This window comes from Pontibacterium sinense, assembly GCF_015209595.1.
Lineage (GTDB): Bacteria > Pseudomonadota > Gammaproteobacteria > Pseudomonadales > Balneatricaceae > Pontibacterium > Pontibacterium sinense.
The window spans coordinates 57,672-101,613 of the sequence record NZ_JADEYS010000019.1 but is presented as its reverse complement, the minus strand read 5'-3'; the positions used below and the strand labels follow the sequence as shown (position 1 = coordinate 101,613).

Annotated in this window: 36 protein-coding genes and 1 pseudogene (1 of these 37 running past the window's edge); 23 read left to right on the top strand and 14 right to left on the bottom strand. The window is 52.5% G+C overall.

Annotation, left to right across the window (positions count from 1 at the left end; all coding sequences use genetic code 11):
- A partial coding sequence (locus IOQ59_RS16780) for a metal ABC transporter solute-binding protein, Zn/Mn family (RefSeq protein ID WP_193954611.1) occupies positions 1 to 428 on the bottom strand: 428 nt, incomplete at its 3' end.
- Positions 429 to 492: 64 nt separating this feature from the next.
- Between IOQ59_RS16780 and IOQ59_RS16775 the strand changes: the two genes are divergently transcribed.
- Genes IOQ59_RS16775 through znuB form a run of 3 tightly spaced genes read left to right on the top strand, consistent with a single transcriptional unit; the run spans position 493 to position 2,532 of the window.
- A complete protein-coding gene (locus IOQ59_RS16775) occupies positions 493 to 978 on the top strand; it encodes a Fur family transcriptional regulator (RefSeq protein WP_193954610.1) in 486 nt (161 codons plus the stop codon).
- A 2-nt stretch (positions 979 to 980) separates the two neighbouring features.
- A complete protein-coding gene (gene znuC, locus IOQ59_RS16770) occupies positions 981 to 1,748 on the top strand; it encodes a zinc ABC transporter ATP-binding protein ZnuC (protein WP_193954609.1) in 768 nt (255 codons plus the stop codon).
- A complete protein-coding gene (znuB, locus tag IOQ59_RS16765; protein WP_193954608.1) occupies positions 1,741 to 2,532 on the top strand; it encodes a zinc ABC transporter permease subunit ZnuB in 792 nt (263 codons plus the stop codon). The genes znuC and znuB overlap by 8 nt, the downstream gene beginning before the upstream one ends.
- A 79-nt stretch (positions 2,533 to 2,611) precedes the next feature.
- On the opposite strand, the gene IOQ59_RS16760 is transcribed toward znuB, so the two are convergent.
- Positions 2,612 to 3,487, bottom strand: coding sequence for a DMT family transporter (locus tag IOQ59_RS16760; RefSeq protein WP_193954607.1), 876 nt, complete (start codon positions 3,485 to 3,487; stop codon positions 2,612 to 2,614).
- A gap of 123 nt (positions 3,488 to 3,610) precedes the next feature.
- Between IOQ59_RS16760 and IOQ59_RS16755 the strand changes: the two genes are divergently transcribed.
- A complete protein-coding gene (locus IOQ59_RS16755) occupies positions 3,611 to 4,741 on the top strand; it encodes a PQQ-dependent sugar dehydrogenase (RefSeq protein ID WP_193954606.1) in 1,131 nt (376 codons plus the stop codon).
- A 3-nt stretch (positions 4,742 to 4,744) separates the two neighbouring features.
- Here the strand turns inward: IOQ59_RS16755 and IOQ59_RS16750 are convergent, their stop codons facing one another.
- The 3 genes from IOQ59_RS16750 to prlC all read right to left on the bottom strand — a co-directional run bounded on the left by IOQ59_RS16750 (position 4,745) and on the right by prlC (position 10,274).
- The gene (locus tag IOQ59_RS16750; protein ID WP_193954605.1) at positions 4,745 to 7,474 is read right to left on the bottom strand and encodes a cation-transporting P-type ATPase; all 2,730 of its coding nucleotides are present in this window, start codon (positions 7,472 to 7,474) and stop codon (positions 4,745 to 4,747) included.
- A gap of 488 nt (positions 7,475 to 7,962) precedes the next feature.
- Complete coding sequence (locus IOQ59_RS16745; RefSeq protein WP_193954604.1) at positions 7,963 to 8,226, bottom strand: YheV family putative zinc ribbon protein; 264 nt, start codon at positions 8,224 to 8,226, stop codon at positions 7,963 to 7,965.
- Between the two features lie 2 nt (positions 8,227 to 8,228).
- Positions 8,229 to 10,274: an oligopeptidase A gene (prlC, locus tag IOQ59_RS16740; protein WP_193954603.1), complete on the bottom strand. Its 2,046-nt coding sequence runs from the start codon at positions 10,272 to 10,274 to the stop codon at positions 8,229 to 8,231.
- 101 nt (positions 10,275 to 10,375) lie between these two features.
- Here prlC and IOQ59_RS16735 point away from each other — a divergent pair, with 101 nt between their 5' ends.
- The 9 genes and pseudogenes from IOQ59_RS16735 to IOQ59_RS16695 all read left to right on the top strand — a co-directional run bounded on the left by IOQ59_RS16735 (position 10,376) and on the right by IOQ59_RS16695 (position 22,347).
- Complete coding sequence (locus tag IOQ59_RS16735; RefSeq protein ID WP_193954602.1) at positions 10,376 to 10,930, top strand: gamma carbonic anhydrase family protein; 555 nt, start codon at positions 10,376 to 10,378, stop codon at positions 10,928 to 10,930.
- A 197-nt stretch (positions 10,931 to 11,127) separates the two neighbouring features.
- A complete protein-coding gene (locus IOQ59_RS16730) occupies positions 11,128 to 12,423 on the top strand; it encodes an imelysin family protein (RefSeq protein ID WP_193954601.1) in 1,296 nt (431 codons plus the stop codon).
- 84 nt (positions 12,424 to 12,507) lie between these two features.
- Entirely contained in the window at positions 12,508 to 13,974 is a 1,467-nt protein-coding gene (locus IOQ59_RS16725; RefSeq protein ID WP_193954600.1) for a di-heme oxidoreductase family protein, read from the top strand.
- Complete coding sequence (locus IOQ59_RS16720; RefSeq protein ID WP_193954599.1) at positions 13,974 to 15,050, top strand: imelysin family protein; 1,077 nt, start codon at positions 13,974 to 13,976, stop codon at positions 15,048 to 15,050. The genes IOQ59_RS16725 and IOQ59_RS16720 overlap by 1 nt, the downstream gene beginning before the upstream one ends.
- Entirely contained in the window at positions 15,040 to 16,146 is a 1,107-nt protein-coding gene (locus IOQ59_RS16715) for a DUF1513 domain-containing protein (protein ID WP_193954598.1), read from the top strand. The genes IOQ59_RS16720 and IOQ59_RS16715 overlap by 11 nt, the downstream gene beginning before the upstream one ends.
- Positions 16,147 to 16,446: 300 nt before the next feature.
- Positions 16,447 to 17,654: pseudogene (locus tag IOQ59_RS16710) on the top strand (IS256 family transposase).
- Between the two features lie 439 nt (positions 17,655 to 18,093).
- Entirely contained in the window at positions 18,094 to 19,083 is a 990-nt protein-coding gene (locus IOQ59_RS16705; RefSeq protein WP_193954597.1) for a TAXI family TRAP transporter solute-binding subunit, read from the top strand.
- A 148-nt stretch (positions 19,084 to 19,231) separates the two neighbouring features.
- The gene (locus IOQ59_RS16700; RefSeq protein WP_371871887.1) at positions 19,232 to 21,862 is read left to right on the top strand and encodes a TRAP transporter permease; all 2,631 of its coding nucleotides are present in this window, start codon (positions 19,232 to 19,234) and stop codon (positions 21,860 to 21,862) included.
- 53 nt (positions 21,863 to 21,915) lie between these two features.
- The gene (locus IOQ59_RS16695; RefSeq protein WP_193954595.1) at positions 21,916 to 22,347 is read left to right on the top strand and encodes a universal stress protein; all 432 of its coding nucleotides are present in this window, start codon (positions 21,916 to 21,918) and stop codon (positions 22,345 to 22,347) included.
- A gap of 231 nt (positions 22,348 to 22,578) precedes the next feature.
- Here IOQ59_RS16695 and IOQ59_RS16690 read toward each other — a convergent pair whose 3' ends face one another.
- On the bottom strand, positions 22,579 to 23,448 hold the full coding sequence (locus tag IOQ59_RS16690) for a LysR family transcriptional regulator (protein WP_193954594.1): 870 nt from the start codon (positions 23,446 to 23,448) through the stop codon (positions 22,579 to 22,581).
- 185 nt (positions 23,449 to 23,633) lie between these two features.
- On the opposite strand from IOQ59_RS16690, the gene IOQ59_RS16685 reads away from it, so the two are divergent.
- A complete protein-coding gene (locus IOQ59_RS16685) occupies positions 23,634 to 24,110 on the top strand; it encodes a RidA family protein (RefSeq protein WP_193954593.1) in 477 nt (158 codons plus the stop codon).
- Complete coding sequence (locus IOQ59_RS16680; protein ID WP_193954592.1) at positions 24,100 to 25,062, top strand: serine/threonine dehydratase; 963 nt, start codon at positions 24,100 to 24,102, stop codon at positions 25,060 to 25,062. The genes IOQ59_RS16685 and IOQ59_RS16680 overlap by 11 nt, the downstream gene beginning before the upstream one ends.
- A gap of 587 nt (positions 25,063 to 25,649) precedes the next feature.
- Here IOQ59_RS16680 and IOQ59_RS16675 read toward each other — a convergent pair.
- The 8 genes from IOQ59_RS16675 to IOQ59_RS16640 form a co-directional block, all read right to left on the bottom strand.
- Positions 25,650 to 27,857 (bottom strand): putative bifunctional diguanylate cyclase/phosphodiesterase, encoded by a 2,208-nt coding sequence (locus IOQ59_RS16675; RefSeq protein WP_193954591.1) that lies wholly within the window; start codon positions 27,855 to 27,857, stop codon positions 25,650 to 25,652.
- A gap of 7 nt (positions 27,858 to 27,864) precedes the next feature.
- Entirely contained in the window at positions 27,865 to 30,234 is a 2,370-nt protein-coding gene (locus IOQ59_RS16670) for a Lon protease family protein (RefSeq protein ID WP_193954590.1), read from the bottom strand.
- A gap of 127 nt (positions 30,235 to 30,361) precedes the next feature.
- Positions 30,362 to 31,189 carry a shikimate dehydrogenase gene (gene aroE, locus IOQ59_RS16665; RefSeq protein WP_193954589.1) on the bottom strand — a complete coding sequence of 276 codons (828 nt, stop codon included), beginning with the start codon at positions 31,187 to 31,189 and terminating at the stop codon, positions 30,362 to 30,364.
- A gap of 1 nt (position 31,190) precedes the next feature.
- Entirely contained in the window at positions 31,191 to 32,105 is a 915-nt protein-coding gene (gene hemF, locus IOQ59_RS16660) for an oxygen-dependent coproporphyrinogen oxidase (protein ID WP_193954588.1), read from the bottom strand.
- A gap of 33 nt (positions 32,106 to 32,138) precedes the next feature.
- On the bottom strand, positions 32,139 to 32,714 hold the full coding sequence (gene tsaC / locus IOQ59_RS16655; RefSeq protein ID WP_371871886.1) for an L-threonylcarbamoyladenylate synthase type 1 TsaC: 576 nt from the start codon (positions 32,712 to 32,714) through the stop codon (positions 32,139 to 32,141).
- On the bottom strand, positions 32,704 to 33,216 hold the full coding sequence (purE, locus tag IOQ59_RS16650; protein ID WP_193954587.1) for a 5-(carboxyamino)imidazole ribonucleotide mutase: 513 nt from the start codon (positions 33,214 to 33,216) through the stop codon (positions 32,704 to 32,706). Before purE ends, tsaC begins: the two co-directional genes overlap by 11 nt.
- 172 nt (positions 33,217 to 33,388) lie before the next feature.
- Positions 33,389 to 34,504, bottom strand: a complete 1,116-nt coding sequence (gene dprA, locus IOQ59_RS16645; RefSeq protein WP_193954586.1) for a DNA-processing protein DprA — start codon at positions 34,502 to 34,504, stop codon at positions 33,389 to 33,391.
- 90 nt (positions 34,505 to 34,594) lie between these two features.
- The gene (locus IOQ59_RS16640; protein WP_193954585.1) at positions 34,595 to 35,626 is read right to left on the bottom strand and encodes a LysM peptidoglycan-binding domain-containing protein; all 1,032 of its coding nucleotides are present in this window, start codon (positions 35,624 to 35,626) and stop codon (positions 34,595 to 34,597) included.
- 206 nt (positions 35,627 to 35,832) lie between these two features.
- Between IOQ59_RS16640 and def the strand changes: the two genes are divergently transcribed.
- The 8 genes from def to IOQ59_RS16600 form a co-directional block, all read left to right on the top strand.
- Positions 35,833 to 36,345, top strand: coding sequence for a peptide deformylase (gene def / locus IOQ59_RS16635; RefSeq protein WP_193954584.1), 513 nt, complete (start codon positions 35,833 to 35,835; stop codon positions 36,343 to 36,345).
- 101 nt (positions 36,346 to 36,446) lie between these two features.
- Positions 36,447 to 37,394, top strand: a complete 948-nt coding sequence (fmt, locus tag IOQ59_RS16630) for a methionyl-tRNA formyltransferase (RefSeq protein ID WP_193954583.1) — start codon at positions 36,447 to 36,449, stop codon at positions 37,392 to 37,394.
- Positions 37,395 to 38,705, top strand: coding sequence for a 16S rRNA (cytosine(967)-C(5))-methyltransferase RsmB (gene rsmB / locus IOQ59_RS16625; RefSeq protein ID WP_307727022.1), 1,311 nt, complete (start codon positions 37,395 to 37,397; stop codon positions 38,703 to 38,705).
- Positions 38,706 to 38,730: 25 nt separating this feature from the next.
- Positions 38,731 to 40,107: a Trk system potassium transporter TrkA gene (trkA, locus tag IOQ59_RS16620; protein WP_193954581.1), complete on the top strand. Its 1,377-nt coding sequence runs from the start codon at positions 38,731 to 38,733 to the stop codon at positions 40,105 to 40,107.
- A 13-nt stretch (positions 40,108 to 40,120) separates the two neighbouring features.
- Positions 40,121 to 41,569, top strand: coding sequence for a TrkH family potassium uptake protein (locus IOQ59_RS16615; RefSeq protein ID WP_193954580.1), 1,449 nt, complete (start codon positions 40,121 to 40,123; stop codon positions 41,567 to 41,569).
- Positions 41,570 to 41,596: 27 nt separating this feature from the next.
- Complete coding sequence (locus tag IOQ59_RS16610) at positions 41,597 to 42,043, top strand: YtoQ family protein (protein WP_193954579.1); 447 nt, start codon at positions 41,597 to 41,599, stop codon at positions 42,041 to 42,043.
- A 218-nt stretch (positions 42,044 to 42,261) separates the two neighbouring features.
- Positions 42,262 to 43,017 (top strand): TetR/AcrR family transcriptional regulator, encoded by a 756-nt coding sequence (locus IOQ59_RS16605; protein WP_193954578.1) that lies wholly within the window; start codon positions 42,262 to 42,264, stop codon positions 43,015 to 43,017.
- Between the two features lie 155 nt (positions 43,018 to 43,172).
- Positions 43,173 to 43,942, top strand: the beginning of a protein-coding gene (locus IOQ59_RS16600; protein ID WP_193954577.1) for an efflux RND transporter permease subunit. It continues 1,609 nt past the right edge of the window; 770 of the gene's 2,379 nt are visible here — the first part of the coding sequence; the start codon lies at positions 43,173 to 43,175; its stop codon lies beyond the right edge, outside the window.

Below are 43,942 nucleotides of genomic sequence, written 5' to 3'. Positions count from 1 at the left end.
TGGTCTGCATGGTCTGCATGGTCTGCATGGTCTGCATGGTCTGCATGGTCTGCATGGTCTGCATGGTCTGCATGGTCTGCATGGTCATCAGTATGATGATCGGTGTGTTCTTCATCGTTGTCAGCCATCTGCAGGGTAGAGGCTTTCACTGTACGCAGCGATTTCGCCAGAAACTGCTCCATCTCCGGTCCAACCCAAATCACAAGCCCCGCATCCGCAAGCTTACGCATATCCGACGGTTTCATAGAGTAGTGGTGAGGAGATGCACCCGGTTTCAGCAACAGCTGAACCTCTCCCGTGGTTCCTACAATATCGTGAGCGATCAGCTGCAGTGGTTTAATACTGGCCAGTACCTTCACATCGTCAGCCGCAAGAGAAAACTGGCTGAAGAACAGGCTGAGAAATACAATAATGGCTTTAAAACGCATGGTGTCGGTTCATCCTGATAAATGTTCCGTTATACTATAACAAAACAAGAAGGTTTTTCTCTATATGTGCGCTGACACAATCGCTTTCGAGACACACCACGATCACAGCCAATGTATTGAACAAGCGATGGATGAAGCCCGCTCGTTGTGCAAAGCACGGAGCCTTCGCCTGACCCCTATTCGTGAGCTGGTGCTGAAGCTGGTGTGGCAGAGCCATAAACCTTTAGGTGCCTACGAGATCCTGCCCGCGCTGGCAGAGGCCGGATTTAACTCGGCACCGCCCACCGTCTATCGGGCACTCGATTTCTTGCAGGAGCAGGGGCTGGTACACCGTATTGCCATGCTCAACGCATTTATAGGCTGCCCCCACCCCGACGATGCACATCATGGCTGTTTTTTGATCTGCCGCCACTGCAACACTGCCGTGGAAGCGGATAGCAGCGCCGCGGAAGCACTGATCCGCGAGCAAGCATCTGCGTTGGGGTTTACCACGGAGCAACAATCTATCGAAGTGCTCGGTTGCTGCCCTAACTGCCAGGAGCGTGCCTAAAAATGAAGTCTCATCATGATCTGGTCCGCCTGGAACAGGTTAATCTGCACTTTGGCCGTAACCATGTCTTGCAGAACATCGATATGGCCCTGCATAAAGGCTGTATCACCACGATAATCGGCCCCAATGGCGCCGGTAAAACCACGCTGGTCAAAGTGGTATTGGGTTTAACCAAACCTTCCACGGGCAATGTATGGTGTGAAGACGGCCTGCGCATCGGCTACATGCCACAGAAGTTACACATCGATCGTACCTTTCCATTGACTGTGCAACGTTTCCTTCAAACCGCACAATGCAAAGATAAATCGTTGATGTTAGAAGCGCTTTCAGATGTAGGCGCAGAAACATTGCTGAAGGAATCTATTCACGGATTGTCTGGCGGAGAGATGCAGCGGGTACTGCTGGCACGGGCATTACTACGCAATCCAAACCTGCTGGTACTGGATGAACCGGTGCAGGGCGTAGACATCAACGGACAGCTGGAACTCTATGCGCTGATCGCCCGTATCCGTGACCAACGTAACTGTGGCGTACTGATGATCAGTCACGACCTGCATCTGGTGATGTCATCCACCGATCACGTGATCTGCATGAACCACCATATCTGTTGTTCCGGGCACCCGGAGCAGGTCAGCAACGATCCGTCATTTGTGGATCTGTTTGGTCAACGTGGTGCCGAACAACTGGCGCTGTATAACCATCATCATAACCATCGCCACAATACGCATGGCGACGTTGTCCACGAACATTGCGAGCACGATCATGGCTGATTTTCTAATTCTGGCCCTGCTGGGAGGCTTAGGTGTAGCAGCCATTGCCGGACCACTGGGTTCGTTTGTGGTATGGCGCCGAATGGCCTACTTTGGCGACACCCTGGCGCACTCGGCCCTATTGGGGGTATCGCTGGGTTTCCTGTTTGATATTAACCTGAACGTGGCGGTGATCGCCTGCTGTGTCATTCTCGCGCTGACACTGGTGACATTGCAGCGGCAACATTTAGTCGCCACCGATACCCTGCTAGGCATTATGGCGCATAGCAGCCTGTCGCTGGGTCTGGTCGCCATCGCACTGATCGATGATATCCGCGTGGACCTGATGGCCTATCTGTTTGGCGACCTGCTGGCCGTGACCCCGGAAGATCTGTACTGGATATACGGCGGTGGCATTCTGGTCGCGGCACTGCTCTATAAGCTCTGGGAACCTTTGTTGGCGATCACCATCAACGAAGAGTTGGCCCAGGTGGAAGGCGTACGGGTGACCTGGGTACGACTGGCGCTGATGTTGCTGATTGCCGTCATCATCGCGGTCGCGATGAAGATTGTGGGTATTATGCTGATTACTTCACTGCTGATTATCCCGGCAGCGGCGGCGCGAAGACTCGCCAGCACACCCGAGCAGATGGCCATTGGGGCGGCCATCTTAGGCTGTATCGCGGTCATTTTTGGTCTGGGGCTGTCCTATCAATGGGATACGCCTGCCGGCCCGTCAGTCGTCGTGGTCTCGATGCTTGAGTTCCTGATTTTGTATAGCTGGCCTCAGCGACAGCTCGCCTGATCAAACACTAAAAACCCGGCGTATATGCCGGGTTTTGTTTATTCTGAACGGGACTTCCAAGCTAATTCGGAACCTTTGCTCAACGCTTCCACAATACGTTGATCAGCGCCCCGGTCATGATCAGCCCACCCCCAATCAACGTCCAGAGTGTCGGGATTTCGGCAAAGAAGACCCCGCCCAGTACAAGCGAAAAAATAACCTGTACATACGAGTAAGCGGTCGCTTTGCTGGCCTTCTCATGCTGCATCGCCTTGGTCAGGCCAACTTGTCCCACCTGCGTGAACACCCCCACCAATATCAGCAGAACAAGCGCCTCACCGTTCGGCATCACGAAATCACTACCCAGCAAGAAGACCGACACCGGCAAGGCGATCAGTGGAAAGTAAAAAATAATAACCGAACTGTCTTCGCTCTGACTCAACCGTCGCACAATCACATAGGCCACCGCACTGCCTAACGCGCCGATTAACGCCGCCGCCACACTGATCCAGGGTAATTCAACACTGTAACCGGAAATCAGATCAGGTTTTACCATCACCGTCAGCCCCAGAATGCTGAGAACGATACAAATCATGGTGGAATACTGGACCCGCTCCTTCAGGAAGAACAACGCCAACAACGCCGTAAATACCGGATGCAGGTACTGCAGAATCGTCGCTTCCGCCAATGGCAGCGTGGTCACCGAGAAATACACACACATCAGCGCCAGCGCCCCCACCACACCACGGGCGATCAACAGCGGTTTGTGTGTCCCCCACAGTGAAATACGTTTGCGCTTAACATCCAGATAGCTAATCACCAGCGATACGATCGCTCGGGCCGCTACAATTTCCAATACCGGAATATCGTAGCTACTCACCGCTTTGACGCACACGGCCATCAACGCAAAACCCAATGCGGATAACAGCATGTAACGCACACCGGGTGAGAAGGTCTCTTTTAGCTCAAGTAACATGATCAACATTCGGAATGAGTTAATATTAACCCGGAGATCACCGGGCGACGCTATTCTGGCCCAGCGCCTCGTCAGAGGCTATGTTTATCTCAGACTATTTCGACAACAATACAGGTTGAATCGATGAACAATAGCCTGCGATCCATCGCTCTGACTGTTCTGCTAATAAGTACGCCGCTCTGCGCCCGCACATTGCCATTGGAACGTTTGCAGCTGCCGCCGGGTTACCAGATTCGCATTGCAGCAGAGGTGGACAATGCCCGCCAGATGGCACGCGTCGATACGCCAGAAGGGAAGGGCATCTTGTTTGTTGGCTCACGCCGCGCCGGTAAAGTTGTTGCCCTGCTTGATCGGGACGGCGATGGCTATTACGAGCAGCAGTACCTGATCGCTCGGGGGCTCAATCTCCCCAGCGGGGTCGCTGTGCAGGGGAACGATCTTTATGTCGCGGCCGTCGATAAGATCTGGCGCTACCCGAACCTGGTAACGCGACTGGAAAACCCTCCCACAGCAGAACTGCTCACGGATCAGTTACCGGATGAAACCCATCACGGTTGGAAATATCTCAAATTTGGTCCCGACGGCTGGTTGTATATGAACGTAGGTGCCCCCTGCAATATCTGCCTGTCCCGCGACCCCCGTTTTGCATCTATTCTCCGCCTGAATACTGAAACCGGTGAACAACAGGTGGTGGCCTCAGGTGTGCGTAACAGCGTGGGTTTCACCTGGCATCCAGAAGATAAAAGCCTCTGGTTCACCGACAACGGCCGCGACCATCTGGGCGACGATCGGCCGGACGACGAACTGAACCGTAGCACGCACATAGGCCAGCACTTTGGCTACCCTTATGTACACGCGAAAGACATTCGTGACCCTCGATTTGGCCAACAGGGCCAGGGGAAGTACATCGCTCCGGTGCTGGAGTTAGGCGCACATGTGGCCCCACTAGGGCTGACATTCTATACCGGCGACCAGTTCCCTGATGCCACACACAACACCCTGTTTATTGCCGAACACGGCTCCTGGAATCGCAGCCTGAAAGTGGGTTATCGGGTTGTCCGGGTTGAAACCCAAGCAGGCGAAGCAATCAGCCACACACCTTTTATCAGCGGCTGGTTACGCGGGCAACGCCACTGGGGACGCCCCGCTGACGTGATGATCGATCACGACGGTAGTCTGTTGATCTCAGATGATTACGCGGGAGTAATCTACCGGGTGACGTCAGCAAAAAAGCCCGCTAAAGCCACCCGATGAGCGTTATGACTGCTCGACCTGAGGAATCTGTGCCCGGGTGAACGGGCGCATCACTTTTTTCTCCAGTTCAACCAGGATGAACACAACCAAGGCCACCAGCACGATCCGTGTCCAGGACGCCATGTCGATCGATTCCACCCGGAAGAAGGTCTGCATCAGCGGGGTGTAAGTGAAAATCAGCTGGAAGAACAGCACCAGCGCAATCGCCATCAACACGTACCGGTTGCCAAACAAACCTTCGCGGCTCAATACCGATTCGTTGAGATAGCGGGTATTAACCAGATACACCACCTCCAGCATCACCAGCGTATTCACGGCCACGGTGCGGGAGTATTCGAGGCTAGACCCGGCATCCATTTCCCAGAGAAAGAGCCCGAAGGTGCCCGCTACCATTAGCAACGACACAAACACAATTCGCCATGTCATAAAGCGCGACAAAATCGGCGCACGGGTATTACGTGGCATACGGTGCATCACACCCGACTCGGTCGGCTCAAAGGTGAGCGACAATGCGAGTGTCACCGCGGTGATCATATTCACCCACAGGATCTGGGCAGCGGTCACCGGTAGCATCGTACCCAGGGCAATCGCCGCCATCACCGTTAAGGCTTCACCGCCGTTGGTTGGCAGGATAAACAGAATCGATTTCTTGATGTTATCGAAGACCGTACGTCCCTCTTCAACGGCGTGTGCAATGGAAGCAAAGTTATCATCGGCCAACACCATCTCAGCCGCTTCTTTCGCTGCCTCAGTGCCTTTGATCCCCATTGCAACGCCCACATCCGCGCGCTTCAATGCCGGGGCATCATTGACCCCATCACCGGTCATCGCCACCACTTTTTCCTGTGCCTGAAGTGCGGTCACGATACGTAACTTGTGCTCAGGGCTGGCGCGGGCAAACACATCATAGGTCAGTACCGCCTGCTGCAGCTCCTCATCGCTCATCCGCTCCAGCTCACTACCGGTGATTGCATCCCGACTCGTAGTAATCCCCATCTGATTGGCAATTGCAGCCGCTGTTTCAGAATGGTCACCGGTAATCATTTTGACGCTGATACCCGCCTGATGGCATTGCTTCACCGCTTCAATTGCCTCCTGCCGTGGCGGATCGATAATCCCCACCACACCCAGTAAAATCAAACCGGATTCAATCTCATCAAAACGCAGTGAACGGCGCCCATTTTCGGTCGGTATGCAGGCGATCGCCAAGGTACGCTGGCCGCGGCGGGCAATACGGCGTTGCTGGGCCTTCCAAAAGTCCCTGTCCAGCCCTTTATCCTGATCACCGGTCCATTGGTGATCGCAGCGCGGCAGGATCGCTTCGATCGCACCTTTAACATAAATCATGCCGTTGCCATCGTGGTCATGATGCAGTGTGGCCATAAAACGGTGCTGAGATTCGAACGGAATCAAATCATCACGCGGCCGCTCCAGATGGGTTTTCACCGCATCGAAACCTGCCTTCACCCCCAGTACGGTTAATGCACCTTCGGTAGGATCACCCACGATATGCCACTCATCGTCCGTTTCATGCAACGAAGCATCATTGCACAACAATCCTGCCAAACAGAGTTTACGCAGGGCAGGGTAGTCGTTGGGATCGATGTCTTCTTCACCCAGCATGAATGAACCATGCGGGTTATAGCCAACCCCGGTGACGTCGACTGTCCGATCGGCCGTCACCACAGTAGTGACCGTCATCTCGTTGCGGGTCAGAGTGCCCGTTTTATCCGAGCAGATCACGGATACCGAACCTAAGGTCTCCACCGCCGGTAAGCGCCGAATAATCGCGTGCCGGTTTGCCATACGCTGCACGCCGATCGCCAGCGCAATGGTGATGACAGCAGGTAAACCTTCCGGAATAGCAGCCACCGCCAACCCAACGGCCGCCATAAACATCTCATCCAGCGTAAAACCGTGAACATAAACCCCGAATACCACGGTTAATGCAGCGATGGCCAGTATGATCCCCGTTAACCAGCGGGCGAAAATATCCAGCTGACGGGTTAACGGGGTGGTCAGCTGTGTCACTTGTGCCAGCATCGCACTGATGCGACCAATTTCTGTCTTGGCCCCCGTTTCAATCACCACCCCCAGCCCTTGCCCGTAGGTCACCAACGTACCGGAAAACGCGATATTACAGCGATCACCCAGCGCGGCATCCTTATCCACCGGAGTGGTATTCTTATCCACCGGCACTGATTCACCCGTCAGCACCGCCTCTTCAATACGCAGGTCTTTCACCCAGAACAGGTGCAGATCAGCGGGCACCCGATCACCCGATTGCACAAACACCACATCACCGGGGACCAGCACCTCCGCATCCATCTGTGTACGATGCCCGTCGCGGGTGACTGTCGCTTGGCGCGACAGCATTTTACGCACAGCGTCGATCGCTTTTTCCGCTTTCCCTTCCTGAACAAAACCCACCAGCGCATTGATTACCACCACTGCCGCAATCACCCAGGCATCCACCATATGATCCAGCAATGCGGTCACAACTCCCGCCACCAGCAAGACATAGATCAGTACATTGTGAAATTGAGAAAGCAGACGCATCCACGCACTACGACGGGGCGGTTCGGGTATTCGGTTAGGCCCATATTGTTGCTGACGCTTAATCGCATCCTGATGGGTCAAGCCATCATTCGAGGTATCCAACTCGGTGAAGGTATCTTGAGGGTTGTGCGTGTGCCAAAGAGAAGACTTCTGATCGGATTTCTGTGTGTCCATGATACACCTCCAACATTGATCAGCGGTGATGCCAGCCTTTCCAGACTACCTCGTCCTGATCGCTAGATCCCTGATCCGGCGCAGGTATTTGCTGTGCATTTTGGTCACCCGGATAGCATGGTATCGGGCTGTCTGAAACAAATCCACAAATGAGAATTATTCGTATTGATATAGCGCACAAAATCCACGATAATGCTTCTCATTAACAAAGGAGATGTTGCGATGAATATTCGAATGAGTAAGCCCGATCTGGGATTTCCGGTGATCGCGCTGACAGGCGGTATCATGCTTTGCCTGTTATTTGTGCTCTAAACCACGAAAGAACATACAACGCCCCAGACACCCGGACCTTGTGGCCGGACGTGATTGTAAGCATAGACCAGACTCGGCCTTCAGGCCGCTGGTTAAGGCGGAGTCACGTTATGATAGACAATTGAAAGATACCAGAGGTAACAGCGGAGCCACCTCTGGTAACAGCCAGGAAAGGATCAGTGATCGCGACGTTTGGAGCCCGGATTGGCGACAAAATTAAGCGGCTGAGCATCCGCCGGAATAGGTTCCGGCACACGGTTTACCCGTGTTTCCAACTCTTCCGCTGCATCAGGCTCTCCGTCCAGACGCATCGCATCCTCGAAATCACACTCGACACATTCACGGTACTCTTTCTCTTCATCCCGGTACATGCGCAGGGTGTCCATCTCCCCACAGCGAGGGCAGGTTGCCCCGGCAACAAATCGTTTTACAACACTCATAATCAAGACTCAGTTACGGTGATACCGCTGTGTCGTAACAGCGCATCCACCTCAGGCTTACGGCCACGGAACTCAACGAACAGATCCATCGCTTCACGCGATCCACCCTGTTCCAGTACGGCATGCAGGAAATCAGCACCGGTCTGCTGGTTAAAGATACCGTCCTCTTCAAAGCGAGAGAAGGCATCGGCAGACAGCACTTCGGCCCATTTGTAGCTGTAATACCCCGCAGCGTAACCACCGGCAAAAATATGGCTGAAGCTGTGTTGGAAACGGTTGAAGGCAGGTGGAGTGACCACGGCAACTTCATCACGAATCCGGTTCAGAACGGCCTGAATATCGGTTTTACCCGCTTCGAACTCACGGTGCAGCTGGAAATCAAAGATCGAGAATTCCAGCTGACGCACCATCATCATACCGGACTGGAAGTTTTTCGCTGCCAGCATTTTGTCGAGTAGTTCACGTGGCAACGTCTCGCCGGTCTGGTAATGCCCGGAGATCAGCGCCAGCGCTTCCGGCTCCCAGCACCAGTTTTCGAGGAACTGACTTGGCAGCTCGACAGCATCCCATGCCACCCCATTGATACCGCTGACATCCGCCGTTTCGATGCGCGTCAGCATATGATGAATGCCGTGCCCAAATTCGTGGAACAACGTCGTGACTTCGTTGTGGGTCAGCAGGGCCGGATCATCGCCCACCGGCGGATTAAAGTTGCAGACCAGATACGCCACCGGCAGCTGCAAGCTGCCATCATCCAGACGACGGCGGACGCGGCAGTCGTCCATCCAGGCTCCACCACGTTTTTTCTCACGTGCAAACGGGTCCAGATAGAAACGGGCAATCAATGTTTCGTCGCGACGTACTTCAAAGTGACGGGCATCTTTATGCCAGCTATCGAAGTCCTTAATCTCGCAGATCTCGATACCAAACAGACGCTGAGCAACTTCAAATAACCCATCCAACACTTTGGGCATAGGGAAGTAGGGGCGCAACATCTCCTGAGAGATCTCATAACGGGCGTGTTTCAGTTTCTCGCCGTAATAGGTCACATCCCAGGCTTGCAGCTGTTCCATACCGTATTCATCGCGGGCAAAATCACAAAGTTCCTGATATTCACGCTCTGCTTCAGGATGGCTTTTCGCCGCCAGATCACGCAGGAATCCAATCACCTGATCCGGGTCTTCGGCCATCTTGGTCGCCAGTGAGTACTCAGCATAGTTATCAAAGCCCAGCAGTTTGGCTTTTTCCTGACGCAGTTGCAGAATCTCCCGCATGATCTCCGAGTTATCCCACTCGCCAGCGTTAGGCCCCTGATCTGAAGCACGTGTGGAAAACGCGGTGTAGACCTCTTCGCGCAGCGCACGACTATTCGCGTAGGTCATCACCGGAATATAGGACGGGAAGTCCAGCGTCAGCATCCAGCCGTCTTCACCTTTCGCTTCAGCAACTTGTTTCGCCGCCGCAATCGCCATCTCTGGCAAGCCTGCCAGTTCAGACTCGTCCTTAATGAGTTTGCTCCACGCATTGGTGGCATCCAGGACGTTCTCGGAAAACTTCGTGGTCAGCTCAGACAATCGCTGCTGCAGCTCACCGTAGCGCTGCTGCTGATCCGCAGCCAAGGCAATACCCGACAGCTTAAAGTCGCGCAACGTATGCTCGATCGCCGTTTTCTGCTCGGTGTTCAGAGTCTGGAACTCATCGCTATCCGCGTATTGCTGATGCAACTGGTACAGCCCCTGATTCTGGCCCAGCTCGGTCCAGAACTGTGACAGTTTTGGCAGACAGGCATTGTAAGCTTCTCGCAGCTCATCGCTGTTGACGACTGAGTTCATGTGGGAAACCGGCGACCAGGCTTTTGCCAGCACATCGTTGATCTGCTCCAGCGGAGCAATCAGTGTATCCCAGGTTGGATTGGTCACCTTCTGCACCAGCATATCAACCACTTGACGGTTGTCTGCCAGCAGCTTATCAACCGCCGGTTCAACGTGTTCCGGCTTGATCTGCGCAAACGGGGGCAAAATATGAGCGTTTAACAGGGGGTTCGTCATCGACTTAAGTCTCCATGAACTGGGCTACTGAGGCGCTCTGAAGCGGCTTCGAATAAGTATACAATGGGGTTCAACACTGAGTTTTCAACAGGACCCTCACTATGCATATCCGTACTTATCAGGGCATGACCCCAAAACTGGGTGAGCGCACCTTTGTAGATCCCAGCGCTGTTGTACTGGGTGACGTCGAACTGGGCGAAGATTGTTCTGTCTGGCCGCTGACGGTGATTCGCGGTGACATGCACCGTATCCGTATCGGTCAGCGCACCAGTGTACAAGACGGTTCTGTGTTACATATCACCCATGCCGGTCCGTTCAACCCTGATGGCTATCCTCTGATTATTGGCGATGATGTGACAATCGGCCACCAGGCGATGCTGCACGGCTGCACTATCGGAAGCCGGGTTCTGGTCGGAATGGGCGCCATGGTGATGGACGGTGCCGTCGTGGAAGATGAAGTCATCATCGGTGCAGGCAGTTTGGTACCCCCGGGTAAAACACTGGAAAGTGGCTATCTCTACGTGGGGCGTCCCGTGAAGCAACAACGGGCACTGACCGATAAAGAGCGCTCATTCTTCACCTATACCGCGGGTAACTATGTGAAACTCAAAGACCAGCACCTGCAGGAAGACTACGCTCAGACAGCGCCTGACTAGCCTCTCTCTTTGACGCGGATGATCACCTTTATCCGCGTCCTCAACCTTCACTCTCCGCGTCATCTCAACACCTGAATACCTGATCCGCATCATGAAACCACGTTTTAAACCACTAGACTTTAATATTCGTATGGAGAAGCATTATCATTTGCATTACTATACGTCTTATTAACCCCCTATCAGAGATGAGAGATCCAATGAAATTTCGTGCGACATTACTCAGTCTGGCAATTGGCACCACAATGCTTACCGGCTGTGCCGACCAGATGCAAAAGGAACAGGCTGCTGCACCAACAGCCGATGCAGTACTGGGCAACTACGCGGATATTGCGCTGGCCACTTATGAGGACTCTCTGACAACGGCACAAACGCTGCAGTCGACTATTGATCGCCTGCTGGCAAACCCAACGGATGCCAACCTGAATGCCGCAAAAACAGCATGGAAAGCAGCCCGCGCGCCTTATCAGCAGTCCGAAGCGTACCGTTTTGGCAATGCGGTTGTTGATGACTGGGAAGGCCGTGTAAACGCCTGGCCGCTGGATGAAGGCCTGATCGATTACGTGGATAACGGTTACGGGACTGAATCGGATGAGAACCCGTACTACACCGCGAACATCGTCGCCAACAAAACTCTGAAGCTGGGTGGCGTGACCGTTGATGCAACGGCCATCAACAAAAAACTGCTGGCTGAAACCCTGCATGAAATCGATGACGTTGAAGCTAACGTAGCGACCGGTTACCACGCGATTGAATTTTTGCTGTGGGGTCAGGATCTGAACGGCACGAACCCGGGTGCGGGCAACCGTCCGGTCACCGATTTTGATCTGAACAACTGCACCGGTGGCAACTGTGACCGTCGTCGCGACTATCTGTCCGCAGCAACTGAGTTGCTGATTGATGATTTACAGGAGATGGTCGACAACTGGAAAACCAACGGCGCAGCACGTACCGATTTGATGGCGAAAGGCCCTCAGGGTGGTCTGTCCACCATGCTGACTGGTATGGGCAGCCTGGCATACGGTGAATTGGCCGGTGAACGTACCAAACTGGGCTTGATGCTGCATGATCCGGAAGAAGAACATGATTGCTTCTCTGATAACACCCACTGGTCCCACTTCTACGATGCCAAAGGCATTAAGAACGTATACCTGGGTGAATATACCCGGGTCGACGGTAGCATGATCAAAGGCCCAAGCCTGTCTGCACTGGTGCAGGCAGCGGCTCCAGCCGTTGATGCAGAGCTGCGGGGCAAGCTGGAGAAAACCGAAGCTGCCATGCAGGTGATGGCCGATACCGCTGAAGCGGGTAACCCGTTTGACGTATTGATCGGCGAGAACAACCCAGAAGGCAACCAGATCGTTCAGAACGCGGTGGACGCACTGACTGACGAAACGAAATCCATCGAACAGGCGATTGTTGCTCTGAAACTGGACAACATCGAACTGGAAGGGTCTGACAGTCTAGATAACCCAGCCTCTGTAATGGCTGAATAATCTGCCTGAAGTCCTAGAAGGGTAGCCAAAAGCTACCCTTTTTTATTCACTGCGCAAACGATTGCTTATATCAACCGAGAGCCCATGTCCTATCGTCTTTCGGTACTGACACTCGGGTTGCTGATGTGCAGCCCAATGGCAGTATCCGCCCAGCCAGCCGAGCCAGACTTCACCCACAGTGAAGCAGGCGAGCGTTACGCCGGTGGCCGGGGAACCTATCTCAAGCGTATCGATAAACGTGCTTTTCTCCATCCATCCTCAAACCTGCCGTTTGAACAACAGCTGGATTTTCGGGTGGGGCAGGGCATTTTTAAAAAACTCTGGGTATCAGCACCCACCGCCACCACCGCCAGCGATGGTTTAGGACCGGTGTATAATGCCCGTGCCTGCCAACGCTGCCACCTGAACAACGGGCGCGGCCATCCACCCACGGCTAACTGGCCGGATGACAACGCTGTTTCTATGTTTTTGCGCCTGAGTATTCCGCCGCAAAATACAACCCAGCAAAAGCTAATTGATGAGCGCAGGCTGGGCGTTATCCCTGAACCCACATACGGTGGTCAGTTACAGGACTTTGCCGTACCCGGCATCGCTTCTGAAGGTCGGATGCAGATCCACTATCAAGAGCAGGTCATCACGCTCTCCGACGGTGAAAGCGCACGCTTAAGACAACCGACCTACAGCGTCAGTGATCTGGGATACGGACCGCTACATCCACAGACACAGCTCTCCGCCCGTGTAGCCCCACCGATGATTGGCTTAGGCCTGCTGGAAGCGATCAGTCGCGAAGATCTTCAGGCACAGGCCGACCCGGATGATCAGAACAATGACGGTATCTCCGGACGTACTAATGAGGTCTGGAATGCGGACCGTCAGCAGGTTGATGTGGGTCGATTTGGCTGGAAAGCCGGACATGCCACCCTCAATCAGCAGAACAACAGCGCGCTGAACGGCGATATTGGTATCTCCAACCCGGACTTTCAAAGCCCTTACGGCGACTGCACCCAGCAACAGTCAGACTGTCTGAAGATGCCCCATGGCAATACGGAGCGTCACGATAATCTGGAAGCGTCCCGTCAGATGACCGACCTGATGCTGCTCTATACCCGCAACCTCGCGGTGCCCGCCCGTCGAAATACGGATGCCCCAGAGGTACTAGCCGGAAAGAAAGTTTTTTATGGTAGCGGCTGTCAGCAATGCCACCGCGCCAGCTTTACCATTCACCATGATCCGGCTGAACCCGAGAACGACAAACCTCAGCAGATCTGGCCTTACAGCGACCTATTACTGCACGATATGGGGAAAGGTCTCGCCGATCAGCGTCCGGAATATGCTGCCACCGGACAAGAGTGGCGTACCGCACCGCTCTGGGGTATTGGCCTGACGCATACGGTGAACGGGCATACTTTTTTCCTGCATGATGGGCGCGCCCGCAATTTACTCGAAGCGATTTTATGGCACGGCGGAGAAGCAACCGCCGCACGGAACGCGGTGATCCGGATGCCAAAACAAGACCGTCATAACCTGATCCGCTTTTTGGAGTCCCTTTAATGTATAAGCGATCTGTCGTTTTATCCCTGTTTTTACCCGCCGCGCTGCTTTTGAGTCAGTCAGTTAGCGCAGCACCTGAGGCTGGCCAATGGCAAACGCTCAACGTCCAGCTGAGCCAGCAACATGTTCTGCCACGTTATCAATCGCTTGCGTCCAGCAGCGAGCAGTTGAAGCTGGCTACTGCCAGCTTGTGCCAGCAACCCGGAGAGGCTCAGCTCAACGCCAGCCGCAGTGCTTTTCACCAGACCATGGATGCCTGGCAGGGGATTCAGCATATTCAGTTTGGTCCGGTCGAGTTTTTGATGCGTAACTTCAGCCTGCAATTCTGGCCTGACAAGAAAAACCTCACCAGCAAACAGCTGAACGCCTTGCTGAGCGCCGAAGATGAGAACAGCTTAAATGCCGATTACTTCCGTGGTGCCAGCATCGCAGTCAAAGGCCTGCCGGCACTGGAACGCTTGCTGTTCAGCGATAAGCCGCTCAGCCCCTACGGGTGCCAGCTGGCCCATGCGATCGCGACCAACGTCAACCTCATGAGTGATGAGATTGCGCAGGAGTGGGCATCTCAACAGTTACCCCGCATCAACAGCGCGCCCGACGGCAGCGATTACTACGAAGACAGCATCGAAGCATCCACCGAGCTGATGAAAGCGCTGGTCGAGCCAGTCGAAGTCATCCGTGACCTGAAGCTGCTACGCCCGTTACACAAGTCTGCCCAGAAAGCGAAACCGCGCCGTTCAGAGTCCTGGCGCAGTGAACGTTCCCTGCGCAATATCAGAATCAACCTCGCCGCGTTGGCGGAGCTCTACCGCGGCAGTGACACCAGCAGCGTGAAAGCCTTGCTGCAGGCTGAAGGACAGGGGGCTCTGGCACAGACCATTGATAGCCACTTCAGCGAACTGGATCAGCAGTTGGCAGCCATCGAAAAACCGCTATTCGACGCGGTCAAAGATCCAAAAGGTCATCAGCAATTGCGAGCTATTTCAGATCAGATGAAGATATTGCACGTCGAATTGGAACAAGCAATGCAGGTTCTCGAAATTCAACTGGGGTTCAACAGTCGCGATGGGGATTAATCGCCGTCAGTTCAGCTTACTGATGACGGGAGCGCTGGTGAGTCCTGCGCTTTTAGCCCGTCAGTCACCGGGACAACCACTTTTTGCATCTGCGGCCACCGACAATCAGGGGCAGCACTACCTGCAACTGGTCAGCGATCAGGGTCAGGAGTTACTGAGTCATCCTTTATTGTCGCGTGCACATCACGTCGCGGCCCATCCATCTGAGACGTGGCTGGCGGCAGTGGCACGTCGCCCCGGTACCTATATCGATGTGCTGGATTATCGTCAGAATACGTTGCTGCACCGCGTTGAATCCGCTCCTGATCGTCACTTCTACGGTCATGCCATTTTCAGTCGTAACGGACGTTACCTGATCAGTACGGAAAACCAGATCAGCGATGGCAGTGGCCGGATCGTCGTGCGAGATTGTCAGCAGCAGTTCAACATCGTCGCAGACCATCCATCTTACGGGGTTGGTCCGCATGAGCTGGCACTGTTGAGCGACGATAACACGCTGGTTGTCGCCAACGGCGGGATCCTGACCCATCCAGACAAGGGTCGGGATAAACTGAATCTGGACAGCATGCAGCCCTCACTGGCCTATATTGATCTCACAAGCGGCACCCTGCTGGAGCAGGTCACCCTACCACCGAACATGCATCAGCTCAGCATCCGGCATCTGGATGTCAACGACACGGGCACTGTAGCAATTGCGTTACAGTATCAGGGTCCTAAGTACGATGATGTGCCTTTGGTGGCGTTACATCGTCGCGGCCAAGTCATTCAGCCCCTGCGTGCACCTGATGCAATCAACCGGGCGATGAAACAATACTGTGGCAGCGCACGCTTTGACGCCAGCGGACGGTACGTCGCGATATCCTCACCACGGGGGGACCTGGTCACATTCTGGGATAGCTATACAGATACGTTTATCGACCAGTGCAAAACCCGGGACGGCTGCGGTCTGGCCGCAACCGAGGCGACCGGTGAGTTTCTGATTTCCAGCGGACTGGGGCGACTGTACCGCTACGATCTGACCCAAGGCAAAAAACAGCGTATCCCGCTGCTCCTAAGGCAGCCGATCGCCTGGGATAATCACATGATCAGCGTTTGAATCGATACTGCGCGGGAATCACAAAAAGGGCCTTGAAGCAAGCCATTACGCTTTCGTGTTGTTGCGGGCTGACTTTCCTTCGAGGAGATCTAACTGGGGCGTTTAGCCCCAGTTTTGATTTCACGTAATTCGCACCACTATCACTCAAACTACAGCCAATGTCCGCTCTCGACCCTTAGGCGACATAACGTTCGAGTCACTAGGGTACTTCCGTATCCTCACAAACCCCAGAAAGCGACCCTGTACATAGAATTGTGTAACTGCCTATCATAGAGCCAGAAATGGCTAAGGATAGGCAACATGGACAAGAAACAACTCGAAGCCTTCGCTCGCGAAGCAGATAAAAGCATCAAAACCGAAAGTGATCTCAATGACTTTCGGCGCATGATAACCAAAGTCACCGTCGAAACGGCCCTCAATGCTGAACTGGATGAACATCTGGGTTACGACAGACATGGTAAAAGCCCCTCTGATAACAGCCGTAATGGCTATTCCAGCAAGACCTTACGTACCGAAGATGGACAGTTCGAGATTGATGCCCCGCGGGATCGGGATGGCAGCTTTGAGCCGAAGTTAGTTAAAAACAGCAGACACGTTTCACGTCAATGGATGACAAGATTCTAAGTTTGTACGCCAAGGGGATGACTACCCGCGAGATCGTCGCTACCTTCAAAGAAATGTACGATGCTGATGTCTCTGCCAGCCTCATATCCAAGGTCACGGACGCCGTACTGGAACAGGTGGTCGAATGGCAGTCACGACCTCTGGATGAGGTGTATCCGATTGTTTATCTGGACTGTATCGTCGTTAAAATCCGGCAGGACAAACAGGTCATCAACAAGGCTGTTTACCTGGCCTTGGGGGTTAACCTTGAAGGCCATAAGGAATTACTGGGCCTGTGGCTCTCTGAAAATGAGGGTGCCAAGTTCTGGCTAAACGTACTCACAGAGCTTCAGAATCGAGGCGTTAAAGTCATCCTGATCGCTTGTGTCGACGGTCTAAAAGGCTTTCCCGATGCGATCAATACAGCGCTCCCCAAGACGCAGGTCCAGCTCTGTATCGTTCACATGATTCGCAACTCGGTTAAGTATGTCCCTTGGAAGGACTACAAGGCCGTTACCAGCGATCTCAAGCAGATCTATCAATCCGTCACTGAAGAGGAAGCACTGCATGCGCTGGAGCAGTTCTCAGAACGCTGGGACGATAAGTATCCCCAAATCAGTCGTTCATGGCGTACACACTGGGAGAATCTGAATACTCTGTTCAACTACCCGCAGGACATACGCAAGGCTATTTATACAACGAATGCCATTGAATCATTGAACAGCGTTATCCGTAAGGCGATTAAAAAGCGGAAGCTATTTCCAACGGATGACTCAGCACGAAAAGTGATCTATCTGGCGGTTCAGGATGCTTCCAAAAAATGGACGATGCCCATCAGAAACTGGAAGGCCGCCCTGAATAGATTTATGATCGAGTTTGAAGACCGTTTAACGGATTACATTTAACCCTGGCAGTTACACAGAATTACTTACAGGGTCCAGAAAGCAGACATGAACCTTAGTTTCAAAGTTGAAGCTGTGCTAAATGCATTCAAGAAAATTGTAGTGATTCGCGCTTGGGGTACCATCCTTGAGACCTGAAATCGGAAATTGGCTGTGCCGTTCGGGGCATCTGTAAGTGTTATAGTCCCACCTGCACGACTAAGCCGCATGCAGTTAAACTCTCTCTATCGCGCTTGGATGCGTTGACTAAGTGCGCCCGGAGTAATCATCTGAGCCGGGCAGCCCCTGCAATAGAGCCTTCGTCTACGACAGCAACAAGGCTTACCAACAAACCAATCTCCATAAGTTTTACTTACGCTTAGATCAAAAAAAACATGGTATTTGTTTTGCAGTGCAGAGGCTAGAGTTCGTAAGGTCTTCCAATAACTATAAAAGGCCTCCTATGTCTCTTAAGAACAAGCTTACGATTACCCTACTTTCAACGGTGGTCGGTCTGACTACTGCTTTCTCCGCAACCACTGCAAGCGCAGAACAGTCCTATGTAACCATCGGTACAGGTGGTCAAACAGGCGTGTATTACGTTGTTGGCCAGTCCATTTGTCGTCTAATAAACCGTGAAACTAAAGATCATGGCATCAAGTGCACTGCACCTTCTACTGGTGGTTCCATAGCGAACATCAATGCGGTCCGTCAGGGTCAGCAGGATATGGGACTGGCTCAATCTGACTGGCAATACCACGCTCTGAACGGTGCTAAGCACGATACTTTTGTTTCTCAAGGTAAGTTTGAAGATCTGCGCGCAATGTTCGCTGTACACAACGAGCCTTTCACTGTAGTGGCCCGTGCAGACTCAGGTATTGAGTCTTTCGATGACCTAGCTGGTAAGCGTGTAAACATGACCAACCCAGGTTCCGGTACTCGCGGTACCATGGAGGTAATCATGACCGAGAAAGGCTGGACCCAAGATACTTTCAAGCTGGCCGCTGAGCTTAAAGCGTCTGAGCAGGCTCAGGCACTGTGTGATAACAAGATTGATGCGATGATCTATGCGGTTGGCCACCCATCTGGTGCGATCAAGGAAGCGACCACTTCCTGTAATGCGAAAGTGATTCCTGTAACAGGCACAGTAATCGACAAGCTTATCGCAGAGAATGATTTCTATGCTGAGGCGAAGATTAAAGGCGGTACTTATAAAGGAACTGATAAAGATATAGTGACCTTTGGTAATGCTGCGACCATGGTAACTACAGCCAACGTTGATGCTGATACTGTTTACCAAGTTGTGAAAGCGGTATTCGATAACTTAGATCGCTTCAAGCGTCTGCACCCGGCATTTGCCAACTTGAACCCAAAGCAGATGATCTCCAACGGCCTGTCTGCACCATTGCACGAAGGTGCGGTTCGTTACTACAAAGAACAAGGCTGGATGTAAATCATACATTGAGTCCTGTATAGGGGGTTAACCCCCTCCAGAGGCCGCGGATCAGTTAGCACCCAAGGTATTTAATATATAGGTATTAAATACCCTGATGGCTGTTCCGGGGGCTCTTTTTCTATTCTTGTTTTTTGGAGCTGATATGATGAATATGCATAGCAGACAGGCCGAGGCCGACGAAAAAGAACTCCAGGACATGGTGGCTGCTACCGATACCGGTGCCCGCATTCCTGAAGGTTGGCAGGGCAAGGTATTACTGGCTGCGGCGCTATTGTGGTCGCTGTTTCAGCTGTGGATCGCATCGCCTCTGCCATTCTATGACTGGCCGGTAATCGGCAGCTTTGGTATTTTCAACGACACTGAAGTGCGCGCCATCCATCTCGGATTTGCCACTTTTCTGGCATTTACCGCTTATCCCGCACTAACCCATTCGCCACGCCATCATATCCCGTCGAGGGATATTGTACTTTGTCTCCTTGGCGCGTTTAGCGCATCTTATATTTTCCTGTTTTATGAGCAGTTGGTTGATCGTCCGAGCTTGCCGAATATGCAGGACCTGGTGGTTTCTGTGGTTGGTATCCTTCTATTACTGGAAGCGGCTCGGCGAACTCTGGGACCTCCGCTGATGATCGTCGCGATTGTGTTTTTGACCTATTCGCTGGCCGGTCCTTATATGCCGGAGATTATTGCGCATAAAGGCATCACACTAAAAGAGCTTGTTAACCATCAGTGGCTGACCACCGAAGGCGTTTTTGGTATAGCGCTTGGCGTTTCTTCAAACTTTGTATTCCTCTTTGTACTCTTTGGCGCGCTGCTGGATAAAGCCGGTGCCGGTAACTATTTTATCCAGGTTGCGTTCTCCCTGCTGGGGCATATGCGCGGCGGTCCGGCTAAGGCTGCTGTAGTTTCTTCCGGCCTGACCGGTCTGATTTCGGGTTCTTCTATCGCCAACGTGGTGACTACCGGAACCTTTACTATTCCAATGATGAAGCGCGTCGGATTCTCATCTGAGAAGGCTGGTGCGGTTGAAGTGGCGTCTTCGGTAAATGGCCAGATCATGCCGCCGGTTATGGGTGCTGCGGCTTTCCTGATGGTGGAATACGTTGGCATCTCATACGTTGAAGTGATTACCCACGCTTTCCTGCCAGCACTGATCTCCTACATTGCACTGGTGTATATCGTGCATCTGGAAGCGCTGAAGCTGGATATGCAGGGGCTGCCACGCCGTTCTGCTGTTAAACCGTGGCAGATGCGCCTGATCGGCATGCTCACTGGCTTCCTGGTGACTGCGGCGATCGCCGCCGGGGTCTACTTCGGTATCGGCTGGATCAAGCCTGTATTTGGCGCGTATGCCGGACTGGTTATCTCGGCGTTGCTGGCACTGGTGTATTTATACCTGATTCGCTTTGCAGCAAAAGTACCTGACCTTGAACTGGATGATCCTAACTCGCCGATGATTAAGCTACCGGAAGTAGGGCCGACGGTTAAGTCAGGTCTGCACTTTTTACTGCCGGTTGTAGTACTGGTGTGGTGCCTGATGATCGAACGGCTATCGCCGGGTCTGTCTGCATTCTGGGCGACCGTGTTGATGCTTATTATTCTGGTAACCCAGCGTCCGTTACTGGCCTACTTCCGTGATCAGGGTGATATCGCGGCCCGGCTGCGTCAGGGCGCAAGTGAGCTGGTCGATGGCCTGATTGTTGGTGCCCGTAATATGATCGGTATCGGTATCGCCACAGCGACCGCTGGTATTATTGTCGGTGCGGTTTCCCAGACTGGTGTTGGCTCTGTATTGGCAGATCTGGTAGAGATTCTGTCAATGGGTAACCTGCTTCTGATGCTGATGCTGACCGCAGTGCTTAGTTTGATTCTAGGCATGGGGCTGCCAACTACTGCGAACTATATCGTAGTGTCTTCGTTGCTTGCTCCGGTAGTGGTTTCACTGGGACAGGAGTCCGGCCTTATTGTGCCGCTGATCGCGGTACACCTGTTTGTATTTTATTTTGGAATTATGGCTGATGTTACTCCGCCGGTGGGTCTTGCGTCATTCGCTGCGGCTGCGGTTTCCGGTGGTGATCCTATCCGTACCGGTTTCGTTGCCTTTGCTTACAGTTTGCGTACGGCGGTACTGCCATTCCTGTTTATCTTCAATACTGATTTGCTGCTGATCAGTGTCAGCTGGCTGGAGGGGATTCAGGTATTCATTATCGCCACGGTTGCCATTCTGGTATTCACCGCAGCTACCCAGGGCTACTTCATGACCCGCAATCGCTGGTACGAGACGGCGCTGATGTTACTGATCGCGTTCTCATTGTTCCGCCCGGGCTTCTGGATGGACCGTATCGTTGAGCCGCATCAGCAGGTTGCGCCAACCGAGTTGGTTCAGGTTGCCGATAGCTTGGCTGCCGGTACCGAACTGCGCTTCTGGATTGATGGTGAAGATGATGTCGGTAATCACCGCTCCTTCCTGGTCAAGCTGGAACTCGGTGAGGGCACCAGCGGTGCAGATCGTATGGCCGCCACAGGGGTTGAGCTGCTGTCGAATAATGGCAATACAGTGATCGATTATATCGGCTTTGACAGCCCGGCTGAAAAGGCTGGACTGGCGTTTGATCAGATTGTTGTTGCTGTTGAGATCCCTCAGGCACAGCCACCAAAACAGCTGATCTATATCCCGACGCTGACACTGTTGGCGCTACTGGTGATGGTTCAGCGTCGACGTCGAAAAGTTCAGAGGTGCAGCCACAGCCGGCTACCTGTTGACTACGTAAGCTAAGACGCTTACATACCCGGCTGGATTCCAGCCGGGCTACTCTCGAGGCACAAGATATGTTCAAGAAAGTACTAGTCCCGGTAGATCTGACTGAACCGGAATTTATCCGTCAGGCGTTGCAGCTGGCTCTGCGTGAAGTGCGGGAAAACGATGCTGAGTTGCACCTGATAACGGTAGTGCCGGGTTTCAGTAACTCCTTTGTGGCGTCTTTTTTTAGCGAAAGCGAGCACCAGAAAGCGGTCAATGAGGTGGCGCATAAATTTAAAAAATTTGCCTTGTCTGAACTGCCTGACGATGCCAAACCGGTACTCAAAGTCTATGAAGACTCACCGGCAGAGCTGATTGTCGAGTACGTCAGGAAAAAAGAAATCGATCTGGTGCTGATGTCGGCCCATCATCGCTCCCGAGTGGATGAGTTCCTGCTCGGGTCTGTATCTGCAAGAGTCGTGGAGCGGGTCACTTGCTCGGTTATGTTGCTCAAATGCTAGGTGAATCTCCATCATGGGCCAAACAAAGAAAGTGGCTCATGATAGAAACCAAATGCAATCGAGCGGTAAACCTTAATCAAACATCACTGAAGTTTAATAGCAGTTATCTGGAACCTGATCGAAAATAGCAAGAGTGGTCTTAACGCTTTCCCAAGCACTTCCATTGGAATATCACTGGTTGGGATTTTTATGGTGTACCAGCTACTCTGCGGAGTTGCAGGCATAGTTCCTCTAGACAGACATTCTATCTTGTAGCTGAGTGAAGAAAATATCTACGAGCTTAGGTCTTGTTGGATGATAGGGACACATTAAAATCATCTTACGTTGGTATTTAACTTCTTTGATAACCGTCGCAGATATGCTTAGCTGCTGGAGGTCTAATCCGGCCCATGCAGGTACAAGAGAGACCCCTACGGATTCAGATACTAACTGTGCTATTGCCTCCAAAGAATCCAGATCAAAAATAGAATCTGTAAAAATACCATTATCCTGTAAATACTGTTTAGCCAGCTGACCACCCCAACAAAGTGGGTCGTACCGAATATAGGGATGATCCGTCAGAATCTGCGTAATAGAACCTTTAATAGCTTTGTGGTGTATCAACATCAAAGGTTCGCTTCTTAATATCCAATACCGTAAGGATTTGGGTATTTTTGATGGGGGCATGACCATAATCGAAGCGTCAATCTCATCGCTTTGCAAAGCACGATAGAGTCCGATAGACGTACCGGGAGTAACATGCAGTTTTGCATTGGGAGCGACGCTTTCGATGCCCCTCAGGGCTCGGGGTATCATACCTGTCAGTGCAGTTGAAATCGCTCCGATTCGCAACGTCCCGGTCAAACCTGAATCATCGATATCTCCAACTAATGCCTTAGATTCGACTATCAAGCGTCGTGCCCGTGGGAGCATATTACAACACGCATCAGTTGGCTTCACCTTATGGCCAGCGCGACTAAGCAGCAAGCAGCTAAGCTCCCGCTCTAAGGCTTGAATACGCTGACTGACTGCTGCTGGAGTAATCATCTGAACCCTGGCAGCTCCTGCGATGGAGCCTTCGTCTACGACTGCAACAAGACTTTCCAAGAATCGAATATCCAATAGTTTTCCTTATGATCTCATCAATTAAAACATTGTATAGCTTTCCGACTTTACTCGCTAGACTATAAGAAAATCAACATAACCTTGACGGTTATGGATGAAATATTCTTGTACGACTGAGGGTGGTAAGAAGATCTCGCTAGACTTCTTTTAAAGCTCCTGTCTTAACTTTTTGAGAGTAGTAAATGAATATCGATGAAAAGCTAAAAGATTTAGGAATCACATTGCCGGAAGCAAATTTCCCCGCTGGAAATTATGTAAGCTACCAAGTCATTAATAATATGGTTTATGTTTCTGGGCAAACAACTCGAATTGATGGGCAAGTGAAATTCCCTGGCCGTCTGGGCAAAGAATTCAGTATCGACGATGGCAAAGAAGCCGCAAGAATATGTCTTGAGAACATTTTATGCCAAGTAAAACACGCGTGCTCTGGAGATTTGAATCGTGTGAAATCAATCGTGAGAATAAATGTGTTTGTACAGTCTACAGAGTGTTTTACTGGGCATGCCCAAGTAGCAGACGGAGCTTCTGATTTACTGGTTGATATATTTGAAGAGAAGGGAAAGCATGTTCGCACAAGTACAGGCGCAAATAGCCTACCATCTAACACCGCCGTTGAAATTGATGCCATTTTTTGTTTAGGAGATTATTATGATGCTTAATCCAGAAGGTATTATTCAGGCAGATAAAAGAATAAATCCTTATATAGAAAAGACTCCTGTCTTAAGCAGTTCATACCTGAATGATTTGGTTGGCGCTGATCTATTTTTTAAATGTGAAGGACTGCAAACTACCGGAGCATTTAAGCTTCGAGGGGCGTTAAATGCTTTACTGACACTAAAAGATGAAGGAAGCCTGCCTAAGCATGTTGTCGCTTTTAGCTCAGGAAATCATGCACAAGCGGTTGCTTATGCCTGTAAGACGCTTGGTATCAAAGCTACTATCTTTATATCAGAATCATCATCTGATTTTAAAATTGAGGCTACACGCGATCATGGTGCTGAAGTGATCTTGACAAAGACTAAAGCGGAAGCTGAAGAGCGAGCGCTTGAGATGCAACAAACAGGTGCATATTTTCTCCCTCCATTTGATAATGACGATGTCATTCTTGGGCAAGGTACTAGCTGCTATGAAGCTCTACTCGACGGCCTTTCGCCAGATGTAATAATAGCCCCTGTTGGTGGCGGCGGCTTAATAAGCGGTACCTATCTTGCTGCACAATTATTATCACCATCAAGCTCTGTGATTGGCGCAGAGCCAAAACTTGGTAACGATGCATTCCAAAGCTTAAAGACAGGAAAGATCGTAAGATGGCACGATGCACCAAACACCATCGCTGATGGTGCAAGAACCCTTTCAATTTCCGAACGGACATTTGAATATATAAAACAACTGGATGGCATCATCGAAGCAGAAGAAGAAGATATAAAATATTGGACGAGAATGCTCTTTCTTCATTTAAAAGTGACCGTAGAGCCAACCAGTGCTGTCGCAATGGCAGCGTGTAGCAAGTGGTTAAAGGCTCAAACTGGCCAAGATAGAAAATCAGTGCTGATCATTCTTTCAGGAGGAAATATTGATGCAAACACATATAGAAAAATATGGGATGAGTAATTAAAGATCTGGTATTAAAAAATCGCTTGTGCTTTTCACCTAATTTGCATTGGTGGTAATCCTCTTAAGGGTTAAGCCACAACTTGGCTTACCAGTCCTGAATTCGCGGTTAACTAATTCCGAACAATAACTGTCTTGGCTGGAAATGGCTCATAGCTTTACTATTGGGGCCTTTTCCAGTTGTAGTGCAGTTCCATGATACTCAGATGAATCGCCTTAGGCTGCTAAGCACACAGGACCCCAACTCCGACGCTGAAACTTATACCCGCTTTCGGGAATTTTCACTGATTCGGAGTCGTCTTTTTGGGTCGAAGGTAAATGTCGCCTCTGCGGCGCTTGTAGACGCCAAGAACGGCACATGATATGTCCGCTTTCAAATTTCACAGATGCTGAATCCAAGCTAAAAGAAGCCGGGTTATCATGACTCCTTTGTGCCGAAAGCGGACATTCTTTACTTGGACAGATTTTTGTCCACGATGCACTCCAGTTAACTGGGTATTTGCCCAGTACTCTTGAGGCATTTTCTAAGAAAACGCCATTACGCTAACAACACGAAAGCGTAATGGCTTGGCCTTGAAGGCCCTTTTTTATTTATTCGATTTCAACTCGTAACGTGCGTCAGCAATATGTTCCGCTAAGCGCTCACCTTTCATCGGCTCACCGTACAAAAAGCCCTGAATCAGTTCACAGCCTTCGCCGCGTAGAAAATCCAGCTGGCCACGGGTTTCGATACCTTCAGCAATAACTTTTAATTGCAGACTGTTCGCCATGGAGATAATAGCTTTCACTATCGCCTCATCGCTGCTCTCGCGCGCGATCCCCTGCACAAAAGTTTTGTCGATCTTCAACATATCGATGGGCAACTCGCGTAAACGAGAAAGTGAGGAGTATCCGGTACCAAAATCATCGATGGATATTTGCAAACCTTCCTGCCGCAGTCGTTCCAACACGTCGGACAGATCGTCCAGCGAGTGCATCAGGAGGGTTTCAGTCACTTCAAACTCTATCCGATGCGGGTCGATCCCAAAGCTCTTCAACGAGTCGATAATCAGCTGGCAACAGCCATTGGTGATCAACTCAATACCGGCAATGTTGATCGCCACCTTGGGAATCATCACGCCCTGTTTATCCATCAGGGTCATGAACCGACAAACTTGCAGGAATACCACTTTAAACAGCGGATACGCTAAGCCGCTGCTCATCGCAACAGGCAGGAACTCAGCCGGAGGCAGCACACCCCGTTCCGGATGCGGCCAGCGGACCAGCGCTTCCACGCCCACCAGCGCCGTGCCATCAATATTCAGCTGCGGCTGGTAATACACCTCCAGCTGGTCTTCTTCGAGTGCAGTACGCAGCTCCCGTTCCAGCACATAGCGCCGAACCACCTCTTCAGACAGCTTACTCTCGTAGAAGTGATACTGGTTTTTGCCGTTCTCTTTAGCCCGGTACATCGCCATATCCGCATTGCGGATCAGTTGATCACCGTCCTCGGCATCTTCCGGGTACAGCGCGATACCAATGCTGGCACCGATCTCCATTCGATTGCCGGATACAGCGTCCTGATGTTGCAGGCTGTTCAACACCTTGGTGGCGATACGTGCCAGATGATCAGGGCTATCAACCCCGTTAATCAGGACCACAAACTCATCACCACCCATGCGCGCCAACAGATCATCCGCGCGAATTTCCGCTTTCAGACTCTGCGCCACAGATTGCAGCAAGCGGTCACCCACATGATGACCCAAGCTGTCATTGACCAGCTTAAAGCCGTCCAGATCAAGAAACAGCAAACCGAGAAGCTGTCCCGTCCGATTGGCATGGGCCAACAGGCGCTCCAGATTCTCCATGAACATCCGGCGGTTAGGCAATCCGGTCAGCGGATCATGCATCGCCAGATGCTCAACCTGTGCATGCGCACGTTTCAGTGAGGTGATATCAGAGAGGATACCAATGTAACGGTGCGGTTTGCCCTGGGCGTCCGGCAACGCTGAAATCGACAACCATTCCGGATACAACTCGCCATTCTTACGCCGGTTCCAGACCTCGCCCTGCCACTGACCGCTGGCCCGCAACTGGTTCCACATGCGGTCATAAAAGTCGCCATCATGGCGGCCCGATTTGAGGATGGCAGGCGTATTGCCTAAGCACTCCCGTAAACTGTAACCCGTGATATTCGTGAAAGCCGGGTTAATGCTCACGATCAGGCCACGTTCGTCGGTGATCATGATGCCTTCAGAGGCTTTATCAAAAACAGCGGTCGCCAGCTGATGATCCAGCATGCGTTTTTCATTGCCGAGCGCACTGCTAAACAGTTCGGCCGCGACTTTCATCACATCCAGCGTCATCTGTGACCAGCTAATAATCTCCCGATCGGCAAAGGCGATAAATCCTTTACACTGCTGGCTACCCAGCGTCAGAGGCATCAGTAACAATGCCTGCAAGTCATGCGTCTGCTGTGTGAGCAACGCGCTCAGCTGCGCTTTGCCCAGCCTGACAATCTTTCCCTCTGCCAGCAGTTCCAACCACTGTTGAGCCGATTCGTTGCTGAAATCAAATTCGACGTTGCCAACAGCGCCTGCGCTTTCATCAAACCAAGCGCCACGAAACTGCGCCCGGCACAACCCAACAGCATCTTGCTCACGCACAAATAGTGAGGTGTGACTGACAGACACCATCTGCCCCAAAGAGGCCAGAACCCGTTCGATGATCTGATCAAAATCGTCGTACGAAAGACAGTCCGCCGCGATGCTGGTGAGTACCTTTAGCATCTCAGAATGCCGTACCTCATGATTCATAATTGTCTCAGGCCTTTGCCTTCGCAAGCTCTCTCAAACGCAGCACGACTTTATGGTTTACGCTGCGTTGGGTGAAACTGCCATCGTCCTTACGGCTGCCTGCTTTGCGTCCCATTAAAATCTCAAGACATTGATCAACACTTGCGACTGCATGCACATGGAAAAGTCCCTCTTCCACAGCATCAACAACCTCTTTCTTGAGCATCAAATTACGTACATTTGCCCGTGGAATCACAACACCTTGCTCTCCCGTCAGCCCACGTAGCTGACACAGCTGGAAGAAGCCTTCAATTTTCTCGTTAACCCCACCGATGGCCTGCACTTCACCGTACTGGTTAATTGAGCCGGTAATCGCAAACTGCTGATTGATCGGGATATGGGTTAACGCAGAGATCAGCGTACAGATCTCTGCCAACGAAGCGCTGTCGCCGTCGACATACCCGTATGACTGCTCCAATGCGATGCTGGCCGACATCGTCAGCGGGAAATCCTGTGCATACTGATGCCCCAAGAAACCAGACAGGATCAGCACCCCTTTAGAATGAATCGGCTGACCCAGCGTCACCTCACGTTCAATATCAACGATGCCACGATTGCCCGGATGGACAGTGGCGGTGATACGCGCAGGTGTACCAAAAGAGACATCGCCGACCTGCAGTACGGTCAACCCATTACAGGTCCCCACCGACTCCCCGCAAGTATCAATCAAGACGGTTTCATTCAGAATACTGTCTCGAATTTTTTCTGACAGACGTGATGTCCGGCGCTCTTTTGCATCCAGTGCCATCTCCACATGCTTGGCATCGATCAGCTTGTCATCGGACTTGATCCGCTTAAAATCCGCTTCGCACAACAGATCGACCAACTCACCGATGTGTGCTGATAGCAGCTCCTGATCCTGTGACAGACGGGAGCTGTGCTCCACCAGCCGGGCTACTGCATGACGGGTCAGCGAGGCTAAATGTTCTTCGTCCACCAGCGTTTTCATCAGGCGGGCATAGTTGCGGATCGACTGGGGTGAACGACCAACATCTTCATCGAAATCAACCACCACACGGAACATCTTTTCGAAGTCGTGATCCAGCTCCTGCAACAGGTAGTAAATATCCCGGCTACCGATCAATACCACCTTAACCGTCAGCGGCACGGCCTGAGGATTCAGGGTGATGGTACTGATGCCGGTCAGCTCACTGGCCGGACTTTCAATACGGATTTCGTGGGACTTTAATGCGCGTTTCAGCGCGGAATAGACAAACGGCTGTTCCAGCAGTTTTTCCGCTTCCAGAATCAGGTAACCGCCATTGGCCTGATGCAAAGCGCCGGGGCGGATCAGTTGGTAGTTAGTGCTCAACGCCCCCATGTCGGAGCTATATTCAACACGTCCGAACAGGTTCTCATAGGTCGGGTGCGATTCGTGCACCACCGGGGCCCCTTTGGTTTTATCGTTATCCACCAACAGATTAACGCCGTAGGTCTCTTCCAGATAACTGCGACGTGAGGCATCGCTTGGCGGCTCGACTTTATCGTCACCGATCAGATCCGCGCTGTTTTTCACTAGCGAATTTTCCAGCTGATCCAGATAATCGCCTACACCAGAGATGTTGGTGTATTTATCTTTCAATGGCTGGACCAGCGGGGTCACAGCCGCACGTGCCGTATCCCGATCCAGATACTTCATCTTATCGGCAGCTTCACGACGCCACTGGGGCAGGCCAGTCAAACAATCATTCAGGTATTCTTCCAGCTCGGAAATCGCCCGCGTAAATGCATCACGTACCTCTTCCGGCAACTGGGAAAAGGCCGCTTCGTCCATCGCCTGACCATCGGCCACCGGGGTAAAACCAATGGTCCCGGCATCACGGTAGATCGCGATGCTGTGTTCACGTGCACGACGGTCAACGGTTTCAATCGCCTGATCATACATACGGTTAAAACCGCGTTCGATGGTCGCTTTCTTACGTTGATAGGCGGGATTTTCAAACGCAGCGGGCAGTTCAGCCAGCAGACCTTCCAGCAGGTTTTTGATGTCGCGTTTAAAGCGCTGGGCTTTACCAGCAGGGAGCTGCACGGCCAGCGGATGTCGCCGGTCTTTCAGATTATTGAGATACACCCAATCGGTTGGCTTACGCTCCTTTTTGGCAACCACTTTAAGGCTGTCCATGGCAAAGGAGAAACGACCTGTATGGGGGTTCCCCATCACAAACAGGTTATAACCGGGGCGATGCATGCCTACACCAAATTCCATCGCCTCAATTGCACGCTCCTGACCAAAGAATCCGCTAAAGGGTTCCAGGGTTTCGGTCGTCTTAAAAGGCAGAAGTTCGGGGTCGCAGGTGCGGTAGAGTGCGTCGGGGTTCAGCTTAGTATCCAGTTCCATGTGACATCCCCACAATCAGCTAAGCAGGCCCGCCGTAACGGCAGGGGTATACATTATTTATACGCTGCAAAGCTGAAGGGTGCAAGTTGGAACTGAACACTAAAACGCCTGTTTGGCGCCTGATAAATCAAGGAGTTAGGGCGGCACGCAAGGTTGCGATCACGGGCTGAGTAGCCGGCCGGATACCACGCCAGATATAGAAGGATTCCGCCGCCTGTTCGACCAGCATACCCAGACCATCAATCGACTTTTCAGCGTTGTGATCTTGAGCCCACTGACAAAACGCAGTCACATCTGCGCTGTACATCATATCGTAGCACCAAGCTGCGGATTTGAGCAGATCATCCGGCAAAGGAGGCACCTCACCCTGTAAGCTGGCGGCCGTACCATTGATCACCAGATCAAACTGCTGTCCGTCCAACGCATCAAAGCCACAGCCTTCCACATCACCCAGATCAGCCACCAGATCGGCCAGTAACTCCGCTTTAGACGCGGTCCGGTTAGCAATCACCAGACGACGCGGTTTCTGTTCCAGTACCGGCTGCAATACACCACGCACAGCGCCGCCTGCACCCAGAATCAGTACATCTGCGCCTTCGATTTTGCCGCCATTGTTCTCGACAATATCACGCACCATACCGATACCATCGGTATTCTCGCCACAGAGCTGACCTTCTGCATTACGGTAGAGGGTGTTCACCGCGCCAGCCAGCTCAGCACGCTGCGAGCGCACTTCAGCCATCTGCCAGGCTTCCTGCTTAAAAGGGATGGTGATGTTCAGACCTTTTCCCGGACCTTGCATGAAGCTGTTCACGGCTTCGGGAAAACCGCCTTCATCCACACAGATTGCGTCGTAGCTCAGCGCATGCGCCGTTTGTTCAGCAAACGCGCTGTGAATCTGCGGTGATTTCGAATGCTTGATCGGGTTACCGAACACCGCGTAACGGTCGGTCATATTAAACCTCCAACCAGTTCCGCGGTTTCAGATAGCGTTCGTACAACACCGCTTCTTCGGAGCCTTCTTCCGGCTGCCAGTCGTAACTCCAGCGCACTTCCGGCGGCAACGACATCAGAATGGATTCAGTTCGGCCACCGGACTGCAGACCAAACAAGGTGCCACGGTCAAATACCAGATTAAATTCTACGTAGCGTCCACGTCGGTGCAGCTGGAAATCACGCTGCTGCTCACCAAACTCGGCATCTTTACGTTTTTCGATGATCGGAACAATTGCCGGCACGTACGCGTTACCGATTGACTGCATCAACGCAAAGCTATCATCAAAGCCCAGCTCATTCAGGTCGTCAAAGAACAGACCGCCAACACCACGCGGTTCGTCACGGTGCTTGAGGTAGAAGTAATCATCACACCACTGTTTAAAGCGCGGATAGATCTCTTCACCAAAGGGGTCACAGGCGTCTTTTGCCGTCTGATGCCAGTGGCGGCAATCATCGTCATTGCCGTAATACGGTGTCAGATCGAAACCACCACCAAACCACCACACCGGATCTTCACCTTCTTTCTCTGCAATAAAGAAACGGACGTTAGCATGTGAAGTCGGTACATAAGGGTTGTGCGGATGAATCACCAGCGACACACCCATCGCCTGAAAACTGCGACCCGCCAGTTCTGGACGGTGTGCGGTTGCAGAGCCCGGCAGTTTATCGCCGAATACGTGGGAGAAGTTCACGCCGCCTTTTTCGATCACAGTACCGTTGGCCAGCACCCGGGTACGACCGCCACCACCTGCGTCCCGATCCCAGGAATCCTCAGTAAAACGGCCTTCACCGTCCGCCTGCTCAAGCGCCTGACAAATATTGTCCTGCAAGGACATGAGATATTCTTTAACAGCTCCGATGTCAGGTGCTGACATGGCTAACTCCTTGGAAATGTGGGATTAATAAAATCAGGTTCTGATCACAGCTTCGGTGATCAGGTCGCGAATTTGGGTTGGCTGATCCAGATCGCCCAGAGGGCCCGGCATCACCGCATCAACCCGGTTTGCGAAATATAGGTTCACTCGCAGCAGATCCTTGGCGGGCTGAGCGCCTGCTGGATTGGCCGAAGTGGAAACGATAGGTCCACCAAAACTGTTACACAACGTCTGGACCACCGGATGCGCAGAGACGCGCACAGCAACGCTGCTGTGTTTACCTTTAACCCATTCGGGAATCAGATGATCAGGATCGGGGAGTAACCAGGTAACAGGCCCTGGCCAGGTCGCTTCAACACGCTGCCGCTGGGCAGGGTCAAGGTGACGCAAGAGAGGTTCAACCTGAGCCACAGAGGCGGCGATCAGGATCACACCTTTATGACGCGGGCGACTTTTGAGGTACAGCAAACGTTCCAGAGCTTCTTCATTAAAGGGATCACATCCCAAGCCCCAGACCGCCTCGGTAGGATAGGCGATGACGCCGCCTTGGCGCATCGCCCGAACAGACTGGTGAATATGCCACCAGTTCATCGCTGTCTTACAGCTCACCGTTCTTCAGTTTTTCCTGCAGAGCAGCATCTTTTGCGATTACTGCATCGGTGTTTGCCTGACGCTCGTCTTTCAGACGCTGAGCCAGATCAGCATCACCAACCGCCATGATCTGAGCCGCCAGGTAAGCTGCGTTTTTCGCGCCTGCTTTACCGATAGCAACGGTTGCAACTGGAATGCCACCCGGCATCTGAACAGTAGACAGCAGCGCGTCCAGACCGTCCAGAGAGGAGTTGATTGGTACACCAATCACTGGCTTAGTAGTGTTTGCAGCAACAGCACCCGCCAAATGAGCCGCCATACCTGCAGCACAGATGAAGGCAACAGCGCCACGCGCGTCAGCGTCTTTTACGTAGTCGTGAGTCTGTACCGGAGTACGGTGAGCAGAGCTCACTTTAACTTCACATTCAACGTTCAGGGATTTCAGCGTTTCAACTGCAGTTTTCATGATAGGCAGATCGGAATCAGAACCCATCAGAATGGCAATAAATGGTTTAGACATTTTGCTCTCGGCGTTCAATATTAACGGAAAACAGTGAACACTAAACGTTCAACGCCCCGCTTGCAAGCCCGCCTTATGCCAGTTTTTCATACATTCCAAACCATCTATAACCTTAGCGTGCAGCAAATCAATTCCTTACTTTTTCTAAGCATTTCAGGTCATGCGGTACTTGTTAGATACGGCAGTATCCGTCACCGCTGTTTTCAAGCACGCCTTTTAACTCTAAAGAGATCAATAATACGTTGAGATCAGCCACCGAAATGCCGGTCAGCGCCACCAACTGATCCATACTGACGTGTTCAAAGCCCAGTGCCTGCAACAGATTATTTTCCTGTGTGCTCAGCTCGGGGAGTACTGTCGGCTCAACCGCCGGGGCATCCTCCACAGCATAAGCACCCAGCATCGGTGCCAGTTGTTCGAGAATATGATCCACCGACGAGACGAGCTGGCCGCCTTCACGGATCAGCTTATGACATCCCTGACTGAGTGGGTTATTCAACGCACCGGGCAGGGCAAATACTTCACGCCCCTGCTCTAACGCCTGTCGCGCAGTGATCAGCGATCCACTGCGCGGCGCGGCCTCAACCACCAGCACGCCGGCGCTTAAGCCACTGATAATACGGTTGCGACGGGGAAAGTTGTGGCCTAGAGGGCTGGTTCCGGGCGGCAGTTCACTGACCCAGGCGCCACCAGTCTCCAGAATCTGACTGGCCAGAATACGGTGCCGGGCGGGATACAGCACATCCGGTCCCGTGCCAAATACAGCGATGGTGGGTCGGTTCAGGTTCACTGCAGCCTGATGTGCCGCACCATCGATACCGTGCGCCATGCCAGAAGTCACGATGAAACCGGCGCGTGTCAGCGCCGCAGAGAATTCAGACGCATGTTGAACACCCGCGCGACTGGCGCTGCGGCTACCAACCATGGCGATTTGTGGTAGGTGCAACTGGTCAAGCGCACCGCGCACATAAAGCAGTGGCGGTGGATCAGCAATGGTTTTCAGCAGGGCGGGGTAGTGGTCATTGTCTAGTGTCAGCAGGTGGGTATCCGGCTGTTTTAACCAGTCACGGACATTAAGCTGGATCTCTTTCAACGGGCCGCGCCCATGTTTAAGGGCCTGCAGGTTCTGGCGAGCCAACAGGTTTAATCCCAGCCACTGCCACTCATCTTCACTGGCGCGCACTATGCGATGTGGCGGCCAGCCACTTTCGAGCAAACGCAGAAACGCCGTTGCGCCCACACGGGGCAATGCAGCCACGGCGACCCAATCCATCGGATCACTTTGCATCTTATCACTTCCTTGTATTGGTACTTTATGTTGGTCAATGCGCGGGTCATCCAACCCGCGTTTATTCATTTAAACGCTGGCTGCCACCCGCTAAGGTTCGCGAACTTCATCGCCGACAGACACCACGTTGGAACTCATCATAATCAGGCCGTAGGAGACTTTCTCAAAGGTTTTGAACACCATCATCAGACCCGACCGTTCCGCCGGTAATTGCAGTTTCTCTTTTGTAATCGGATCCACCACCATCTCACCGGTACGATAAATTGCAAATACGTGCCCCGGCTCTAACCCTTCGCGGACGCCTCGGTTGAGCGCCACAACATCAAACTGACCACCGTCGTTCACCGCTCCCAATACAGACAGGATCTTACCGGTGAGCGCTTCGGGCGACGGTTTTGGATAGAACACTGACTGTATCCGCTGCTCTTCTGCCGGGATCACCCGATCCAATGCGCGGGTTTCCAGCACCGAACGGTTAACGCTCAGGCTGACCACATCATCATTTTCATCGTCCACAGTGACATCTGACACTTTCGTCAGCTCATACCCCAGTTCCTCCTGGGTCTCAGGGTCAACGTACTCGTTGGTCGCACGGTAGACCACCTGACGGCGCAGATCTTCCAGCAAACTGCCACGGGCATAGATACGGTCACCGGCGCCGGCAATCAGACGCTGGTTTTTACCCGCCAGTACATACGGTGCTTTCTTGAACAGGCTCTGATCTATAACCCGGGTCTCTTCCAGAAAGCTGAGAATATCTCTAAGTGGGATCGCCGGAATCGCCCGATCCAACGGTTGCGCCCGAGCGGTCGGGCTCAGTTTACGCATACCCCGGCGGACTTTAAGCTTCGGCTGACCATTTTCCCAGACCAGATAGATTACATCGCCCGGGTAGATCAGATGTGGGTTGGGGATCTGCGCATTCATATCCCAGACTTCCGGCCAGCGCCACGGGCTTTCCAGAAAACGGGACGAGATATCCCATAAGGTATCGCCTTTCACTACCACATATTCCTGCGGCCGATCTTCCCTAAGTTGCAGTACATCCTTTCGGGCATTGGCTTGCGCTGGCAAGCTTACCAGCAACCATACAGCGGCCAGAGCGCAGAGAAACTTTTTCATTTCTATGTCCTTTGATGTCATTCACCGAAACCCATTCGACGATATTTGGGTCAAACGGCGTAACGACAATGCATTGAGCGTCGCAATCAGTATAATATGTAGCTAATAGGTTCCCAGTCGGACAGGCATTATTTTCTGCCACGGGAAACAACCCAGATTAGATGAGTTACGGCTAATCATATCAACCGTATCAACCTGAAGAAACGATGGCAAAACTTAAGATTCTAGAATTTCCGGACCCACGTCTACGCACAGTGGCTGAACCGGTGACCGAGGTCAACGATGAGATCCGCACCATCATCGATGACATGTTCGAAACCATGTATGACGCACCAGGAATTGGCCTTGCGGCAACGCAGGTAGATATCCATCTGCGCATCGTCACGATGGATCTGTCGGAAGAGCAGGACGATCCGCTGGTGATGATCAATCCGGAATTCGAAGTACTCGACGAAGAGCCTCACAAGTATCAGGAAGGCTGTCTCTCCGTACCGGGTTACTATGAAGATGTGGTACGTCCGCAAAGCATCCGCGTGACCGCATTGAACCGTGATGGTGAAGAATACAGTTTCGAAGCCAATGACCTGCTCGCGGTCTGTGTGCAGCACGAGCTGGATCATCTCAACGGTAAGCTTTTCGTAGATCATATTTCTACGCTTAAACGTAACCGCATCCGCGGTAAGCTGGAAAAGAAACACCGTCAGGAAGCTCACGCTTAAAACCGTGACCCGACACCTCCAACAACAGGTTTGCCCGGACAGTTGCCAAGATACATGCGTAACTGCCGTGACAAACCTGTTTTGGTTTCAGGAGTAGATTGATGTCCAAGCCTCTTCGCATTGTCTTTGCCGGCACACCTGATTTTGCCGCATCCAGTTTGCAAGCACTGCTCAATTCAGAGCATGAAGTCATTGCCGTATACACCCAGCCTGATCGCCCAGCCGGACGTGGCCGTAAACTGACCCCGAGCCCGGTTAAAAAGCTGGCGCTGGAGCATGATATTGCCGTTTACCAGCCGCTGAGCCTGAAAGGTGACGCTGAGCAGGCAGAACTGGCGGCACTCGATGCCGATATTATGGTGGTTGTCGCCTACGGCCTGTTGCTACCCAAAGCGGTGCTGGATACCCCGCGTCTGGGTTGCATCAACGTGCACGGCTCCCTCCTGCCACGCTGGCGGGGCGCTGCACCAATACATCGGGCAGTATTGGCCGGTGACAAACTGACCGGTATCACTATCATGCAGATGGATGTCGGGCTGGATACGGGCGACATGCTCTATAAAGTGGAAACGCCCATCAACGCGGGGGATACCAGCGGTGATCTGCACGATCAACTGGCAGAGCAGGGCGCTGAAGCACTAGTGACAACCCTAGGGCTGATTCGTGACGGTAAGGTCGAACCGGAGAAACAGGACGATTCACTGGCGAACTACGCACACAAACTGGAAAAGCAGGAAGGTGAGATCGACTGGTCCCGCTCTGCGACCGAGATTGAGCGCCAGATCCGCGGCCTGTCACCCTGGCCTGTAGCGTATTGCTCTCTGGACGGTAAAACCATGCGTATCTGGGGTGCTCAAGCGTCCGACACATCCAGTACCGAAGCGCCCGGTGCCGTCGCCGAAGTCACCAAGAAGACCCTGAGTATTGCCTGCGGTGAAGGCAACCTGCTACTGACGAATATTCAGTTACCCGGTGGCAAACCACTCGACACGGCAGCCGTCTTAAATGCCAAACGCGATCTGTTCCCTGTCGGCAAACAGCTGGATTAAATGATGAATGTAAACGTAAGACAGCTCGCAGCAGAAACGCTTGAACCCCTTCTGCGCCACCAGGGTTCATTGAATGCCGTTCTGCCCGAAGCCGCTGCTCGCTGCCCCGAACGCGACCGCGGCCTGTTACGTCAGCTGTGCTACGGCACCATGCGTGACTTTCAGCAGCTCAATATTATCGCCAACAAGTTGCTGAAACGCCCATTCAAAGTCGCTGACTTTGATATTCGCGCATTGCTGTTAGTGGGCATTTACCAACTTCGTAGCCTTCGCGTTCCGGCTCATGCCGCCATTAACGAAACCGTTGAAGCGGCGCACGGGCTGAAAAAATCCTGGGCCGCAAGCCTGATTAACGGCGTTCTGCGTCGCTATCAGCGCGAGACCGAAGCGATTGAAGAGAAGGTCCTGGAAAGCGAGCTGGGACGCCAAAATCACCCTGAGTGGTTTATTCGCAAGGTTCAGAACAACTGGCCCGATCACTGGCAGAAAATCATCGACGGCAACAACGACAGCGATGCACCGCTAACGTTACGTGTAAATAAGCAGCAGATCAGCCGTGAAGACTTTTTGCAGGCGCTGGCGGATGAAGAGATTGATGCCACTGCGACGCCATTAAGTCCGCAGGGTGTCACGCTGGAAGAAGCTTGTGATGTCACTATCCTGCCGGGATACGACGACGGCTGGTTCAGCGTGCAGGATGAAGCCGCTCAGCTATCCGCTGAACTGCTGGATCTGCAACCGGGACAACGGGTGCTTGATGCCTGCGCGGCCCCCGGCGGAAAGCTGGGTCACATTCTGGAACAGGAAGCTGAGCTATCACACGTTGACGCCGTCGAGCTGGAAAAACGTCGTACCGATCGGGTCTACGATAATCTCGCCCGTCTGAAGCTCGAAGCCAACCTGTACATCGCCGATGCCAGCAAAGACGATTGGTGGGACAAACATGCTTACGACCGTATTCTGCTGGACGCACCATGCTCCGCTACCGGTGTCATTCGCCGTCACCCGGATATAAAATACCTGCGTAAAGGTGAGGACATTGCGGCGCTCGCCGATATACAGTTAAGTATCCTGCAGAACCTTTGGCAGATGTTAGCACCCGGCGGTAAGCTTCTTTACGCCACCTGTTCCATCTTTCCGCAGGAAAATGAAAGGCTTATCAAACGATTCGTTACGCAACAGAACGATGCGGAGCATATCCCGTTAAGCGCAGATTGGGGCGTTAGCCGACCGTACGGTCGTCAGCTTTTCGCAATACCCAACAGCCACGACGGGTTCTATTACGCTCTGCTGACCAAAGCAGTTGATTAGGGCAGTGGGTAGATAAGACCAGATCATGAAGATCATTATCCTCGGAGCAGGGCAGGTAGGTGGCACACTGGCAGAGAACCTTGCCAGTGAAGCCAATGACATCACGATTGTGGATACGGATACCGCCCGCTTGCGCGAGTTGCAGGACCGTCTCGACATCCGCACGGTCGAGGGTAAGGCCTCTTACCCCACCGTTCTGGATCAGTCCGGTGCGCAGGATGCAGACATGCTGATTGCGGTCACTAACTCCGACGAAGTGAACATGGTCGCCTGCCAGCTCAGTCAGACCTTGTTTAACACCCCCACCAAGATTGCCCGTGTCCGCGAGCATGATTACCTGAAGAAGAACCACTCCATCTTTGGACCCAAAGGCATTCCGGTGGATGTCCTGATCAGTCCAGAGCAGCTGGTTACACGCCATATCAAGCGTTTGATCCAGCATCCGGGTGCGTTGCAGGTATTGGATTTTGCCGACGGCAAAGCCCAGTTGGTGGCGGTAAAAGCTTACTACGGCGGTCCACTGGTCGGACGCGAAATATCCTTCTTGCGCGCCCACATGCCCTCTATCGATACCCGTGTAGCCGCGATCTTCCGTCGTGGTAGTCCGATCATCCCGAAAGGGGATACGGTGATCGAAGCCGATGATGAGGTGTTCTTCATTGCGGCAAAACGCGATATTCGCGCCGTGATGAGCGAGCTGCGTCGTCTTGATCGACCATACAAACGCATCATGATTGCCGGCGGCGGCAACATCGGTGCCCGTCTGGCAGAAAGTATCGAAGACAGTTTCCAGGTAAAAATCATCGAGCGAGGCATGCAGCGCTGTAACCATCTGGCCCGCAACCTGAACAACACCATCGTATTGCACGGCAGCGCATCTGACCGCGATCTGTTGATGGAAGAGAACATCGAAGATACCGACGTATTCTGCGCCCTGACCAACGACGACGAAGCCAACATCATGGCCTCGATGCTCGCCAAGCGCTTAGGCGCACGTACTGTGATGACGCTGATTAACAATCCGGCCTATGTCGATCTGGTGCAGGGCGGGGCAATTGATATTGCCATCTCGCCGCAGCAAACCACCATCGGTGCATTGCTGACCCACGTACGCCGTGGTGATGTAGCCGCCGTGCACTCATTGCGCCGCGGTGCAGCCGAGGCATTGGAAGCGGTCGCGCACGGAGATAAGCGCTCATCCAAAGTGGTGGGACGCACCATCGAAGAGATTAATCTCCCACCGGGTACCACGATCGGTGCCATCGTGCGGGATGAGGAAGTATTGATTGCGCACGACGATGTCATGGTCGAAAACGGCGACCATGTCATTCTTTTCCTGGTCGACAAAAAACGCATTGGCGAAGTCGAACGACTCTTCCAGGTTGGCTTAGCATTCTTCTGATCAGGACATACTGATGCACTACAAGGTGATCCTCCGCATTCTTGGCATTCTGCTGATGATCTTCAGCATCACCATGCTGCCACCCATGCTGATCTCCATGCACTATGAAGACAACACGTTGATGGCGTTTGCAGCGGGTTTTGCAATCACGCTCGTCACCGGCTTCATGCTCTGGATTCCGGTTCACCGGGTCCGGCAGGACCTGCGAACACGTGACGGTTTCCTGGTTACGGTGCTTTTCTGGGCCGTACTGGGGCTGTTTGGTGCATTGCCTCTAATGCTGGCAGACAACCCCCATCTATCCTTTGTTGACGCGCTGTTTGAGTCCCTGTCAGGCCTGACGACAACCGGAGCAACGGTGATGACCGGTATCGATCAGCTGCCTGAGTCGATCCTCTGGTATCGCCAGCAGCTTCAATGGCTGGGCGGTATGGGTATTATCGTATTGGCGGTGGCCATTCTGCCGATGCTCGGTATCGGGGGAATGCAGCTCTACCGTGCAGAAACTCCGGGACCGGTCAAAGATTCCAAGCTGACCCCGCGTATTACCGAAACCGCAAAAGCCTTGTGGTACATCTATCTGTCCCTGACCGTGCTCTGCGCCCTGGGCTACTGGGCCGCAGGAATGACACTGTTTGATGCCGTTGGGCACAGCTTTTCGACCGTCGCCATCGGTGGTTTTTCCACCCATGATGCCAGTATCGGCTACTTTGATTCTGAGCTGATCGAGGGCATCGCCATCTTCTTTATGGTGATCTCAGGCATCAACTTCAGCCTGCACTTCTTTGCGTGGAAACACCGCAGCCTGAAGCACTACTTTTTGGACCCGGAATTCCGCTTTTACCTGACGGTTCTGACGGCCATTATTGCGTTGTCGTTTGTGGCTCTCACGATAACAAACACGTACGAACCCGGTGACTCACTGCGTAAGTCAGCCTTTATGGTGGTCTCAATTGCGACCACAACAGGCTTTGCGACCGCTGATTTTGCCCACTGGCCCACGATGTTGCCGTTCTTACTCTTTGTCGCGGCCTTTGCCGGGGGTTGTGCCGGCTCCACCGGCGGTGGCATGAAAGTAATCCGCATCCTGCTGATCCTGAAGCAGGGCTATCGTGAGATTCAGCGCCTGGTGCACCCCAACGCTGTCATTCCTGTAAAACTGGGCAACACCCCCATCTCCGATCGGGTACTAGAAGCGGTCTGGGGCTTCTTCTCCGTCTACATGATTGTATTTGTAGTCATGCTGATTACCTTGTTGGCAACGGGTCTGGATCAGGTGACCGCCTGGTCTGCTGTCGGTGCCACGCTAAACAACTTAGGACCGGGTCTGGGTGATGTCTCCGCTCACTACGGCGATATCAACGATACGGCTAAGTGGGTGCTCTGTTTTGCGATGTTATTGGGCCGGTTGGAAGTATTTACTTTGTTGGTCCTGTTTACACCGATCTTCTGGCGCAGATAATAGGAACCTTCTGAAGAGGAGGTAACCATGCGTTATACACTTTACCTATCCGGTGAAATTCACACCGACTGGCGTGACCAGATCAAACGGGCCGTTGAGATGAACGGCCTGCCGGTCGACATTCTGACTCCAAACACCGATCACGCATCCAGCGACGACTGCGGTGATGAGCTGCTGGGCGCTGAAGACAAAGCGTTCTGGAAAGATCACAAAGCCGCCAAAATTAACACCATGCGTCATATGACGGCGCTGAAACGTGCCGATATTGTCGTAGTTCGCTTTGGTGATAAGTACCGTCAGTGGAATGCTGCTTTCGACGCGGGTATCGCTATCGCGCTGGGCAAATCCCTGATCGTGGAGCACGCACCTGAATTGACCCATCCCCTGAAAGAGATCGATGCAGCGGCACATGCCGTGGCAGAGAACACCGATCAGGTAATCGAAGTACTGAAATACCTCTGTCTGGATTACTAACCAGCTCCCTTGGTTCTTAGGGAAAGAAGGGCAGGGCATACTCCCCCTGCGGTCGCGGCAGTACGATGCAACAATCCACCGAAATACGAGTCGGTCTCAGGGATTCGTGCGATTGTTGCACATCGTGCCAGTGACTGTTGCGAATATACTGCTGCCCTTTTTGTCCAAATTCATTTATTTTTGACGTAACGTCACTTAAAACTCAACAAGCCGGGTATATGAGTCCTAAATTTATTGACGATGCCACGCGGGAAGCGCGTGAAGCTGAAATTCTACAGACCGCGTTGGATGTAATTGCCCGGGATGGCGTCTCCGGTCTGACAATCGACAAGGTTGTTTCCAAGGTGCCCTACTCAAAAGGCACCGTATACAACCACGTTAGCTGTAAAGAAGACTTACTGACGGCCCTGTGTAACAACTGCGTGCGCCGCCTTGCAGATATATTCTTCCGCGCAGCCTCGTTTGATGGCAACAGTCGGGAAAAGATGCTGGCGATCGGTATTGGCTACATGCTGCATTCTCAGTTCGATCCAACCGAGTTTATGCTGGTTATCTCCGCTAAAACCCCATCGGTCACGGAGAAAAGCTCGCAGAAACGTCAGGAAGAGCATCAGGAGCTGGAAACAAAACTGCTGGGGACCATTCTTCAGATCATCTCTGAAGGTTTGGCCAATGGTGAGCTAACACTTGCCCCACACCTGAGCCCGGCCCAAGTAGCTTTTTCCCTCTGGGCAATGAGCTTTGGCACTATTGCTCTTCTGCAGGACAATGTTGAGCGCTGCGGCGTGCGTCAGGAAATGACACTGGAGCGGGAGCTGACCAACCACGCCAATCTGGTGCTGGATGGCCTGAACTGGACACCCTATACACCCGATCATGACTGGCATGAATCAGTACAGCGCATGAAAGCAACCGTGTTTGCACCGGAAGTTGAAGCACTGAGAACTCGCCGGAACCTGAACCTGCAGGGATAACAGATTTGTACGACGGAAAACGGCGGAAACGCCGTTTTTTTAATAATGTTTAATGACGCTTCGTCATTAAACAGACATAAATTTATAACCTAAGTTGCCATTAGAGCATCCAACCCAACAACTCCTCAATGGAATCGGGGAACTGGAGAAGGACTATGAGAGACCGACTTTTCCGTTTTGTACTGAATCATCCGATATGGGTGATTCTGCTCACGATTGTGCTGGTTTTTGGCGCTGCCTCAGGCGCAAAGAACCTGGTATTCAAAAGTGATTACCGAGTGTTCTTCAGTGATGAGAACCCTCAGCTCACGGCTTTCGAGTCGATGCAAAGGATCTACAGTAAAAGTGATAACGTCGCTTTTATTATTTCTCCGCCGGAAGGCAAAGTATTCACCCCGCGTACACTGGGTGCAATTCAAGAGCTGACCGAAGAAGCCTGGCAGGTTCCCTATTCCACACGCGTAGACTCCATTACTAACTTCCAGCACACCTGGTCGGAAGAGGACGATATGATCGTGGAGGATCTGGTACTGGATTCCACCACGCTGACCGATGCGGACATGCCTCGTCTGCAAGAGATTGCACTGAACGAGCCGATGCTGCTCAACAAGCTGATCTCTCCTCAAGCCCATGTCACCGTGCTTAATGTCACCGTTCAGCTGCCGGGAATAAACCCGGTTGTGGAAGTGCCGGAGGTCGTTGCGAAGGCACGCGATATGCGCGCTCAGTTCCTGGAAAAATACCCGGATATGGAAGTGCGTTTATCCGGCATGGTGATGATGAACAACACCTTCGCCGAGTCTTCCCTGAATGACAACGCCACGTTGGTGCCTATCATGTTTGGTGTTGTTCTGCTGGGCATGATCTTCCTGCTGCGTACCTTCAGTGGTACGTTCGCCACCGTGATCGTCATCATGTTCTCCAT

Coding starts and splice junctions, on each gene's coding strand:
- IOQ59_RS16700 (WP_371871887.1), top strand. CDS start 19,232: ATGAATATGCATAGCAGACAGGCCGAGGCCGACGAAAAAGAACTCCAG.
- IOQ59_RS16670 (WP_193954590.1), bottom strand. CDS start 30,234: ATGGAACTGGATACTAAGCTGAACCCCGACGCACTCTACCGCACCTGC.
- IOQ59_RS16775 (WP_193954610.1), top strand. CDS start 493: ATGTGCGCTGACACAATCGCTTTCGAGACACACCACGATCACAGCCAA.
- IOQ59_RS16605 (WP_193954578.1), top strand. CDS start 42,262: ATGAGTCCTAAATTTATTGACGATGCCACGCGGGAAGCGCGTGAAGCT.
- trkA (WP_193954581.1), top strand. CDS start 38,731: ATGAAGATCATTATCCTCGGAGCAGGGCAGGTAGGTGGCACACTGGCA.
- znuB (WP_193954608.1), top strand. CDS start 1,741: ATGGCTGATTTTCTAATTCTGGCCCTGCTGGGAGGCTTAGGTGTAGCA.
- IOQ59_RS16675 (WP_193954591.1), bottom strand. CDS start 27,857: ATGAATCATGAGGTACGGCATTCTGAGATGCTAAAGGTACTCACCAGC.
- rsmB (WP_307727022.1), top strand. CDS start 37,395: ATGATGAATGTAAACGTAAGACAGCTCGCAGCAGAAACGCTTGAACCC.
- prlC (WP_193954603.1), bottom strand. CDS start 10,274: ATGACGAACCCCCTGTTAAACGCTCATATTTTGCCCCCGTTTGCGCAG.
- IOQ59_RS16685 (WP_193954593.1), top strand. CDS start 23,634: ATGAATATCGATGAAAAGCTAAAAGATTTAGGAATCACATTGCCGGAA.
- dprA (WP_193954586.1), bottom strand. CDS start 34,504: ATGCAAAGTGATCCGATGGATTGGGTCGCCGTGGCTGCATTGCCCCGT.
- IOQ59_RS16730 (WP_193954601.1), top strand. CDS start 11,128: ATGAAATTTCGTGCGACATTACTCAGTCTGGCAATTGGCACCACAATG.
- IOQ59_RS16640 (WP_193954585.1), bottom strand. CDS start 35,626: ATGAAAAAGTTTCTCTGCGCTCTGGCCGCTGTATGGTTGCTGGTAAGC.
- purE (WP_193954587.1), bottom strand. CDS start 33,216: ATGTCTAAACCATTTATTGCCATTCTGATGGGTTCTGATTCCGATCTG.
- IOQ59_RS16735 (WP_193954602.1), top strand. CDS start 10,376: ATGCATATCCGTACTTATCAGGGCATGACCCCAAAACTGGGTGAGCGC.
- hemF (WP_193954588.1), bottom strand. CDS start 32,105: ATGTCAGCACCTGACATCGGAGCTGTTAAAGAATATCTCATGTCCTTG.
- IOQ59_RS16615 (WP_193954580.1), top strand. CDS start 40,121: ATGCACTACAAGGTGATCCTCCGCATTCTTGGCATTCTGCTGATGATC.
- IOQ59_RS16715 (WP_193954598.1), top strand. CDS start 15,040: ATGGGGATTAATCGCCGTCAGTTCAGCTTACTGATGACGGGAGCGCTG.
- IOQ59_RS16610 (WP_193954579.1), top strand. CDS start 41,597: ATGCGTTATACACTTTACCTATCCGGTGAAATTCACACCGACTGGCGT.
- IOQ59_RS16680 (WP_193954592.1), top strand. CDS start 24,100: ATGATGCTTAATCCAGAAGGTATTATTCAGGCAGATAAAAGAATAAAT.
- IOQ59_RS16695 (WP_193954595.1), top strand. CDS start 21,916: ATGTTCAAGAAAGTACTAGTCCCGGTAGATCTGACTGAACCGGAATTT.
- IOQ59_RS16745 (WP_193954604.1), bottom strand. CDS start 8,226: ATGAGTGTTGTAAAACGATTTGTTGCCGGGGCAACCTGCCCTCGCTGT.
- fmt (WP_193954583.1), top strand. CDS start 36,447: ATGTCCAAGCCTCTTCGCATTGTCTTTGCCGGCACACCTGATTTTGCC.
- IOQ59_RS16760 (WP_193954607.1), bottom strand. CDS start 3,487: ATGTTACTTGAGCTAAAAGAGACCTTCTCACCCGGTGTGCGTTACATG.
- IOQ59_RS16755 (WP_193954606.1), top strand. CDS start 3,611: ATGAACAATAGCCTGCGATCCATCGCTCTGACTGTTCTGCTAATAAGT.
- IOQ59_RS16705 (WP_193954597.1), top strand. CDS start 18,094: ATGTCTCTTAAGAACAAGCTTACGATTACCCTACTTTCAACGGTGGTC.
- def (WP_193954584.1), top strand. CDS start 35,833: ATGGCAAAACTTAAGATTCTAGAATTTCCGGACCCACGTCTACGCACA.
- aroE (WP_193954589.1), bottom strand. CDS start 31,189: ATGACCGACCGTTACGCGGTGTTCGGTAACCCGATCAAGCATTCGAAA.
- IOQ59_RS16725 (WP_193954600.1), top strand. CDS start 12,508: ATGTCCTATCGTCTTTCGGTACTGACACTCGGGTTGCTGATGTGCAGC.
- IOQ59_RS16720 (WP_193954599.1), top strand. CDS start 13,974: ATGTATAAGCGATCTGTCGTTTTATCCCTGTTTTTACCCGCCGCGCTG.
- znuC (WP_193954609.1), top strand. CDS start 981: ATGAAGTCTCATCATGATCTGGTCCGCCTGGAACAGGTTAATCTGCAC.
- IOQ59_RS16750 (WP_193954605.1), bottom strand. CDS start 7,474: ATGGACACACAGAAATCCGATCAGAAGTCTTCTCTTTGGCACACGCAC.